Here is a 56371-nt window from a genome sequence, read left to right as displayed (position 1 = left end):
TCGACGGCGGGGAAGCCGATCAGCGCCGCCGTGTAGCCGGCGAGCATCGGCAGGTAGCTCGCCGGTGTGCGGTCGAGAAGCGAGACGTAGAGGCAGAGCGCGACCCAGAGGGCCACCGCGAGGCTCAGCAGGATCGGCTCGTTGACGAGGTTCGGCACCAGCACGACGCTCACCGCCGCGCCGAGCACCGTGCCGCCGACGCGGTAGACGGCCTTTGCGCGCGTCGCGCCCGAGAGGACCTGGCTGGTGATGTAGACGGTGCCCACCGCCCAGTAGGGCCGCGGCAGGTCGATCCAGAGCGCGACGAACAGGGCGAGCATCGCCGCCGCGTAGGTCTTCAGCGCGAAGGCCCAGTCGCGCCATCCGGGGAGGGTCACGACGCCGGCTCCAGCTCGGGGGCGGCCGCGGCGGCCTCCCGCCCGTAGCGCTGGAGCGCCGCGAAGACCCGCACGCTCGCTTCGAGATCGGCGTCGTCGACCTCAGCGAAGACCCGCGCGCGCAGGGTCGACAACGCGGTCTCGATCTCCTCGAAGACCTGCCGTCCGCGCGGGGTCAGACCCAGCACCTTGGCGCGGCGGTCGGACGGATCCTCGCGGCGGACCACCAGCCCGGCGGCGGCGAGCTGGTCGAGGAGGCGGACCAGCGAGGGGCCTTCGATGCCGACGGCCTCCGCCAGGACGTTCTGGCGCGGTTCCTCTTCCATCCGACCGATGATGATCAGCGGGTGCGCGGTGGCGTCGGACAGGCCATGCGCCTCCGCGACATTGTTGGCGGCGCGCCGCCAGTGGCGTCCCGTCGTCAGCAACGCGTGCGTGGTGGCCTGCTGCAGCCGCTCGCGCGTCCTGGGATCGTCGATGTCGGTCACGGTCTGATCCCCCGCCGCGAGGACCCAGCGAAGACGCCGGATCAATCAGTTCACATACTGATAGATAGCATCATATCGATTTGGACAGGGTGACATCGTGGTCGGTCAGGGTTGCGGGCAACGAATGGGCACGTCCCTCGTCCCGATGGTGTGCAGCGTCAGCGGAATGCAGCTCAGGGTCCGGCACGCACGTGTGCGGAACGGTGAGCGGGCCAGTCCATCCCGCCCCTTCACCCTGAGGTGCCCGCGTCAGCGGGGCTCGAAGGCGGGCTCTGGGGATCGCGCGGCTGGCTGGAGCCCGCCTTCGAGGCCTCCGTTGCGCTCCGGCACCTCAGGATGAGGTGGAGCGGGGGGCGCCGATCAAGGGCGTCGCGGTCTCGCAGCCGCGCCGTCAGGCCGGATGCGTGTTGTGGATCTGGTCGAAGTCCAGCGACGCCGTATCGATCACGATCTGCGTCCGGCTGATGACCTCGAGCTTGCGCAGGATTTCCGAGACGTGCGCCTTCACGGTCGAGTCACCGACCTGCAGTTCGTGAGCGATCTGCTTGTTGAGCTTGCCCTGCCGGATCATCATCAGCACCCGCAATTGCTGCGGCGTCAGCCGGGCGAGGCGCTCGGGGAGCGGCGCCTTCTTGCTCCGTGGTGCGGGCGTCGTGGCCTCGGTGAGACCCGGCGGCAGGAACAGCGCCCCGCGCATCACCTCGGTGATCGCCCGGGTGAGCGTCGCCTTGTCCATGGCCTTCGGGACGAAGCCCGCCGCGCCGTGCTGCAGCGCCTCGCGCACGATGCGCGGATCCTCGTGGCCGGAGACGATCAGGATCGGGATCCGCGGAAAGCTCGCCCGGATGGTGATCAACCCGTCGAAGCCGGTCACGCCCCGCATGGAGAGGTCGAGGAGCGTCAGGTCGATGCTGCGATTCGCGGCGAGCACCGCGCAGGCCGCCTCGATCCCGTCCGCCTCGTGAAGGACCGCGTCCGGATGCGCGAGGCGGATCGTGGCCGCCAGGGCGTCGCGGAACAGCGGGTGGTCGTCGACGATGAGGAGATTCACGCAGACCTCGGTCCTTCGCTCGAGATCCTCACAGGATCCGCCGAACCCGCGGGCGGGAGGTCCGAAGGGTGATCGATGCGGCCCCGGGGCGCAAGCGGGTGTTGAGACGAACGCCGCGCCCCGAGGCCCAGGCGTGCCGGCCCGGGAAGGCCGACACGCTTTCGGTTGCGCGCCGTCAGCGCGCCGCCACCGTCTTCGGCAGCTTGAACGCCCAGAAGCTGCCGCCCTGGTTGATGCCGGCCGTGGACTTGGCGACCTCGCCGCCCCACAGCGGCACCGCGCCGCCCCAGCCGGCCGCGACGCCGACCCACTGCTCGCCGTCCTGCTCCCAGGTGATCGGCGAGGAGACCACGCCGGTGCCGACCTGGAACTTCCACACCTCCTCGCCGGTCTTGGCGTCGAAGGCCTTCAGGAAGCCCTCCGGGGTACCGGTGAAGACGAGGTTGCCCGCGGTGGTGAGCACGCCGGCCCAGAGCGGGGCCTTGTTCTTGTACTCCCAGACGACCTTGCCGGAGGCCGGGTCGATCGCCTTGAGCGAGCCGATATGGTCGTCGAAGACCGGCTTGATGGTGAAGCCGGCACCGAGATAGGCGGCGCCCTTCTTGTAGTTCACCGGCTCGTTCCAGATATCCATGCCCCACTCGTTGGACGGCACGTAGAACAGCTTGGTGTCGGGGCTGTAGCCGATCGGCATCCAGTTCTTGCCGCCGAGGAAGCTCGGCACCGCGAAGACCGACTTGCCCTTCTTGTCGTCGCCCTGGGCCTTGCTCGGGTCGCCGGGCCGGTTCACCTCGTTGTAGATCGGGCGGCCGTTCTCATCGATGCCCTTGGCCCAGTTGATCTTCTCGACGAACGGCGTCGCCGAGATGAACTTCCCGTTGGTGCGGTCGAGGACGTAGAAGAAGCCGTTGCGGTCGGCGGTGGCGCCGGCCTTGATGGTCTTGCCGCCCTTGTTCAGGTCGAACGGCACGAACTCGTTGACGCCGTCGAAGTCCCAGCCGTCGTGCGGGGTGGTCTGGAAGCCCCAGACGATCTCGCCGTTGTCGGGGTTGAGGGCGAGGCGCGAGGAGGTCCACTTGTTGTCGCCCGGCCGCAGCCAGGAGTTCCACGGGCCCGGGTTGCCGGTGCCGAAGTAGATCAGGTTGGTCTCGGGGTCGTAGGTGCCGCCGAGCCACGTGGCGCCGCCGCCGAACTTCCACATGTCGCCCGGCCAGCTCTCGTTGACCTTGCCGGTCATGGTCGAGGGCTTGCCGTTGAGCTCGCCCATGTGGCCCTCGATCACGGGGCGCTTCCAGACCACCTCGCCGGTCTCGGCGTCGCGGGCCTCGATCCGCCCGATCACGCCGAACTCGCCGCCCGACACGCCGGTGATGATCTTGCCCTTCACGATGATCGGGGCGGCCGTGTAGCTGTAGCCGGCCTTGAAGTCGTCGATGTCCTTGCGCCAGACGACCTTGCCGGTCTTGGTGTTCAGGGCGACGAGCTTGGCGTCGAGCGTGCCGAAATAGACGTTGTCCTTGTAGAGGGCGGCGCCGCGGTTCACCACGTCGCAGCAGGGCAGGATGCCCTCCGGCAGGCGGGCATCGTATTCCCATTTCTTCTCGCCGGTGCGGGAATCGATCGCGTACATGCGCGAATACGAGCCCGTGACGTAGATGATGCCGTCCTTGACCAGCGCCTGGCTCTCCTGGCCGCGCTGCTTCTCGCCGCCGAACGAGAACGACCACGCCGGCACGAGGCTCTTGATGTTGTCGCGGTTAAGGGTCTTCAGCGGGCTGAACCGCTGGGCCTGCGGCCCGAGGCCGTAGGTGACGACGTCGCCGGGCGTCTTGGCGTCGTTGATGATGTCCTGCTCGCTCACCCCCTGGGCCATGGCCGGCAGGGCACCGCCCGCCACGAGGGCGGCGACGCCCACCGCGGCGAGGAACCGGGTCCGCATTCTCATGACGTCTCCTCCGTGATCGTCTCCGGTCCCTGCGGCCGGAGCTTTCGGGTTTCGGCGCGATCCGCACGAGTCGCGGGGCGCCCCCTTGGAGAACGACGCTATCGCTGTTCTCAGGAAAGTCTTATTGGCCATTGGTCCAATAAGACGATCGGTTCAATGGCCGAGAAGAAAGTATTCGGTGAACCAAGAACAGCTGCCGCCCCGGCGCTGCGCGCCGGTCGGGGACGGAATGCACGGCCGGGTCCGTTCGACGCGCCGGTCTCGAACGGGCCGGTCGAGGGACGCTGAGATCCGACCCACGACCACATCCTGAGGCGCCGGAGCACAGTGGAGTCCTCGAAGGAGACCTCCAGCTGGTCGGGCCATCCCTGCAGATCTCCTTCGAAGCTGCTGCGCAGCACCTCAGGATGCCGTTGAGACTTGGAGATCCGGCTTCGGACCGTGATTTCTCCTTCCCTTCATCGTCCTCCGCCGGAGAGCGGCTCAGCGCCGCTCAGTACCCCTTCGGCGGCGTGTAGGTGACGCCGTAGGTCTCGCAGATCGCCTTGAGGCCGCCGTCCGCGTTCAGCGCCGTGATCGCGTCCCCGACCGCGTAGGCGAGGTCGCGGGAATCAGTGCGCACCGCGCCGCCGATCTCCCAGCGGGTCTTCACCAGCCCGGTCGAGGGGATCGTGGCGATCGGGTTGTCGTCCTTCGGGGCCTTCGCGGCGAACAGGGCGGCCTCGATCGCCGCGCGGGTGCCCGCCAGGATCGGCGCCTCGCCGGCGAGATAGGCCGTCGCGGCCTCCTCGAAGCTCTTGTAATGCTTCAGGTTCGGGCGGAAGCGACCGCCCTGCGCGGTCAGCAGCATCAGGTCGGCGGCGCTGGTGCCTTCCAGGGCGACGGTCCTGTCGCCGATGTCGTCGAGCCTGTCGAAGCCCTCCAGGGCGTCCTTCCGGTACGCGAAGGCGATCTCCTGCTCGACATACGGGGCGGTGAAGAACACCTGCTCGTTGCGCAGGGCGAGTTGCCGGTCGGTCGGCACGTGCAGCATCAGGTCGGCGAGGGGCGTGCCGGCGAGATCGCCCCGCCACAGGTTCAGGCGCAGGTCGCCATCCACGTTCTCGCCGGCATCGACCACGCGCAGGTCGAGCTTCACCTTCAGCCTGTCGGCGATGGCCTGCGCGAGATCGGCATCGATACCCCGGGCCTTGCCCGTCCCGGCGTCGGAGAACGGCGCGTTGTCGCCGTAGACCGCCACCCGCAGGGTGCCGTCCGCCACGACCTGATCGAGCGGGCGCGCGGCCGCCTCCGGCTGGAACCGGAGGGCCAGGAGCAATCCGCAGGCGAGGAGGAGCCGCGCGCTACTCCTCATGCTTCGACTCGATGTAGCTGCGGATCGCCCAGAGGCCTTCCTGCGAGATCACCCCGTCGAAGGCCGGCATCTTGGTCACGCCGTTGATGACGGCGCCGTGCTTCATGCGCTCGACGAAGTATTCGTCGCCCTCCTTGCCCTGCGGCAGGTAGCGCAGGTCCGGGGCGAGGCCGCCGGAGATCATCTCCAGGCCGTGGCAGCGGGCGCAGTTCTGGTTGAAGCCCGAGGCGCCGATCGCGATGGCGTGCTTGTCGCCCTTGTAGGGGTTCTCGGCGACCCACTCGGTGCCGAGCGGCTTCAGGCCGTCGGTGTTGACCGGCTGGGGCTGAACGTCGCCGTGTCCGAGGGCGCTGCCGGCGGCGAGGGCCAGCCCCAGCGCCGCGAGCATGCCGCCCGCCGCCGTCTTCATGGTGCGCATCCGCCGCCTCCCCTCGTTGTTGGACGAGGGTTAGCAAGGTTCGGGCAGCGGACCCATTATGCTTTGGTACGGATCTATCGGCTGATCGCCATCCACGACTTGTGTTGCGCTGCGTCATGATTGATGGGTGCACCTTGGTCCAATATCGGCGGGCACAACTCCGCTTCTAGACTCCGGCTCAACGACAAGGGACGCGGGGCTGGAGGAAACGGGCGGGGATGGTGTCCTCCGGTGCGCGACGGGCCAGGAAACGCGGAGGGCCGCAGGCCGCCCTGCGGCTGGCCGTCGTCCTGGCGGCTCTCGCGCCGGTCTCGCCCGGGCGGGCCGCGCCCGCGCCGGCGGGTCCGCCCCTGACGATCCAGTACCTGGAGCGGCGGGTCGAGCGGCCGGTGCCGCTGAACAACGAGGATCCGATCCCCGCCGATGAGGGGGCGAAGGGCGCGGAACTCGGCCTGAAGGATTCGAACGCCACTGGCCGCTTCCTCGGCCTGAGCTTCGGCCTCGACGCGAAGGTGGTCGAGCCGGACGACGACATCCGCCAGGCCTTCCGGGATCTCGCCGACCGCCGCTTCGTGGTGCTCAACGCGCCGGCCGCGGACGTCCTCGCCCTCGCCGACCTGCCGGAGGCGAAGGGCAGCGTGCTCCTCAACATCGGCGCCCCGGACACGCGCCTGCGCGACGCCGATTGCCGGCGGAACCTGCTCCACGTCCTGCCGTCCCGCGCCATGCTGGCCGACGCGCTGGTACAGTTCCTCGCCTTCAAGCGCTGGTCCCGGATCCTGCTGGTGACCGGGCCGGCGCCGGCAGACGCACTCTACGCCGAGGCGCTGCGGCGCAGCGCCCGGAAGTTCGGCGCGCGGATCGTCGCCGAATCGCGCTACGACCCGCAGGGCGGCGACGTCCGCGACACGGCTTTGCGCGAGTTCGCCCTGCCGACCCGCGGGCCCGAGCACGACGTGGTCGCGGTGGCCGACGAGGCGGGCGCGTTCGGCGCGAGCCTGAACTACAACACCGCCTCCCCCCGCCCCCTGGTCGGCACCCAGGGCCTTGCGCCGGCCGCCTGGGGTCGCCCCGTCGAAGCCTGGGCCGCTGTGCAGCTCCAAGGCCGGTTCCGGAAGCTCGCCGGCCGCGCCATGCGGCCCGTCGACTGGGCCGGCTGGATGGCGGTGCATGCGGTCGGCGAGGCGGCCGTGAAGGCGCGCAGCGCCGATCCCGCGACGGTCCGCGCCGCCCTGACGGCGCCCGGCTTCGAGATCGGCGGCTTCAAGGGGCGCCCCCTGAGCTTCCGTGTCTGGGACGGGCAGCTGCGCCAGCCGGTCTTCCTGCTCTGGCCCGGGGCCGTGACCGCGACGGCGCCGATCGAGGGCTTCCTCCACCACCGCACGGAACTCGACACCCTCGGCCTCGACGAGCCTGAGAGTGCCTGCCGCGCCTTCTCGGGGACACCAGGATGAGCCGGCCCGCCGCCCTAGCGCTGCTCCTCTGCCTCGCAGGCCCCGCGCGGGCCGAAGAGATCTTCGTCTCGAACGAGCGCGACAACACCGTCTCGGTGATCGACGGCGACAGCCTGGAGGTGCTGCGCACCTTCCCGGTCGGCCGTCGGCCCCGCGGGCTGACCTTCTCGCAGGATGGGCGGGCCCTCTACGTCTGCGCCAGCGATTCCGATGCCGTGCAGGTGATCGATCCGGATACCGGCGAGGTGCGGCACAACCTGCCCTCCGGCGAGGATCCGGAGCAGTTCGCCCTGGCGCCGGACGGGCGCACCCTGTTCATCGCCAACGAGGAGAACGCCACCACCACGGTGGTCGACGCGCAGAGCCGCAAGGTGCTGGCGCAGATCGATGTCGGCATCGAGCCGGAAGGCGTGGCGGTGAGCCCGGACGGCCGCACCGCCGTCACGACCTCCGAGACCACCAACATGGTCCACTGGATCGATACCAAGAGCCTGGCGGCGGTGGACGCCACGCCGGTCGGCCAGCGGCCGCGCTTCGCCGCCTTCACGGCGGACGGGGCCCGGCTCTGGGCATCCTCGGAGATCGGCGGCACCGTGTCGGTGATCGACGTCGCCACCCGCCAGGTGATGCGGACGATCGAGTTCGCCGTGAAGGGGATCGCGGCCGACCGGATCCAGCCGGTGGGCATCCAGCTTTCGAAGGACGGGCGCCACGCCTTCGTGGCCCTGGGGCCGTCCGACCGGGTCGCGGTGGTGGACACCGCGACCTATGCGGTCGAGAGCTACATCCTGGTCGGCCGCCGGGTCTGGCAGCTCGCCCTGAACGCGGCCGGCACGCGGCTCTTCGCCACCAACGGCGTCTCCGGCGACGTGACGGTGATCGACGCCGCGACGTTCAAGCCGATCAAGACCGTGAAGGTCGGCCGCTTCCCCTGGGGCGTGGCGTCGCGGCCGATGACGCCCGCGCAGGCGCCGGACGGGCGCGCCGCCGGTGCGGTGCCGTGAATCTTCCGCGATTGCGCATGGCCGCATCACCCGCTCCCGTGAGGGCGATCGGATCCACGCATCGGCAGTGGCGACGCGGCTACGGGACGGAGCGCGGGTCCCCTCTCCCGTGCGGGAGAGGGACAGGGTGAGGGACGTGCGGCATCCGGATGAGGCGCAGCGGACCCGCACGTCGACGGCGTGCTCCATGTTGGACGTTCCGATCCCTCACCCCAACCCTCTCCCGCACGGGAGAGGGGGTCCGTCGCGCTCTGCCGCCAGCGGCCGTGCTCAACCCGGATGCGTGACCGACGCTGCCAGGGGCGGAGGCAGGCGTAAGGGGCGGCCGCTGCGGGGCGAGGTGTCTCCGCGCCCGCCCGCGCCCCGGGCCGCGGTGGGTGGCGGCCGGGGCGCGGGCCTGCTCCTGCGCGCCGCATTGCTGCTTCTCGCTGTCCTGGTCGCGCACCCCGCCGCCGCCGGCCAGCTCGATCGGGCCGGCCTCGAACGACACTTCCCGCCTCCGCTGGTCGTCGGCGAGAAGGACGACAGGCTCCCGGTCTGGCCCATCCTGAAGCAGCAGGCCGGGTCCTACGAGGTCTTCGCCTACGCCTTCGAATCCGTCGATCTCGCGCCGATCCCCGGCTTCGGCGGCACGCCCCCCGACCTGCTGATCGCGCTCGCCCCCGACGGCACCTTCCGGGACGTGACGGTGCTCTCGCATCACGAGCCGGTCTTCCTCGAAGGCCTCGGCCCGGAGCCGCTCTTCGCCTTCGTCGAGCAGTATGCGGGCCTCTCGGCCCGGCAGGCGATCCGGGTCGGCCGGCCGAACGCGCGGGCCGCCGGCGCCGCGCCCCAGACCACGGTGGACGGCATCTCCATGGCCACCGCCTCGACCCGGGTGATCAACCAGTCGATCCTCGCTTCGGCCCTGGCGGTCGCCCGCGCGAAACTCGGCTTCGGGGCGGCCAATGTCGGGCTGAAGGTCGAGGCCAGGCCCGATCTCTACGAGCCCCTGGCCCTGGCCGACCTCCTCGCCCGCGGCTGGGTGAGGCGGCTGACGGTGACGAACGCCGACGCCGCGTCGGCCTTCAGGGGCACGGGCGTGGCGGACCCGTCCGAGGGACCGCCCGATGCCGCCCTGACCGACCTGTACGTCGCCGCCCTGGACCCGCCCGCGATCGGCCGCAACCTGCTGGGGCCGACCCGCTACGACGCGCTGATGCACGAACTCGGCCCCGGCAACCACGCCGTGATGGTGATCAGCGCCGGACCGGAGGACGCGCCCGAGAACCCGGTCGGCGACCGGTTCGTCCTGGGCGCCGTTCCCGACCGGCTGGCGATCAGCCAGGGCGGCCTGATCGTGAATGCCCGCGACATGGCGGTGGAGCGCCGCGGGGCCGGCCTCGCCGAGGGCCTGCCGCCCGGACCCTGGACGATCCTGCGGATCGACCAGGCCGCCGGGTTCGACCCGTCCGCGCCGTGGGTGCTGACCGAGACGATCGTCCGCGAGCGCGGCCAGATCCTGTCCGAGAAGATCGCCCGGACCTTCACGGTCGAGACCGCCCTGCCCGCCGACCTGTTCACCCGGATCCGGCCGGATGACGGGCCGAGCTGGACCGACCCCTGGCGGGCCCGGGCGCCCGAACTCGCGCTGATCGGGCTGATGCTCGCCGTGCTGGTGCCGGTCCTGAGCAGCCAGCGCGGGCTGGTGGCGGACCGGCGCCGCTTCGCCCTCTTCCGCCTCGCCTTCCTGGCGCTGACCCTCGGCTTCGTCGGCTGGTTCGCGCAGGCGCAGCTGTCGATCGTGACCCTCGTCGGCCTCGTGCGGGCCGCCACCGTGACCCACGACCTCGCCTTCCTGCTCTACGATCCGCCCTCGCTGGTGCTCTGGGCCTTCGCGCTGGCCGCCCTGGTCGCCTGGGGGCGCGGCACGTTCTGCGGCTGGCTCTGCCCCTTCGGCGCGCTCCAGGAATTCGTCGCGCTGCTGGCCCGGCCGCTGCGCATCCGCCCGGTCGCGGTGCCGCCCGGCCTCGACCGGGCACTGCGGTCGCTGAAATACGTCGTCCTCGCCGGCATCCTCGGCGCGGCCGCGGCGGGGTCGCCCCTCGCCGACACCTTGTCCGAGGTCGAGCCGTTCAAGACCGCCATCACCCTGTATTTCGTCCGGGCATGGCCGTTCGTCGCCTACGCGGCCGGGCTGCTGGTCCTCAACCTGTTCGTCTTCAAGGGCTTCTGCCGCTACCTGTGCCCGCTCGGCGCCGGCCTCGCCCTCCTCGGGCGGGTCCGGATCCTCGACTGGATCCCGCGCCGGGCGGAGTGCGGCTCGCCCTGCCAGCTCTGCAAGGTCCGCTGCCGCTACGGTGCCATCGCGCCCTCCGGCCGCGTCGATTACGCCGAGTGCTTCCAGTGCATGGAGTGCGTGACGATCATCCACGATCCCGGGCAGTGCGTGCCGCAGGTGGTGGCGCGCAAGCGGGGCCGCCGCGCCGCGCCCCGGCCGGTGACCGTCGGATGAGCGCGCCGGTCCGCTTCGCGCACGGCCGGCGCCGGCTGCTCGTCGGTGCCGCGGGGCTGGCCGCGCTCGGCGGCGTCGCGGCGTTCCGCGCCTCCGCGGCGTCAAGGGGGCTGGCGCTGCGCACCCGCGCCGGCCTCGCCTTCGGCACCACCGTGGCGTTGACCGCCGCGGGGCCCGACTTATCCGCCATCGAGGCGGCGCTGAGCGACGGGTTCGCGGCGATGCGCGCCGTGGAGGACGCGGCCAGCCTGTTCCGGTCCGACAGCGCCCTGGCGCGGCTCAATCGCGATGGCGTTCTCGAGGCCCCCGACCCGCACCTCGTCGTCCTGCTGCGGTTCGCCCTCGCCCTCGCGGCCGAGACCGGCGGCGCTTTCGACCCGACAGTCCAGCCGCTCTGGCCGGTCTGGGCCCAGGCCGCCGCCCGCGGCGAGCGCCCCGGGGCGGAAGCCCTGCGCGCGGCCCTGGCGCGGGTCGGCTGGCAGCGAGTGCAGGTGGGGACGGACCGCGTCGTCCTGGAGCCCGGGACGGCCCTGACCCTGAACGCCCTGGTCCAGGGCTATGCCGCCGACCAGGTCATGGCGGCGCTCCGGGCGCGCGGGATCGCGGATGCCTTCGTGGATACCGGCGAGTTCGGCGCCGCCGGCGCGCATCCCGACGGCACGCCCTGGCGCCTCGGGCTGGCCGATCCCCGCCATCCCGGCGCGGTCGCCGCCGTCATCGCCCCGTTCACGGGCTTCGCCGCGACCTCGGGCGACTACAACATGAGCTTCTCGGACGACCGCGCCGACCATCACATCTTCGATCCGGCCACCGGCCGGTCGCCGCGCGCCCTGTCGTCCGTAACGGTGACCGCGCCGACGGGGCTCGCCGCCGACGGGCTGTCGACCGCCTGCATGGTCCTCGGCCGCGCGCGCGGCGCGGGCCTCGTCGCGGCCCGTCCGGGCTGCGCCGTGCGCTTCACCGGCAAGGGCTGACACATCCGGCTCCGGTGCGCGGGGCGAGGCCCGAACTGCGCCACGCGCTCTGCCCCCGCGGGGGCGATGGCTCTACGGATGGTCCGATCCGCGGCGCAGGCCCTGCATGCGTCCGCACCGGAGAGGACCGTCGGGAGAACGCGCGTGACCGAAGCGACCGGGCCGTACTGGCCGACGCAGGACTGGGCCGAGCAGGACCCGGGTGCGGCGGGGCTCGATGCCGGGCGGCTCGCGGACGCGGTCGCCTTCGCGGAGGCCCACGAGAGCGCGTGGCCGCGCAGCCTGTACTATCCCGACGGGCGCTACGTCGGGATCGTCGAGTGGAACGAGACGGGGCCCTGGAGCGCCATCGACGGGCCGGTGCGTCCGCGGGGCGGCCCGGCTGGCGTGATCCTGAAGGGCGGCCGGCGCGTCGCCGCCTGGGGGGACACCGCCCGCCCGGACATGACCTTCTCGATCGCCAAGAGCTACCTCGCGGTGCTGGCCGGCCTCGCCCACGACGACGGACTGATCCCCGACGTCGACGCGCCGGTGCGGGACAGCGTCCCCGACCCGCTGCTCGACGGCCCGCACAATGGCGCGATCACGTGGCGCCACCTCCTGCAGCAATCGAGCGAGTGGCAGGGCACGCTGTTCGGCAAGTCCGATCAGGTCGACCATTTCCGGCAGATCGGCCCCGGCGCCGACAACAGCCGCAAGGGCGAGGCCCGCGCGCTGCGGCGCCCGGGCACCTACTACGAGTACAACGACGTCCGGGTGAACCTGCTGTCGTACGGCCTGATGCGCCGCTTCGGCCGGGCCCTCCCGGAGGTGCTCCGCGAGCGGATCATGGATCCGATCGGCGCCTCCCGCGACTGGGCGTGGCACGGCTACGACACGGCCTGGGTCGAGGTCGCGGGCGCGCGGGTCCAGTCGGTCCCCGGCGGCGGCCACTGGGGCGGCGGCCTGTTCATCGGGGCCGACGACCACGCCCGCTTCGGCCTCCTCGTCGCCCGCGGCGGCGCCTGGAACGGGCGGCAGCTCCTCTCGGAGCGCTGGATCCGCGCCATGCTGACGCCGTCCCCGACGCTGGACAGCTACGGCTACCTCTGGTGGCTGAACCGCGGCGCGGCCGCCAGGCCGCAACTGCCGGCCTCGGCCTTCAGCGCCCTCGGGGCGGGCAACAACGTGATCTGGTGCGATCCCGAGCATGACCTCGTCGCGGTGCTGCGCTGGATCGACAAGGCGGCCCTCGACGGGTTCCTGCTGCGCCTCGTGGCGGCCCTGCGCCCGTAGGCGCGCCGGCGGCGCTAGCGGCCCCGGACGTGATCGCCGAAGCTCCTGAGCACCGGCCGCATCTGGCGGCCGGCCGCGATATCCTGGCCGCCGCCCGCGCCTCGAACGGACAGGCGCGTCCGGCGCCGCGGCGTCCGCCCGGAGACGGCGACCGCCGCGGCGCGGCCGGGCTGGCGACGGTCGGCCTCTGAATCGTCAGAGCGCCGCGATGGTCTCGGCCATCGCGCGCGCCCGCGGCACGAGGCTTCCCACCTCCAGGTACTCCTCGGGCGAGTGGGCCTTGCCGCCCACCGGGCCCACCGCGCAGAGGGTGGGACAGCCGACGCTGGCGGTGAAGCCCGAATCGGCGCAGCCGCCGGCGAACTCGCCGGTGACGGGATTGCCGCCCTGCGCGCTCACCCGGGCATAGGTCTCGAACAGCGCCCGCGAGGCCTCGTCCTGCACGAGCGGTAGGAACTCGCCCTTGATGGTAAGATGGGCGGTGGTGTCCGGCACCGTCGATCCGGCCACGATCGCGGCGATCCGGCCCATGGCCGCCTCGCGGTCGGGCGGGGTCACGTAGCGCAGGTCGATCTCGCAGGTCGCCCGGGGCGCCACGGTGTTCACCGACTGGCCACCGGCGATCAGGCCGACATTCACCGTGGTGCCGCGGTCGAGGTCGGTGAGGGCGTGGAACGCGACGGTCTTGTGGGCGAGCTCCAGGATGGCGCTGCGCCCGTCGGCGTAGTTGCCGCCGGAATGGGCCGCCTTGCCGAGCACCTCGAGATGCATGAACACCCCGCCCTTGCGGCCGGTGACGACGTTGCCGGTCGGCCGCCCCGGCTCGGAATTCAGCACCGCGCGGGCGCCCCGGGCGGTCTCCTCGATGATCGGGCGGCAGGCCGGCGAGCCGATCTCCTCGTCGCTGGTGAACAGGCCGACGAGCGGCACCGGCGCGCCGCCGGCCCGGTGGTAGGCGGCGAGCACGAAGGCGTTCATCACGAGGCCCGCCTTCATGTCGGCGACGCCGGGCCCGTAGGCGCGGCCGTCGGCGACCCGGAACGGCCGCCGCGTCGGCTCCCCTTTCGGGAAGACGGTGTCGCGGTGGCCCATGAGCACGACCGGCCGGTTGCCGCCGCCGGACCCGGCCACGCTCGCCTTCACCGCGTCGCCGTAGCCCTCCACCGGGATCGTCGTGACCGGGATGCCGTGGCCGGCGAGGAACTCCGCGATGCGGATGCCGACCGCGTCGACGCCCGGCTTGTCGTAGGAGCCGGAATCGATGTTCACCAGCTCCTCGAGGAGCGACAGCATCGCGCCCTCCTGCCCGTCGAGCCACTGGAGAACGTCGGCGTCGCGTGCGGTCATGGATCGATCCTGGGCAAGGGTGATGGGACCCGGTCGCCGCGCCCGCCAGCGTGCGCGGTGTGTTGCGGGCCGGCTTCGAGCGAGCCCCGGTTTCCCGCGGCGAAGGTGCCTCGCCGGGTAAGCAAGGACGGCGCCGCGCATCCGTAGCCCGGACGGGGGGCGGTGCGCTTATTCCACCGTGACCGACTTGGCGAGGTTCCGGGGCTGGTCGACGTCTTTCCCCATGAACACCGCCGTGTGGTAGGCGAGCAGCTGGATCGGCACCGCGTACACGATCGGCGCCACGGTGGCGTTGACCGCCGGCATGGTGAAGGTCGCCAGCGTGTCGAGGCCGTGCTCGGCCGCGCCCTTCGCGTCGCCGATCAGCACGATGCGGCCGCCGCGCGCGGCCACCTCCTGCATGTTCGAGACGGTCTTCTCGAACACCGCGTCGTGCGGGGCGATCACGATCACCGGCACGCTCTCGTCGATCAGGGCGATCGGGCCGTGCTTCAGCTCGCCCGCCGCGTAGCCCTCCGCGTGGATGTAGCTGATCTCCTTCAGCTTCAGCGCGCCCTCCAGCGCCATCGGGTAGCTGGTGCCGCGGCCGAGATAGAGCACGTCCCGCGCCTTTGAGACCTCGCGGGCCAGGCCCTCGATCGCCGCCTCGTGGGTCAGCGCCTCCGCCATCAGGCCCGGCGCCTTGATCAGCGCGTCGACCAGCCGACGCTCGCCCGCCGCGTCGAGGGTGCCGCGGGCGCGGCCCGCCGCGATGGCGAGGCACAGCAGCACGGTGAGCTGGCACGAGAACGCCTTGGTGGAGGCGACGCCGATCTCCGGCCCGGCCAGCGTCGGCATCACCACGGAGGATTCCCGCGCGATGGTCGAGGTCGGCACGTTGACGACGCTCAGCGTGTGCTGGCCCTGGCTCTTGGCATAGCGCAGGGAGGCCAGGGTGTCGGCGGTCTCGCCCGATTGCGAGATCACCAGCGTCAGCCCGTCCTTCTCCAGGGGCGCCTCGCGGTAGCGGGCCTCGGAGGCGACGTCGATCTCCACCGGCAGGCGGGCCACCTGCTCGAACCAGTACCGGGCGACGAGGCCGGCGTAGAAGGCGGTGCCGCAGGCGGTGATGTAGACGCGGCTGAGCTTGGCGAAGTCGAAGGGCAGCGACTCGGGCAGCACGACCCGGCCCTGCGCCATGTCGACGTAGTGGGCGAGCGTGCGGCCCACGACCTCGGGCTGCTCGTGGATCTCCTTGGCCATGAAGTGGCGGTACTCGCCCTTGTCGATCCGGTAGGCCTGCGTGGCGATCTTTTGCCGGGGCCGCTCCACCGTGGCGCCCGAGGCGTCCCGGATCTCGGCGCCCGCCCGGTTCAGGATCGCCCAGTCGCCCTCGTCGAGATAGGTGATGGCGTCCGTGAAGGGGGCGAGCGCCAGGGCGTCGGAGCCGAGATAGGTCTCGCCCTGGCCGAAGCCGACCGCCAGCGGCGCGCCGTGGCGGGCGCCGATCAGCAGGTTCTCCTCGCCGGCGAAGATGAAGGCCAGCGCGAAGGCGCCGCGCAGCCGCGGCAGGGCGGCGGCCACGGCCTCGACCGGGCCCATCTGCCGGTCCATGTTGCGGCTGACGAGTTGGGCGACGACCTCGGTGTCGGTCTCGGTCTCGAACACGACGCCGTCGGCCTCGAGCTCCTGCTTCAGCTCGCGGAAATTCTCGATGATGCCGTTATGGACGACGGCCAGACGCGCGGTGGCGTGGGGGTGGGCGTTGGTCTCGTTGGGCCGGCCGTGGGTCGCCCAGCGGGTGTGGCCGATGCCGAGCGTGCCGGTGAGCGGCTCCTCAGCGAGCTTGGCCTCCAGGTTGACGAGCTTGCCCGAGGCCCGGCGGCGCGCCAGCCGGCCGTGCTCCAGGGTGGCGATGCCGGCGGAGTCGTAGCCGCGGTATTCGAGCCGGCGCAGGGCCTCGATCACCTGTCCCGCCACCGCGTCGCGCCCGACGATGCCGACGATGCCGCACATGGGTGTGTCTCTCGCTGTCGTGCCCGGCTGGCCGCGCGAGGGTCTTGCGCAAGGTCCAGGCCGCCCCGCTCGATGCTGGGCCAAACGCGACTTGTACCGGATCGGGGCGGCGCAGGGCCAGCCCCGGCCCGTTCGGTCCGTCGGGCCTCAGCTCTTCCCGCGTCGCGCCTTCTCGGCCTGCAGCGCCGCGCGCTTCTTCCCGGCCCAGCCCGGTTTCACCGCCTGCCGGCCGCGGGCCACCGCCATGGCGTCCGCCGGCACGTCGTTGGTGATCACCGAGCCCGAAGCCACGTAGGCGCCCTCCCCCACCGTGACGGGGGCCACCAGCGCCGAGTTCGAGCCAATGAACGCGCCCGCGCCGATCGTGGTCTTGTGCTTGAGGACGCCGTCGTAATTGCAGGTGATCGTGCCAGCGCCGATATTGGCCTTGGCCCCAATCTCCGCGTCGCCGAGATAGGTGAGATGCGCGGCCTTGGCGCCGGCACCCATCCGGGCGTTCTTCAGCTCCACGAAATTGCCGAGCTCCGCGCCGGCCTCCAGCACGGCGTGTCCCCGCAACCGGACGAACGGCCCGATCTTCACCCCCGCCTCCAGGCTGGTCTCGGTGAGATGCGCGAAGGCGCGCACGGTGCACCCGTCCGCCACCCGCACGCCCGGCCCGAACACCACGTTCGGCTCCACGATCACGTCGCGCCCCAGCACCGTGTCGTGGCTGAGGAACACCGTCTCGGGGGCGATCAGCGTGGCGCCGCCCAGCATGGCGGTGCGACGCAGCTGCGCCTGGAAGGCGGCTTCCGCAACACTGAGCTGCACCCGGTCGTTGACGCCCTGCGCCTCGGCCTCGTCCACCGGCACGACCGTGACCGGAAGCCCGTCGGCCACCGCCAGCGCCACCGCGTCGGGCAGGTAGTACTCGCCGGCCGCGTTGTCGTTGCCGATGCGGGCGAGCAGCGCCAGGGCGTGCCGTCCGGCGAGCGCCATCAGCCCGGCATTGCACAGGGTCACGGCCCGCTCTGCGGCGCTGGCGTCCTTCTCCTCGCGGATCGCCAGGACGCGGTCGCCCTCGGTCAGAACACGTCCGTAGCCGGTGGGCGTCGCCGTCTCGAAGGCCAGCACCGCCACCGCGGCGCCGTCGGCCAGGGGCGCCCGGAGGCGCAGGAAGGTCTCGGCCGAGACGAGGGGGGTGTCGCCGAAGGCGATCACCACGTCGTCGTCGGGCTCGGCCAGGATCTCCCGGGCGGCCAGGACCGCGTGGGCGGTGCCGAGGCGCTCGGCCTGCGGGAAGACCCGGGCGCCGGGGGCCGCCTGCGCGATCTCGGCGGCGACGTCGTCGCGGCCGGGCTCGGCCACCACGGCGATCCGGCCCGCCCCCGCCGCCTGTACGGCGGCCAGGACATGGCCGAGCATGCTGCGCCCGGCGATCCGATGCAGGACCTTCGGCAGGTCCGAGCGCATCCGCGTGCCCTTCCCGGCCGCGAGCACGATGGCGGTGAGGCTGCGCGGGGGCGTTCCGGTCGGGGTCATCGCAGGTCCAGGCGTCGAGCAAACGGCACGACGGATGGGCCGGACGCGCGCCCGGCGCAACCCCATCCGGGCGATCAGCGCAGCGCCAGGGCGGCGTGCTGGCCCGAACCGTGGGCGAAATGCTCGCGGCGGCGCTCGATCGAGCTCGGGATCCGCAGGGATTCCCGGTATTTCGCCACCGTACGTCGGGCGATGTCGACGCCTTCCCCGCGCAGCTTCTGCACCAGCGCGTCGTCGGACAGCACGTCGTCCGGCGTCTCGCCGTCGACCAGCTGCTTGATGCGGTGGCGCACCGCCTCGGAGGAATGGGCGGCCGCGCCGGCTGCACCGGGGATCGCCGCGGTGAAGAAGTACTTCATCTCCAGGGTCCCCCGGCTCGTGCCGATGGCCTTGTTGGAGGTGACTCGCGAGACGGTCGATTCGTGCATGCCGATCGCCTCCGCCACGGTCTTGAGGTTCAGGGGCCGCAGGTGGGAGACGCCGTGGACGAAGAACCCGTCCTGCTGGCGGACGATCTCGGTGGCGACCTTGAGGATCGTGCGGGCCCGCTGCTCCAGCGAACGGGTCAGCCAGTTGGCGTTCTGCAGGGCCTCGGACAGGAAGGCCTTGTCGCCCTCCGCGGCGGCATTGCGCGAGACGCGGGCGTAGTAACTCTGGTTCACCAGGACCCGGGGGAGCGCCTCGCTGTTGAGCTCGACCAGCCAGGACCCGTCCGGCGCGGCGCGCACGAACACGTCCGGAACCAGAACCTCGACGGCGCTCGATCCGAAGGCGCGGCCCGGCTTCGGATCCAGGCGGCGGATCTCGCCCAGCATGTCGACGAGGTCCTCGTCGTCGACGCCGCAGAGCCGGCGCAAAGCCGCGAAATCGCGCTTGGCGACGAGGTCCAGACGCGAGACCAGCGCCTGCATCGCCGGGTCGAACCGGTCGCGCTCGCGCAGCTGGATCGCGAGGCATTCGGCGAGATCGCGGGCCGCGATCCCGGGCGGATCGAAGGTCTGCACCAGCGCCAGCATCCGGCCGACGAGGGCGGGGTCGGCGCCGAGCCGCTCGGCCACGTCCTCCACGGTCTCGCGCAGGTAGCCGGCCTCGTCCACGGCGTCGATCAGGAAGCCGCCGATCAGCCGCTCGGCGGGATCGCGGGTCGCGAGATCGAGCTGGCCCGCGAGGTGATCGCGCAGCGAGGTCTCGGCCGTGAGGGTCGCCTCGAAATCGGGCGCCTCGGCGTCGAAGCTTCCCCCGGTGCTGCCGTAGGGCGGCGGCGTCAGCGAGAGCATGTCGCCCCCGCCCGCCTCGCGCGCCTGGACCGGTGTCTCGTCCGGGAAGACGTTGTCGAGGCGCGTGTCGAAATCGCTCTCGATCTCGCCGCGGCTCGGGTTAAGGTCGGTGGACAGCCATGATTCGGGTTCCGCGACCTCCAGGCCGTCGGAGGAGGCATCGTCCGAATGGCCGCTCGATTCGGAGGTCTCGCCGGGGCCGGGCAGTTCCGGCTCGGCGCGCTCCAGCAGCGGATTGCGTTCCAGCTCGGCCTCGACATAGGCCGCGAGATCGAGCTGCGACAATTGCAGGAGTTTGATCGCTTGCAGAAGCTGCGGCGTCATCACCAGGGCCTGGCCCTGACGCACTTCCAGCCGTTGCACCAAACTCATGTGAGGCCTCGATGCCCTTCCGGCGCGGTTCGCCAGCCTGAGCCACGCTGCTCACGGCATGGTTCTTGCTTGCTCCGCCAGGCCTTCTCTAGCCCGAACCGTGGCGCGGGTCAAAGCGCGGCCTTGCACAGGCGTGTTGGCAACTGCACTGCAGTTCCGGGGGTGTGGCGCTCCCGCTCCATCGCCGGGACGCCACGGTCAGTCTGAGAGCAGGTCTCGGGGGCCGCTGTGTTCCCCTTTATCCCGGCGTGTCTGCCGAGATGTCCGACTAAGCTGCGCGTTGCTTTGTTCGGTTGCGGACGGTTCCGCGACGGGATGCGATATCCGCTCGCTATTGTCCGATGATCCGAGCATGGCTCCCTGGGCACAATGGCTCGCGGACTTGAGCTGGCGTGCCAATGCCGAATTCTGCGTACGCTTGCGGCCGATGCGACACCAAAACCGTCTTCTGGCTGCCCTATCCGAGGCGGATGGCGCGCTGCTCGGACCGCATCTCGAGGCGATCGACCTCCCATTGGGCCATGTGCTCGTCGAACCGGCGGCCGAGATCCCGTACGCGATCTTCATCGACACCGGCCTGTGCTCCATGGTGTCGACGCTCGACCAGGGCGGGCGCATCGAGGTCGGCCTGGTGGGCCGCGACGGCATGGCGACGCCGGCGCTGCTGCTGGGGACGGACACGATCCCGTACCAACTTTTCATGCAGGTTGCCGGTCACGGGCACCGGATCGCGGTGCCGGCCCTGCGCGACGCGGTGAAAGCCAGCGCTTCGCTGCGCACTCTTTTTCTGCGCTACGTCCAGACCTTCCTGGTTCAGGTGGCCCAGACCGCCATCGCCAACGCAGGGGCGCCTGCCGAGGAAAGGCTCGCGCGGTGGCTGCTGATGTATCACGACCGTCAGGACGGCGACGACCTTTCCGTGACGCACGAGTTCCTGTCGATCATGCTGGGTGTGCGTCGCCCGACCGTCACGGTGGCGATCCACACGCTGGAGGGGGCCGGCCTGATCCGGGCTCGGCGCGGCCGGATCCGGGTCCTGAGCCGTGCCCGCCTGGAGGAGGCCGCCGGCCAGACCTACGGGCCGGCCGAAACCGAATACGAGCGCCTGATCGGCCCGCTGCGGCGGTCTGAGGATTCGCCGGCGTAAGGCACCTCTGCGCCGACGAGGCCGGTTCATCGGTGATCCCGACCGTATCCGAACGCCAGGTCCGTGGCGTGCCGACGCGCCGGTCACGTCCCCACCGGAGAGAGGCCGGCCGGGTATCGGTGCCGATGCGCCGCGTCCCGCCGCGCAGGCGGTGGCCCGCTGTCAGGGACACGCGGCCCTGTCCGCACCGCGATCGCCGTCTCTGCGCCGCAATCCGCGTCGGACCGGCTTGGACCGGGCCGGGCAGGCGCCGGCCTCAGACCGGTCCATGCCCCTTGGACCTCCAGGCGTGCTTGCACGGGACGTCGCCAGGGCCGGCTGTCCCGCACCGCGGAAGGGCCGCGATTCGGCGATCGTCACCAGGCCTGTCGCGCGGCGGCGGCAGTGCCGGGCGAAACCGGGCAGGCCCCGCCCCGCCTTAAGGCTGACCGGCCTGCCGTCGGAGAGGACGGCGCGGTGCAGGCGACGCGGGCCCGGAAGCCCGCTCGGTGGCATCCTCTTCCGCGTTGACCCGCCCGCACGCCGGATCGGCCAGGAGGTCGAAGGGCGAGACCCGGCTCTACCAGCCGCAGTTCGGGACCGGCGGCTGGGCCTTGGCCATCGCCGACTTCTCGATCGGCACCATCGCGCCCCAGGCGTATTTCTGGGCGTGGGGCGTGACGTTGGCGAAGAGGCAGCCGAGCTGGAAGTGCGTCGCGCCCATCTCGCCCGAGAAGCCCATGCAGTCCAGGAACGTCCAGGTCTTGGGCACCGGGGTCATGGAGCGCCAGCGCGGCATCGCCACGGGCGAGCAGACCTTGACGGCCCCGGTGCCGTCATCGGCGTTGAGCGCATCGCCCGGGCTCTGTGCCGCGCCGGGCCGGACGCCCGGGCCGAGCAGCAGGGCCGCCGCGACGACCGTCCGGCGGGTAATCAGGGCAAATCGGCTCATCGGGTCAGCGCATCGTCCACCACAGGGCCGCGAGGATCGCGAAGCCGAGGACGTTGTAGAGGATTGCCCAGATCCAGACACCCAGCACGGCGCGGCTCGGCTGGCGGGGGCGCGGCCGGCCGGGGCGCAGGCGATGGCGGTCCTCCGGCGTCGGCCAGATCGCTGCTCTGGGCGCCTTGAGGAGCCGCGTCAGCGCCTCCGGGAGATGCGGGCCTGGCGGTCCCTCACCGGTCATGACGGTCTCGGATGCGGCGGGGGGCCTGTGCGGGGCGAAGCGGCACGCAGACGGACATGGGCGCAGGCCCTGCGGCCCTCAAGACCCACGCGCCGCATCCCGCATCCGCCGCGCCCGGCTCACAGCACCGTGCCGGGCGCCTGCGGGTCGTACCGGTAGGCCCAGGTTTCGGAGAGCAGCCGGTCTCCGGACTTGAGCTGCAGACGCATCTCCACGGGCTCCAAGCCCTCGGCATAGACCTTGAAGAAGACCCGCCAGGGGCTCGGCTTGCCGTAGGGCGCCCAGGTGGCGCCGACCTCCTCGGCGCTGCCGCGCGACAGGGTCAACGCCACCGTGGCCGTCTCGGGATTGAGGCCCGACAGGGCCGCACCCGCGAATTCCAGCACGAATTGCCGCACGAGATTGGCGCGGCCCGGGCGCCGGTCCCCGTCCGCGAGCCACGCGGCCTTGGTGGCCCGTGTGGCGACGCAGCGGGCGAGATCGGTGGCGACCGGTTCCTCCACGGTCCAGCGCAGCCGGTAGGCGAAGCTGCGGTCGGATCCGGCCTGAGGCGGGTCGTCCGGTACCCAGAGGGCGACGATGTTGTCGTCGGTTTCCTGATGGGTCGGGATCTCCACGAGCTGGACGCTGCCCCGGCCCCAGTCGCCCTGCGGCTCGACCCAGATGTCGGGCCTGTTCTCCTCGAAGCCGTCGTCGATGTAATTCTCGTACGCGCGGTCGCGCTGGAGCAGGCCGAAGCCCTTCGGAGCGTGGTCCGCGAAGGCGCTGACGCTGAGGCGGTGCGGGTTGTTGAGCGGCCGCCAGATCAGCTCGCCGGCCCCGGTCTGCATCAGCAGACCGTCGGAATCATGCACCTCGGGCCGCCAGTCGCTCGCGAGGAAGCGGCTCATGCCCTCCGAGTACCAGAGCATCGAGGTCAGGGGCGCCATGCCGAACCGCTCCACCGACTTGCGCATGTAGACCGTACAGGCGACGTCGATGACGACATGCGGCTCCTTCCGGGCGACGAAGCGGTAGGCGCCCGTCAAGCTCGGACCTTCGAGGAGCGCCAGCACGGTCACGGCGCCGTCCGCGGCCGGGCTCACGTAGAAGCGCGTGAAGACCGGGAATTCCTCGGTTCTGCCCGGTGCCGGCGCGGTGTCGATGGCGATGCCCCGGGCCGAGGCGCCGTACTGCGCGCCGTCTCCGGCGGCGCGGAAGTAGGAGGCCCCCAGAAAGGCCAGCCAGTCGCCGTCGTCGCCGGGCTGTCCGGCGGGCGCCTTCTGGAAGCGGAACCCCGCGAAGCCCGCCCCGTCCGGGACGTCCTTGGCCGGGTTGCCGGCCGGATAGGTGAACAGGTCGTGGGCGTAGAGCACTTCGCGCGCCTGTCCGCCCTCCAGGGCATAGACCTTCACGGGGTGGCGGAAGAAGTTGCCGAGGTGGAAGAACGTCACCGGGTACGGGCTCTCGGCGAACAGCGCGTGGCCCGGCGGGTAGCGGATCTCCTGGAGCGGTCCGTAGGTCAGGGCGTCGAGGGCGGCCGAGGCCGGGGCTTCGGGCGGCGGCGCATAGGGCCGGTCCCGCAACGTCCGGGCGAGAGCGTTCAGCCGGTCGAGATCCATGGGTTCCGGCGGCGCGAGGCGCGGCCCCCCGGAGGCGGCCCTGGCGAGGCCGGGGAACGGCGCGAGAGCAAGGAGCCCGATGGCAGTCAGGACGCGGCGCGTGATCAAGCTGGGACCCCCGGATTCGGCCGGGCCTCGCGACCCGCGCCGCCCTCTAGCCACGCGGGCGCCACGGCGCAATTTCCCGGGCTGCAGCTCAGCTCCGCGGGCCGCAGCTGCCGGTGCTGCCGTCGGTGGCCCAGAGATTGGCGCCGCCCCCCGGCGGGCATTGGCCCGGCAGCGCCAGGGTGATCAGCTTGGCGAAGGCGCTGGCCTCGTCCTCGCCGTAGCCGATCTCGCCGACCATGCGGCCGGTCTTGTCGAACAGCGCCACGGTGGCGGAATGCTCCATCGTGTAGTCGCCGTCCTTGGTCGGCACGCGCTTGTAGGCGACGTGATAGGCGTCGGCCATGCGGGCGACCTGCTCGGGCGTGCCGACGAAGCCGCGGATGCGCGGATCGAAGGAGGCGAGATAGTCCCGCAGGGTGTCGGGCGTGTCGCGCTCCGGGTCCAGGGTGACGAAGACGACGTTGAGGCGATCCGCATCGCGGCCCATCCGGCCGAGGGCGGTCGACAGGGTGGCGAGCGTCGTCGGGCAGACATCCGGGCAGTGGGTGAAGCCGAAGAACAGGACGGCCGGTTTGCCGCGGAGGTCGGCCTCGGTCACCGGGCGGCCCTCGAGATCCGCCATCGTGAACGGGCCGCCCACCTTTCGGGGATGGCTGAACCGCGAGCCCTGCTGCAGGACGATCGCCCCGGTTCCGGTGGCGACCACGGCGACGAGGGCGGCGGAGGCGATGAGTGCGAGGGGGCTCGGTGCCATGCTGTGACCTGCGACGGCGCGTCGATGCTGCCCATATGGGGTTCGTGTCGACCGGCGTGAGGCCGCGGCGCGCCGTGCCGCGCCAGTCTTACGTCCGGGCCGAGCCGGTTGGCCAGGCTCCGGTCGGCCACCCGGAGCGGCGCGAGGCCGCGCGTCGCAGGGGCCGGAGCGCCGCCCCGAAACCTGTCCGTCCCGCGGACCACCCGCTCGGGCCAGCCGACGGGAGGCCGCGACGCTCGGACGGCCAACTGCCCTTACGAGGCCTGCGCTAGAGGCCGAAGCGGGAGCGCGGATTGCGCGGTGGCGAGGATCTCGTCCATCTCGGATTTCGGCATGGCGTGACCGAACAGGTAGCCCTGGCCGAATTGGCAGCCCTGGTCGGACAGCCAGTCGAAACTCGCGTCCGTCTCGATCCCCTCGGCGGTGGTGGAGAGGCCGAGGCTCGCCCCGAGCTTGATGATGGCATCGACCAGCTTGGCCCGCTCATCGCTCATCGTGATCGCGTCGACGTAGCTGCGGTCGATCTTCAGCTTGTCGAACTTCAATTCACGCAGGTGGTAAAGGCTCGAATAGCCGGTGCCGAAATCGTCCAGCGCGATGCGCACCCCGAGTTCACGCAGCGACAGCAGGGTCATCCGGGTCGCTTCCAGGTCCTGGATCAGGGCGCTCTCGGTGATCTCGACCTCGAGGCGCTGCGGTGGGAAGCCGGTCTCGGTCAGGATCCCCAGGATCCGCTGGGCGAGCCACGCGTCCTGGAACTGCTGCGGAGCGATGTTGACCGCCAGGATCAGGTGGGGCGGCCAAGCCCGGGCATCCAGGCAGGCGCGACGGATCAGGTTGTAGCTGAGATCGCCGATCATCCCGGTCTCCTCCGCCACCGGGATGAACTCGCTGGGGGCGACCAGTCCGCGCGTCGGATGGCGCCAGCGCGCCAGCACCTCGACGCCGACGATCTCCCGCTCGGGCAAGGACACCACCGGCTGGTAGAAGGGTTCGATCGCCCCGGTCTCGATGGCGCTGCGGAGTTCCGTCTCCATGCGGGCCCGGGCCCGCAGCTCCGCGTCCATGGCGCTGCGGAAGAACCGGAATTTACCGCGCCCGTCCTTCTTGCCCTGGTACATCGCGAGGTCGGCCGCATGCAGCACCGCGTCGGCATCCCCATGGTCGGCCGATACCGCGGCGACCCCGACCGTCGCGCCGACCTTGAGGTCGTTCTGGTTCCACGTCACCGGCTCGGCGATCCGCGCGATGACAGTCTGGGCGAGGCGCCTCAGCCCCTCGCTCTCGTAGCGCAGCGGGACCAGCATGGCGAATTCGTCGCCGCCCAGCCGAGCCGCGAGGCCGCCCGGCGGGACGAGCTGCTGGAGACGCTCGGCCACGGCGCACAGGACGGCGTTGCCCGCCGCATGGCCGTAGAGATCGTTGACCGGCTTGAACCGGTCGAGATCGATCAGCAGCACCGCCGAATCCTCGGTAGCCGAGGCATGCACGCGCTCCACGGCATCGATGAAGCGGCGACGGTTCGCGAGGCCCGTCAGCCCGTCATGTCGAGCGATCGCTTCGGCCTGCGCGGCGGCGGCGGCGCGTTCGAGCATCAGCCGGCGGAGGATGATCGACTTGCGGATGCTGGCGCCGCATTGGGCGACGCCCATGCAGGCGGCCAGCAGCAGGAGGTCGGTGAGGTTGTAGGCGGCAACGAGACCGTTGAGGTAGTCGAAGGTCCCGAGGGTGACGCCGACGAACCAGATCCCGACGCCGATGACGAGCAGGCACAGGGTCTCGTAAAGCTCGCCGCGACCCCACGTGGTCGGCGTCTCGATCGGCATGTTCTGGACCCGGTTCCCGAAACGATCTTGAAGCATGCTGTCCGCTAAGGCGGCGTAAATGTCATGTCCAATGTGGTCGGCTATTTACATCGTTGCGCGCGAAGGTCTTGGTTTAATTTGAATTAAGGCGCGCATCTCTATCGCGCCTGTCAAATCATGCCGTCGGCAGGGTCGCCGCCATCTCTGGATCCCGCTGGCGGCCCGAACGGCGATCGTCCGGACGTTCCGCCGGTTCGGGGTGTCGGACCGCCGCCCTCACTCCCGGGCCGCGGCTTCCGCGCGCTGCGCACTCGCGCGGCTCTCCTGAAGGGCGGCCGCCGCCTTGACGATCGACAGGATGCCGCTGCGGGTCGTCTCGTCGGGGATGCTGGTGAAGGCCAGGACCAGTTCGAGCACCTTCGGATCATCGAACAGGGCCGCAGGTCCGGCCTTATCCCGTCCGCTCTCCTGCAGATCGGCGAAGAAGGTATCCACCGGCACCTTCAGCAGGTCGGCGATGGCCTGGAGACGGCCGGCACCGATGCGGTTGCGGCCCTTCTCGTACTTCTGAACCTGCTGGAAGCTGACGCCGATCGCTTGGCCGAGATTCGTCTGGCTCAGCCCCTGCGCCACCCGGAGCGCCGCGATGCGTCCGCCGATCGTGCGGTCGGCGTCGGTGGCGGATTTGGGCTTCGGGGAGGATGACATGGATGAGAGCTTTCGGCGTGGTGGATTGATCGCGAGTTAACTCGCCGTGGCGGCGAAAAACACAACCGAGAAATGCTTAGTGCACCAACAAGTTGCGCGTGCCAAGTCTGCGTGGGACGCATACCTTGGCCATTGGCCGGGCGCGGCTGGGCCATTCGTCGCGCGCACGGCGCGTTGTCGGCTCCAATGAATAGCGGTTCAGATCAGCCTCGAAAGGCTATCGACCGAGACTATGAGTCTATTCGGGCGACGATTTAGCGGAAATCGGAAGCGATGAAGAGTACTGAGATGTTGAATTGCGTAGGACCGGGCCGATCAGGCGCGGAAACTGCCGGCGACGTAGCCGGGATGGTGCCGACCGTGCCGTCTCAGGACTTTAATGGTGCGGCAGGAGGATCATGAGCCCGCTGAAGCCGCGCTCAAGGACCGTGCCGGTGTCGGGATTTTCCCTATGTGGCGGGATGAACACTTTAAATTTGAGATAAAGAAATCTATGAAATGATGTATTCATTGACCGACCCCAGCGGTAGGTTCGCCGTCCATTCACAGCGCCCGCGTCGATGACCGACTCTCTGACCACCCTCTCGGAGACTGCCGATTCCGTCCTCCGGGCCGATGCGATGGCCGAGATCTCGGCCCTGCGCGCCCATATCCGGCGAATCCTGCGAAAACTCGCTGCGGCCAAGTCGACGCGGCGGATCGGCTGAGTGCGTCCCGGGTGCCCGCCTGGGCGCCGGCGCGTGCGCCCCTGCGACCCTCTGCCTCAACCCTGCAGGCGGGGCGCGGAGGCTGACCGGAGCGGGGATGTCGCGTCGCGACCCTCATGGCTCGCGTCCCGTTGAATCCGGGCCGCCCAACCCGTGACGAGGGTTCGGTCGTGCGGCCCGGCGGTCACCGGGATAAACAATCCTCGGTTGAGCAGATGTTTAAGCGTCCGTTTACCCTGCGGCTCGAGAGTTCCGAACTCAGTCGGAGCTTAATGAGCAGCCATGCTTGATGTCGCCTTCTGGTGGTGCGTAGCCGTGGCGATGACCGGATCGGTCGGCCTGGTCGGCATTGCCCTCGCCGCCGGACGCACGGTCCGATCGCAGCCGCGCGGCGTTCCGCTCTCCCGGAGCGAGCCGCTCGTCCTGCGTCACTTCGGTCGGGCTTGATGGAGGGAGCCTGCGGGCACGGCGGCCGCTACAGAAAGTCCGCGACCGGCTGAGCGTCGCAGAAAAAATGGTCGGAGTGGCCGGACTTGAACCGACGACCCCCTGTCCCCCAGACAGGTGCGCTACCGGGCTGCGCTACACTCCGACGCCGCTTAGGCTCGCGGCTCTTAGCCTCCGCGCAGCGCCCGCGCAACCCCTTCCGGCATCCGGGTTCCGCGCCGCGAGGCCGGCAGATGCTGGCACTTGCGGATCAGGACCGCTACGGGGAGCCCCCGCCCCGACGATTGCCAGAGGATCATGACGGACCGACCGATCGCCTTCGATCTCACGCGCCTCGTCACGCGCCTGCGTCACGCCAGCCCGTCCGGGATCGACCGCGTCGACCTCGCCTACGCCCGCGCCTTCCTCGGCTCGGCCGAGACAGGTGTCGGCGTCGTCTCCACAGCCGTCGGACCGCGCATTCTCGATCGCGCGCAGGCTCTGGAGATCGTCGAGGCGGTGGCGGCCGGCTGGGTCGAGGACCGGGACGCCGCCTCGGACCCGGTCTATCGGCGGCTCGCCGCCCTCTGCGGGGATCCGGCCGCGGGACCGGCAGCCCTCTCGAAGACGCCGGCCAACACCGCCGACCGGCGGCGGATCCAGGCGCGGAAGACGCTCGACATCGCCCTGCGCGGCCGGTCGGTCGCCACGCTGCCCCGGGATGCGCTCTACCTCCACACCTCGCATCTGCGCCTCGACGATCCGCGGCGGTTCGACTGGCTCTACACGCGGCGGGACGTGCGGGCCGCCTTCTTCGTCCACGATCTGATCCCGATCACCCATCCCGAATACGGCCGGTCCGGCGAAGCCGACCGCCACCGGGCGCGCCTGCGCACGATCGGCCGGCACGCCGCCGCGATCCTGGTGAATTCGGAGGATACCGGCCGGCGCACCCTCGCGCATCTCGCCGCCGAGGGGTTCGGCCGGCCGCCGGTGGCCGTGGGTCATCTCGGGGTCGAGCCCGCCTTCGGGCGCACGGGACCGCGGTTCAGGCCGGACCGGCCGACATTCCTGGTCTGCGGCACCATCGAATCGCGCAAGAACCACCTGCTGCTGTTCCAGATCTGGCGGCACTTGGCCGAGCGGCACGGGGCTGCCACGCCCCGGCTCATCGTCGTCGGGCGCCGGGGCTGGGAGGCCGAGAGCGCGATCGACATGCTCGAACGCTGCCCTGGCGTGCAGGCCCATGTCATCGAGGCGTCGGGATTGTCCACGCACGGGCTGGCCGCGCTGATGCGCAGCTGCACGGGATTGCTGATGCCGTCCTTCACGGAGGGCTACGGCATCCCCGTGGTCGAGGCCGCGGCTTCGGGTCTGCCGGTCATCGCCTCCGACATCCCCGTCCATCGGGAGATCGCCGACGGGTTCGCCCTGTTCCGCGACCCTCTGGACGGGCCGGGCTGGATCGAAGCGATCGAGGCGCTTGCGCAGCCCGCCGCGTCCCTGCGCGCCGAACTGGCGGGACGTCTGGACGGATATCGACCGCCGGACTGGCCCGCGCATTTCGCCGCCGTGACCCCCACCCTGGCCATGCTCTGACCGAGCCGTTCCGGTCCGATGTCCGGTCGCGCCGCCTGCGCGCCCGGCCGCACAAGTTGCGCCGCTCGGGTCTGACGAATAAGGAAAAGCGTCAGTCAACCAGCCTGGCCGAGAGCGGGCGGAACGGAGATCCTGCCGATGCGGGTGGTCGACCTCGATCGAGACACGGTCAAGCGCGGGCTCAGCGACGGCTCGATGCTGATCATCGATGTGCGTGAGCCGCACGAATTCGAGGCCGGGCACATTCCCGGTTCCGTCTCGCATCCGCTCTCCAGCTTCGATCCGCAGGCGGTGGCGGATCTCGTGGCCGCCGATGGTCGGCGCGCGGTCTTCTCGTGCGGCTCGGGCGTCCGCTCGATCCACGCGCTGATGGCCGTGCAGAATGCCGGACTCGATCTCGCCGAACACTACAAAGGCGGGTTCAAGGACTGGTACAGCGCAGGTGAGACGATCGCCTGACCTGCAGATTCAATCCGGTACACGAGACCGTGATGTGCGCTCGCGCACAAGCAACAGCGTGGCGCGCGGGTTAGGCCGCACCCGCGGCGGAACAATCGTCAAGCTCGGCGCGACCGCACGGTCAGCCAACGGACAGCAGGACCCGATGCGCAGCCGGCTTCCCAGCCTTCTCACCCTCTTGTCAGCCCTCGTCGCGGGTCTCGCGGCAGGTCCCCTCACCCCGGCGGCCCGCGCCCAGGCGCCGGGCGGGCCGCCGCCGAAGGTCACCGTGGCCAAGCCCGTGGTGCGCCAGATCGTCGAGCAGGACCAGTATACCGGTCGCTTCGACGCGATCGATTACGTCGAGGTCCGAGCCCGCGTCACCGGATATCTCGAGAAGATCAACTTCGTCGACGGCCAGACGGTGAAGAAGGGGGATGTGCTGTTCGTCATCGACCGGCGCCCCTACAAGGCGGCCCTGGAGCAGGCCCAGGCCGCGCTGGCCTCGGCCAAGGCGCGCCAGTCCTTCTCGCAGACGGATCTCGAGCGCGCGCAGACCCTGTCCCGCAGCGGCAACATCTCCGAACAGGTGACCGACCAGCGCCGGCAGGCCTCCCAGACGGCCCAGGCCGACGTCGACAGCGCGCAGGCCGCCCTCAACAACGCCCAGCTGAACTACGATTTCAGCGAGGTGAAGGCGCCCATCAACGGCCGCATCAGCCGGCGCCTCGTGACCGAGGGCAACATCGTCAGCGCCGACCAGACGATGCTGACCACGATCGTCTCGCTCGATCCGATTTATTTCAGCTACACGGTCGATGAGAAGGCGTTCCTCAAGTACCAGAACAGCCTCGGCATCGGGATGGGCCAGACCCAGCAGGGCAAGGGCGTGCCGATCCTGATCTCGCTGTCCGGCGAGGCGAAGCCGACCCGCAAGGGCACCCTCGACTTCGTCGACAACCGCGTCGACAACGCCACCGGCACGATCCTGCTGCGCGCCACCGTCCCGAACGCGGACCTGTTCATCAAGCCCGGCCTGTTCGGCATCGTCGCGATGCCGGCGACGAAGCCCTTCCAGGGCGTGCTGGTCCCCGACGAGGCGGTTGCCGCCAACCAGGACAAGCGCATCGTCTACGTGGTGGGGCCCGAGAACGTCATCCAGCAGAAGGATGTCGTGCTGGGACCGAAGGTCGACGGCTACCGGGTGATCCAGTCGGGGCTGAAGGGCGACGAGACCATCGTGGTCAACGGCCTCGCCCGGGTGCGGCCGGGGGCGAAGGTCACGCCCGAGACCGTCGAGTTGCCGCCGAGCAAGACCTGAGCCCGCGCGGCTCGTCACGAATGCCTTCGTGCGCGCCCCAGGGTGCGCCCCGCACCGACGACGCAGGGCCCCGTCCGGGAGACCGGCGGGCCTCAGAGGTTTGACCGATGCGTTTCGCCCATTTCTTCGTCGACAGGCCGATCTTCGCGTCCGTCACGTCGATCGTGTTCCTGATCCTCGGCTTCGTGGCCTACGAGAGCCTCCCGGTCTCGCAGTATCCCGAGATCGTGCCGCCGACCGTGACGGTGCGTGCCTCCTATCCGGGCGCCAATGCCGAGACCGTGGCCGCCACGATCGCGACGCCGATCGAGCAGGAGGTCAACGGCGTCGACAACATGCTCTACATGACGTCGTTGTCGACCAACGACGGCAACATGCTGCTGACCGTGACCTTCAAGGTCGGCACCAACCTCGATATCGCCAACGTGCTGGTGCAGAACCGGCTCTCGGTGGCGCAGCCGCGCCTGCCGCCGGACGTGCGCAACCTCGGCGTCACGGTGCGCAAGGCCTCCCCCGACCTGATGCTGGTCGTGCACCTGCTCTCGCCGAACAAGACCTACGACCAGAACTACCTCGCCAACTACATCTACCTGAACATCCGCGACGAGCTGCTGCGCCTCGACGGCGTCGGCGACATCACGATCTTCGGCGGCAACGAGTATGCCGAGCGCATCTGGGTCGATCCCAACAAGCTCGCCGCCTACGGCCTGTCGGTCACCGACGTCACCACGGCCCTGCAGGAACAGAACGTCCAGGTGGCGGCCGGCCAACTCAACGGTCCGCCCGCGGCCAAGAGCGAGGCGTTCCAGCTCGTCGTTCAGTCGCAGGCGCGGTTCAAGACGCCCGAGCAGTTCGCCGAGGTGATCATCAAGGCGCAGGACGGGCGCCTCGTCCGGGTGAAGGACATCGCCCGCGTCGAGATGGGCCAGAAGGACTACACGACCAACTCGTTCCTCAACGACACGCCCGCGGTGGGCATCGGCGCCTTCCAGCGGCCGGGCACGAACGCCCTGGACGCGGCGGCGTCGGTCAAGAAGGTGATGGAGGAGGTCAAGAAGAAATTCCCGCCGGACGTCGAGTACCGCATCGCCTACAACCCGACGGAGTTCATCGAGGAATCGATCCACGAGGTCTACAAGACCCTGTTCGAGGCCGTCGGCCTCGTCGTCATCGTGGTGCTGGTCTTCCTCCAGAGCTGGCGCACCGCGCTGATTCCGGTGATCGCGATTCCCGTGTCGCTGATCGGCACCTTCGCGGCGATGGCGGCCTTCGGCTTCTCGCTGAACAACCTGACCCTGTTCGGGCTGGTTCTCGCCATCGGCATCGTGGTCGACGACGCCATCGTGGTGGTGGAGAACGTCGAGCGCAACATGGCCGAGGGCCTGTCGCCGGGGGACGCCGCCCACAAGACGATGGACGAGGTCGGCGGCGCGGTCATCGCCATCGCGCTGGTGCTCGCCGCGGTGTTCGTGCCCACGGCGTTCATCCCGGGCATCTCGGGCCAGTTCTACAAGCAGTTCGCGCTGACCATCGCGGCCTCGACGCTGATCTCGGCCTTCAACTCGCTGACCCTGTCGCCGGCGCTCTGCAAGCTGCTGCTGGTCCCGCATCATGCGCGCAAGGAGCCCAAGTTCTTCCTGACGCGGTTCGTGAACTGGCTGGCGAACGGCTTCAACCGCGCCTTCGACGCGACGTCGAACGCCTACGGCCGGACGATCCGCGTCCTGACCGGCGGCATCGTCGGCCTGGGCGTGATGCTGCTGGTCTACGCGGCCGTGATCGCCGGGACGCTCCATCTGGCGCAGACGACGCCCACGGGCTTCATCCCGGACCAGGACCAGGGTTACCTGATCGGCGTCGTCCAGCTCCCGTCCGGCTCGTCCCTCGACCGCACCACGGAGGTGTGTCTGCGCGCCGCCAAGCAGGCCCGGACCGTCGACGGCGTGGCCAACGCGGTGATCATCGCGGGCTTCGACGGCGCGACCTTCACCAACACGACCAATGCCGGCGTGATGTTCCTGACCCTCAAGGGGGCGAAGGAGCGCGCGGAGGTCGGTCGAAGCGCGGCCGTCATCACCGGAGACGTGCTGAAGGCCACCTCGGACATCCAGGAGGCGCGGGTCATCGTGATCCCGCCGCCGCCCGTCCGCGGCCTCGGCAACGGCGGCGGCTTCAAGATGCAGATCGAGAGCCGCCAGTCGTCGGATATCGGCCCGCTCATGGCCGCGGCCGGCGAGGTGATCGCTCAGGCCAACCAGAGCGCGGACGTGCAGCGCGTCTTCACGACCTTCGACAACTCGACGCCGCAGCTGTTCCTCGACATCGACCGCACCATCGCCCGGATGCTGAACGTGCCGCTGGCGAACGTGTTCTCGTCGGTCCAGGCGGATCTCGGCGGCACCTACGTCAACGACTTCAACACGCTGGGCCGCATCTATCAGGTGCGCCTGCAGGGCGACGCGGCGTTCCGCACCTCGGTGCAGGACATCTCGCAGATCAAGGTGCGCTCCTCCACCGGCGCGCTGGTGCCCATGGGCACCCTCGCCTCGGTGCGGGACGTGACCGGTCCGCAAATCGTGCAGCGGTTCAACCTCTACTACTCGGTCCCGGTCCAGGGCGTGGCCAAGCCGGGCGTCTCGACCGGTCAGGCGCTGACCGCCATGGAGGAGATCGCCAAGAAGGCTTTGCCCGACGGCTACTCCTACGACTGGACCGAGATCGCCTACCAGCAGAAGGCCGCGAGTGGCACCGCGGGCGCGGTCTTCGCCCTCGGCGTGCTGCTGGTCTTCCTCGTCCTCGCCGCGCAGTACGAATCCTGGGCGCTGCCGCTGGCGATCCTGCTGGTGGTGCCGACCGGGGTGCTGGCGGCGCTCGCGGGCGTGCAGTTCCGCGGCCAGGACAACAACATCCTGACCCAGATCGGCCTGATCGTGCTCATCGGCCTCGCGGCGAAGAACGCGATCCTGATCGTCGAGTTCGCCCACGACATCGAGCAGCGGGAGCATCGCGGCCCGGTGGAGGCGGCGGTGGAAGCCTGCCGCCTGCGCCTGCGCCCGATCCTGATGACCGCCTTCGCGTTCATCCTGGGCACCCTGCCGCTGGTGATCGCCACCGGCCCCGGCGCCGAGATGCGTCAGGCGCTCGGCACGGCGGTGTTCTTCGGGATGATCGGCGCGACCTTCTTCGGCCTGTTCCTCACGCCGGTCTTCTACGTGGTGATCCGCCACTTCTCGCTCTGGATCGGGCGGTTCCGGAAGAAGCACACCCACGGTGATTCCGGCGGCGCCGCGCCCGCCCACGGCTGACGGGCACCCTTTCGGCTGCCGTATCCTGGAAGCCGCGCCGGATCCGCGAGGATCGGGCGCGGCTTTCGCGCGACGGGCGGGCGCGCCCGGTGTAGAGGCTGGCGCCATGCACGCCCTCGGTCGCCTCATTCTCGGGGCCTTCGCCCTCCTGCTCGCTGTTCCGGCGGGCTTCGTGGTTCTCGTCCTGGCGCTGCTCGTCGATCCGGCCGCGCAGGCCTGGCTGAGCGGCGGGGCGCTCGCCGGCCTCGACATGGCCCTGTCGGACCTCTCGGCCGGGCTCCCGCCGGAGGGACTCGCCCTGTTCGTCGCCGGCCTCGCCAAGGCGCTGTTCGTGCTGCTGTTCGTGCCCCCGGCCCTGATCGGTCTCGGCGGGGAGATCCTCGGATGTCGCGGCTTCCTGTGGTACGGCGCCGGCTGCGGCCTGCTCACCGCCGCCCTCCCCTGGCTGACGCGCGGCGCGCTCCGGTCCGGCGGGGCAACCCGGGATGCCGCCCTCCTCGCCGGCGAGGTGCGCCTGACGCTGATCCTGTTCGTGGTCGGCGCGAGTGCGGGCTTGGTCTACTGGCTGGTCGCGGGGCGCGGCGCCGGGCGCATCCGCGAGGCCGACCTCTCCGAGGATGCCTGACGGCTCCCGGCGACGTCGCCCTTGGCCGCGGACACGCGGGCGCGCTACAGGAGGCCGCTACGACACGGTATCCGATGCTCGCCCTGCGCTCCCTCGCCTTCAACATCTGCTTCTACGCCGTCACGGCGGTCCTGGCGGTCGCCGGCCTGCCCATGCTGGTCTCCGGCCGGTCGGTTCTGCGGCTGGCCCGCGCCTGGGGGCGGATCACCCTGTGGCTGCTGCGCGTCGTCGCCGGAACGCGGGTCGAGTTCCGTGGGCTGGAGAATATCCCGACGGGTCCCCTGCTGGTGGCGGCCAAGCACCAGTCGGCCCTTGAGACCCTGGCCCTCTGCACGGTGCTGCCGAACTTCGCCTACGTCCTGAAGAAGGAGCTGCTGCTGATCCCCCTGATCGGCTGGTACTTGTCGCGCAGCGGCATGGTGGCGATCGACCGGTCCAAAGGCACCCGGGCCATGAGCCTGATGAATGCCGCGGCCGGTGCGGCGATCCAGGACGGGCGCCAGCTCATCATCTTTCCCGAGGGCACCCGCCGGCCGGTCGGCGCGCCGCCCGCCTACAAGCAGGGGCTCTCGCATCTCTACACCGCCCTGAAGGTCCCCTGCCTGCCCGTCGCGCTGAACACCGGCCTGTTCTGGTCGCGCAACAGCCTCGTGCGCCGGCCGGGCACGGCGGTGATCGAATTCCTGCCGCCCATCCCGCCCGGCCTGCCCCGCCAGGAGTTCCAGGCGCTGGTCCAGGACCGGCTCGAGACGGCCTCGAACGCCCTCGTCGACGGTGGCCTCGCAGGCTGCGCGGCAGACGGCCACGCCGTACCGGCGGACGAGGCACCGGCCGTGGCCGCGCCGCGCCGCTGAGCCCCGCGCAACCGCCGCGTTCCGTCCCGAGGGGCGCTGAGCCAGCTTGTGGATAACGGGTATCGTCGCCACATCTGCCCTTGGGAACGTCGCGCTTGACGCCTGTGGATATCGCGCGTTAGGTTGGAACAAATGGCGAACAGAAGAGCCCTGTCCTGGTCGGCCGCGCTCCGCGACCTGAAGGACGATCGCACCCGGAGGCAGGACGTGCGTGAAGAACGCCTCAAGACGACCGCAGGTCTGCGCGGCTCGCCCGCGCTTCCCCTTTCGGCCTGGCGCGGCCGTTCCGGCCGCCGCTACGTGGTCGGGGTTCATCCGGCCGGGGGCTTCGACCTCGACGAGATGGCCCAGGCCGTGGTGATCGCCGTCCGCCGGGACAATGCGGGCATCGCCGAAATGGTCTCGGTGGCCAGCTCCAGCGAGAGTCCGCGCGATCATCTGCGGCGGACTTGGCTCGACCGTGTCCGCCGCCGGGGGGCCACCGAGATGCACGTGCATCGCCTGGCCGAGAACGACGTCGAGCGGGTGGCGATCGTCGAAGATCTGCAGGTCGACACCGTCGAGCCGGCGCAGGTCTGACCGGAAACGCGACGCGCGCGGACGGATCACGTCCGCAGCGGTCGACCCGGGGCGGCGCTGCCCCAGTTTCGCCCCTTGCATGGCCTCAAGGCGAGGCCGCGATGTCCCTGCGGGGATCGGGTCGGGGAGCGGAGCGCATGGTGCAGGATCGGACGCGGCCGGAGGGTGCCGACCAGACAGCCCCGGTGGGGCGCGCGCGGCGATCCCGGCTCGGGCTGTTCCTGCCCTACATCCTGCTCGCCCTCGTGGTGGCGGGCTGGTCGGCCGGCTGGCTGTGGATGCGTGAGCGCGCGGCCGCCGAGATCGACGGCTGGATCGCCCGGGAGGCGTCGGCCGGGCGCACCTGGACCTGTGCGGACCGCTCGCTCGGCGGCTACCCGTTCCGGCTCGAGCTGCGCTGCAGCGCCGTCACGCTCGACCGTGCCGACGGACGCTTCCGGCTGGGACCGAGCACCGCGGTGGCGCAGATCTATCAGCCGCGCCTCGTCGTGTTCGAGAGCGCCGGTCCGTTCCATGTCGAGCAGGGAGCGCTGACCGGAGACGCGTCCTGGTCCGCGCTCCAGGGCAGTTTCCACGGCGCCGCGGATGGCTTCACCCGCGCCTCTCTGGTCGTCGACAATCCCGATGTCACCGTGAAGGGGGCAGAGCCCGGTCCGATCGCGGTTGCGGGCCGGCACCTCGAACTGCACGCCCGGCCGAGCCCCGGCCGTTTCGATTCCGACGGTGCGGTGGATCTCAGCCTGCGCCTGAATCAGGCGGCGGTGCCTCAACTCGATGCCCTCACCGGAACACGGGATCCGGTCGATCTGGCCCTTGATGCGAGCCTGACGCAGGCCACCGTGTTGCGGACCGGGACGGTGGCGCGCGAGCTGGAGCGCTGGCGCCAAGCCGGCGGCAACCTGGACCTGACGGCCCTGTCGCTGGCCAAGGGCGCACAGCGCGTTCAGGCGAAGGGCACCCTCGCCCTCGATGCCGCGCACCGCCCGGCGGGCCAGATCGACCTGCGGGCGGCCGGCGTCGACGTGCTGGTCGGCAGCATCGTCGGCCAGCGCTTCGGCTCGGATCGGGGCGCGCTGGTAGGCCAGCTGGTCGGCGGCCTGCTGGGGCTGGCCCAGCGTCCGAACCCGGACGCGCCGGCCGACGCGACACCCCTCAAGGCGCTCCCACCCCTGCGGCTCGTCGACGGGAAGGTGGTCTTCAGCGGATTTCCGATCCCCAACGTCTTCGTGCCGGCGCTGTATTAGGCGGCTCTCGGTCTGAGGGGGGCTCTGAAACGCCCGGACAGGCGCGTCTTCGGCGCAAGACGATGCAACGCGCCTTGCCGCCTATCCGGGCTCATGGCCGCGCGCATCGGACACCCTGGCTCACCATCGATGTCCTGCGCCGTCAGGCCGGGGCGTTGCCGGCGAGACCGGAATGGAAAGGCGCTCGTGGTGCAGGATCTCGTGGTGCAGGATCTCACGGCCTCGGCGCGTCGGGATCCCGGGCGGCGCTGCGGGGCTACGGGATGATCGCGCAGCGCGACGGCACGTGTCGCCCTGCGCGCGATGCCTGGTTCGTCGGCGTGGGGGCGGATTAGAGCAACGGGCCTGTCGCACGGGCCTGCTCGGCGACGCTGGATCGGCTATAGGAGGCCCATGGCCTCATCCGCGTCCCCGACCCGTATCAAGATCTGCGGGCTCAGCACCGAAGCGACTCTCACCGCCGCTCTGGACGCCGGGGCGGACTGGATCGGGCTCGTCCACTTCCCGCGCAGTCCCCGGCACGTGGCGCTGGAGCAAGCGGCCGCCCTGTCGGCCCTCGCCCGCGGGCGGGCCGAGCGGGTGATCCTGCTGGTCGATCCGGACGACGCTTTGCTCGCCGCGGCCGTCGCGGCGGTGGATCCGGATCTCATCCAGCTCCATGGGCGCGAGAGCCCGGAGCGCGTCGCGGCGATCCGCGCCCGCGCTGGCCGGCCGGTGATGAAGGCCCTCGGCATCGCCACGTCCGCGGATCTCGCCGTCCTGCCGGCCTATGCCGCGGTCGCCGACCGGATCCTGCTGGATGCCAAGGCGCCGCCGGATGCGGCCCTGCCGGGCGGCAACGGCCGGTGCTTCGACTGGGAGATCCTGCGCGGCGCCGCGCTTCCGGAGGGCACCATGCTGTCGGGCGGCCTCGATGCCGGCAACGTCGCCGATGCCATCGCCTGCACGGCACTGGGCGCCGTCGATGTGTCGTCCGGGGTCGAGTCGGCGCCGGGGGTGAAGGATCCGGCGAAGATCGCGGCCTTCGTGGCGGCCGCGCGGCGGCCGCGCTGAGGTTTCCGCCTCAGCGCCGCGAACGGGAACCGCTCAGCGCGGCGCGGGCAGCACGGTCCGGCCCGTATTCGGGACCGTATAGGTGCCCGCGGTCTCGCTCTCGGGTGCATAGGTGCGCAGCCGGGTCGCCTCGCGCTCGTACCGGACGGCCTCGCGGCGATGGTAGCGCGCCCGGGCGCGGGTCTTGCCCTGGCCGAGCCACGTGAAGATGCCTCCGACCACGATGCCGAGGGCCACGGCGCCGAACAGGATCGCGTAGAGCGGAAGAGCGACGCTGAAGACCGGCGCGTCCGCGTTGAACGGATCGAAGGAGAGCTGCACCGGCGCGCGGTTGGCCACCGCCAGCAGGATCACCAAGGCGGCGATCGGCAGCAGCACGAGGCTCTTCAGGAAACGGATCATCGCGCTCACAGGTCCTTCCTACTCGGCGGCCGAGGCATTCTCGCCGATCCCGGCGGCGTTGAGGCGCTGGCGCATCTCCTTGCCGGTCTTGAACACGGGGATTGCCTTCTCGGACACGGCAACGGCGGCACCCGTGCGCGGGTTGCGTCCCCGACGCGCCTCCCGGCGCTTCACCGAGAAGGCCCCGAAGCCACGCAGTTCCACCCGGTCGCCGCGGGCCAGCGCATCGGAAATGGTGTCGAGGATCGCGTTGACCAGGATCTCCACGTCACGCTGGTAGAGATGCGGGTTCTGCTCGGCGATCCTGAGGACGAGCTCCGACTTGATCATGGCGTGGAATCTTCTCGCGGGATCGGGGCGGGCTGCGCGGTGGCGGTGGTTCAGGGTTCCGGACGCCAGAGGGCGAGCATCCCACCCCGGGCGGCCTGTGCCTCGGCCCCCACGGACCGAAGGCGCGCCGCGAGGCCGTCCAGGCCCAGGAGGTCGGCGCCGATTCCGGCCGCGGACCACAGGGTGAACCGGCTCTCCGTCGCGGGCTTCCAATCCTTGATCGGCAGGTTCGTCTGGACGCCGCGGGCGCTCTCCAGCCACGCCACCGCCTGACGCTCGCCGCCGAGCTCGTCGACCAGCTTCAGCGGGATACTCTGGCGACCGCTGAACACCCGGCCGTCGGACACGGCGCCGAGTTGCGCCGGATCCATGCCCCGGCGCTCCGCGACGAGGCCCTTGAACCACGCATAGGTGTCGCCGACGACGGAGGCCAGGGCGGCGCGCGCCTCCGGCGAGGTCGGTGTGAAGCCCGACGGCTCGGCCTTGAGCGGCGACGACTTCACCGACTCGACCTTGACGCCGACCTTGTCCAAGAGCCCCGAGAAATCGGGATACTGGAACAGCACGCCGATCGATCCGACTAGGCTGGTCTCACGCGCGACGATGTGATCGGCCGCGATGGCCGTGATGTAGGCCCCGGACGCGGCCGTGCCGTCCACGAAGGCGACGATCGGCTTCTTGGCGGCGAGCGTCCGGAGGTTGCGGAAGATCTCCTCCGACCCCGTGGTCGTACCGCCGGGCGAGTTGATCGAGACGATCACGCCCTTCACCGCATCCGAGTCCCCCACCCGCTTCATCAGCTTGGCGGTGGCCTCGCTCCCGGCGATGAAGCCGGAGACGGAGATGCGGGCGATCTGCGGCTGGACCGCGAACGCGCCTTCGACGCCCGTCCGCGCCCGATAGCCCAGGGCACCGACCGCCACGATGAGGCCGCCGACGCCGAGCACGCGCCAGAGGGACAACCTGCGACGCAGGCGCCGCCGGTCAATCAGCAGTTCGGCATCGGCTGCCATGCTGTCGCTTCCCCTAAAGCCCCCCGGCCGGCCCCCTCGACGGGATGCGGGCGCATCGCGCTCGCGCCGGGCAAGTCCTTGGTTTCCTTCGGCTCGCTCGATCCGCGCCGGGCGAGGCCGGTGTTCTAGAGCATTTTCCGCAGGCGTGGATACGGGGCGCGCGAAGAAAATGACCGGGTGGCCCGTCCCTGTCGTTCCGGACGGGGCGACCCCGCCGGCGCTCCGCCATCGTCAACCTTGAATTGCTGGGCGCAAAAAAGAACCCGCGCAGGACGTCGGTCCTGCGCGGGTGTCGAAGCCAGGGATCCACCGCCCGGACGGGCCGGGCGGCGGGGTCGGCGTCTTACTCGTCGTCGGAGCGCTTCTTGTTGAAGGCGGCGCCGAGGATGTCGCCGAGCGAGGCGCCCGAATCGGCGGAGCCGAACTGGGCCATGGCCTCCTTCTCCTCGGCGACCTCGAGGGCCTTGATCGAGACCTGCACGCGGCGGGCCTTCCGGTCGAACTGGACGACGCGGGCGTCGAACTTCTCGCCGGCGGCGAAGCGCTCGGGACGCTGGTCGCCGCGGTCGCGGGCCAGCTCGGCGCGGCGGATGAAGGTCTGCATGTCGGTGTCGACGATCTTCACCTCGACGCCGGCATCCTTCACCTCGACGACCTCGCAGGTGACGATCTGGCCCTTCTTGATCTCGCCGGCCTCGGCGAAGGGGTCACCGCCGAGCTGCTTCACGCCCAGGGAGATCCGCTCCTTCTCGACGTCGACGTCGAGAACCTGAGCGCGGACCATGTCGCCCTTCTTGAACTCCTCGATGACCTGCTCGCCGGGACGGTTCCAGTCGAGATCCGACAGGTGGACCATGCCGTCGACGTCGCCCTCGAGGCCGATGAACAGGCCGAACTCGGTCTTGTTCTTGACCTCGCCCTCGACCTCGGAACCGACCGGGTGCTTCTCGGCGAAAGCCTCCCAGGGGTTCTGCAGGGTCTGCTTGAGGCCCAAGCTGATGCGGCGCTTGACCGGATCGACCTCCAGGATCTGCACCTCGACCTCCTGGGAGGTGGAGACGATCTTGCCCGGATGGACGTTCTTCTTGGTCCAGCTCATCTCGGAGACGTGGATCAGGCCCTCGATCCCCGGCTCCAGCTCCACGAAGGCGCCGTAGTCGGTGATGTTGGTCACGCGGCCCTTGAGCTTGGCGCCCTCCGGGTAGCGGGCGGCGATGCCCTCCCACGGATCGGCGAGGAGCTGCTTGATGCCGAGCGAGATGCGGTGCGTCTCGTGGTTGATCTTGATGATCTTGACCTTGACCGTCTGGCCGATGGTCACGACCTCGGACGGATGGTTCACGCGGCGCCACGCCATGTCGGTGACGTGCAGCAGGCCGTCGATCCCGCCGAGATCGACGAAGGCGCCGTACTCGGTGATGTTCTTGACGACGCCGTCGATGACCTGACCTTCCTCAAGGTTGGCCACCAGCTCCGAACGCTGCTCGGCGCGGCTCTCCTCGAGGACGGTCCGGCGCGACACGACGATGTTGCCGCGGCGGCGATCCATCTTGAGGATCTGGAACGGCTGCGGGGTGCCCAGCAGCGGGGTGACGTCGCGGACCGGGCGGATGTCGACCTGCGAGCGCGGCAGGAACGCCACGGCGCCGTCGAGGTCGACGGTGTAGCCGCCCTTGACCTGGTTGAAGATCGTGCCGGTGACGCGGTCGTTGTTCTCGAACGACTTCTCGAGCTTGACCCAGCTCTCCTCGCGGCGGGCCTTGTCGCGCGAGATGACGGCTTCGCCCAGCGCGTTCTCGATCCGGTCGACGTAGACCTCGACCTCGTCGCCGACCTTCAGCTCGCCCTCGCGGCCGGGACCGGTGAATTCCTTCAGCGCGACACGGCCTTCCGTCTTGGCGCCGATGTCGATGACGGCCACGTCCTTCTCGATCGCGACGACGCGACCCTTGACGACGGAGCCTTCGGTGATCTCGTGTTCGAGGAAGCTCTCCTCGAGGAGGGCTGCGAAATCCTCGCGGCTCGGGCCACGCCCCAGAGCGGTACCTGCGGTCATTCTGTCTCCTGAACGGCCTCCATCGGAGGCCCGTTGCGTCGGCGGCTCGCGTTGCAGGCGCCCCCGTTCGCCGCGGCCTTCCCGGAGTCTTTCGGGAGAGGCGGCCGGTCCCGCGGGACCCGGCTTGCCGACGCGTCGATACGGATGACGAGGGCGGTCCAGCCGGAAACCTGGCGGGCGCACCGGAAAGACGGGCGCGCGAGAGGGGATCCGGGAGGACGCGGGTCCCTTACAACATCGGCCTTGCGACTTCAACCGATTAGGGTTTTAGCCTCGCCGGGCGTCGGATGGCCGCGGCGCAGGTGCGGTCTTGCGTGCGGTCTTGCCGCCGGCTGCGGATGTGGCAAGTCTGTCTGCCGCCGGACGCTTGCCCGGCGCATATCCGCCGGTCAGGAGAGCCCGCACCGGTCCGTCGGGCGCGGCCTGGTGTCTGTCCGGCGCATCCGGAGCGTTTTGAGGGAAGAAGCGTGCTGCGTCCTGATCTCGTCTCCCGTCGTGCCCCGCGTCTGCGGCACAGCGGCATCCCCCATGCCCCGCGAACCGAGGCCTGAACGCCCGATGCCGAACGGGTACAACGCCCCGATGGAGATGCTGGCGCGCAAGCTCGACAGCATCGCGCGGATTGCGGATGCCGACCGCGAGGCGCTCCTCGCGCTGCCCCACACCGTCCGGAACCTGCCCGCGCGCCACGACATCGTCCGGTTCGGCGACAGGCCGAACCAGAGCTGCCTCGTCCTTCAGGGCTGGGTCTATCGCTATTCCGCCCTGGCCGAGGGCGGACGCCAGATCCTGTCGTTCTACATCGCGGGCGACCTTCCAGACCTGCAGAGCCTCCATCTGCACCGGATGGATCACAACCTCGCCACGCTGACGTCCTGCGTCGTGGCGCTGGTCGCGCATGACGACCTGCGGGCGGTTCTCCTGAAGAATCCCGGTCTCGCCGCCACCCTCTGGCGCGACAGCCTGATCGACGCCGCGCATTACCGCGAGCGGATCACCAGTCTCGGGCGGCGGCAGGCGCTCGGTCGCGTCGCCCACATGTTCTGCGAGCTCTATCTCCGGCAGAAGGCGGTCGGGCTGACGCGCGGCCTGAGCTGTCCGCTGGCGCCCAAGCAGTCCGAACTCGCGGACTCCCTAGGCCTGACGAGCGTCCACCTGAACCGGGTTCTGCGGACGCTCCGGGGCCGCGGGCTCGTCACGCTGGGCGGCGGCATCCTGACCATCGAGAACTGGCACGCGCTCGCCGAAGTCGCCGAGTTCGACCCCACGTTCCTGCACCTCGCGAACAACGCCGCCCCTGCGCACCCAACCGTCGAGACCGTCTAGGGCGTGGGGACGCCTCAGGCGGCCTGGGCCAGCGCATCCGGTGCGGCCGGCACCTCGTCGGTATGGACATCGAAGCGGATCAGCTGGGCGGCACCGAAGCTCGTGGTCAGGGCGCAGTCGGTGGCGTCGCGGCCGCGGGCCATGACGATGCGGCCGACCCGGGGCCGGTTGTGGCGGGCGTCGAACGTGTACCAGCGCGGCCCGTCGGGCCCGTGGAGGTAGACCTCGAACCACGCGGAGAAGTCCATCGGCGCCGGATCCTTCGGCACGCCGATGTCGCCCAGATAGCCGGTGGCGTAGCGCGCGGGGATGTTCATGCACCGGCACAGGGTTATCGCCAGATGCGCGAAGTCCCGGCACACGCCGACGCGCTGCGTGTAGCCGTCGAAGGCGGTGCGGGTCGCGTCGGCCTGCTGGTAGTCGAAGCGCAGGCGGTTATGGGCGAAATCGACGATGGCCTGGACGCGCGCCCAGCCCTCCGGCGTGGCGCCGAACAGCGACCAAGCCGTCTGCGAGAGCTTGTCGGTGTCGCAGTAGCGCGAGCCCAATAGGAAGGTCAGGACGTCGTCGGGCAAGTCCTGCACGGCGATCTGGCGGGCGTCGGGCGCCTGGTCGTCCGGCCGGCCGCTGTCGGCGATCGTGAAATCGGCCGTCATGGTGATCCGTCCACCCGGCGCGACGAGGCGCGTGCAGACATTGCCGAAGGCATCGACGTGCTGCCGGGCTGCCACCGGAGGATCGAAGGTGATCACCTCCGGGGTCACGAGGTCGCGCCTCAGCTCCGGGCGGACGTTGAGCAGCAGGTTCATCGGCGTCGGGCCGAACGTGTCGAACGCGATCGAGAAGCCGGTGCGGATGTGCATCGTCGAGGACCGAATGGTAGGTCGCTGTCCGGCGCTGCCGGAAATCGAGCCGTTAACAGTACAGGGCCCTACAAGCCGCGAGGCGACCTCAAGTTCCGTCGGAGATGCCCGCCGAGCGTCGTCGACCTGCCCGAATATTCGGCACGGTTCGGCGCGGGCCGAGGCCGCGCGACCCCGCTGCGCGCTCTGAAGCGCTCCCCGGGCGGGGCTGCCCGGCGTCGCGCCATGTTGCAACGCACAGGGCGCCCTCGTATCCGGAGCCGCTTCGAACCCAAGGTCGTCCGGCCGCCGCCGGGGGCCTGCTGCCAGACGATCCATGCCCATGACGCCCGACAAGCTTTCCCTGCCCAAGGACAAGATCCGGGTCTTGCTGCTGGAGGGCATCAACGACAGCGCCGTGGCACTGATGCGGGCCGCCGGCTACACCAACCTGACCCGGCTGCCGAAGGCGCTGGACCGGGAGGCCCTGCACGAGGCGCTCCAGGGCGTGCACATGGTGGGCATCCGCTCGCGGACGCAACTCGACGCGGCCGCCTTCGCGGCGTCGGACCGGCTCCTGGCGGTGGGCTGTTTCTCGGTCGGCACCAATCAGGTCGATCTGGAGGCCGCCCGGCATCGGGGCATTCCGGTCTTCAACGCCCCCTTCTCGAACACGCGCTCGGTGGCGGAGCTGACGATCGGCGAGATCGTGATGCTGCTGCGCCGGATCGTTCCGCGCTCGGTGGGCGCCCATGCCGGCCGCTGGGACAAGTCGGCGGCGGGCTCGCTGGAGGTGCGCGGCAAGACGCTGGGCATCGTCGGCTACGGCAACATCGGCACGCAGCTCTCCACGCTCGCCGAAGCCATGGGCATGCGGGTTCTGTATTACGACCACACCGACAAGCTGCGCCACGGCAACACCGAGCCGACCGAGACGCTGCACGAGCTTCTGGGCCAGAGCGACGTGGTCTCGCTGCACGTGCCCGAGACGGAGGCCACCGCCAACATGATCGGCGCGGCCGAGATCCGTGCGATGAAGCCCGGATCCTTCCTGATCAACAACGCCCGGGGCACCGTGGTCGATCTCGAGGCTCTGGCGGCGGCGCTGCGCGACGGCCACCTCAAGGGCGCCGCCGTCGACGTCTTCCCGGCGGAGCCCGGGTCCAACGCGGAGGCCTTCGTCAGCCCCCTCCAGGGACTCGAGAACGTGATCCTCACGCCGCATATCGGGGGATCGACCGAGGAGGCTCAGGAGCGCATCGGCTCCGAAGTGGCGCGCAAGCTCCTCGACTATTCCGATATCGGCTCGACGGTCGGCGCCGTGAACTTCCCGCAGGTGCAACTCCCGGCCCGCCCGACCGGAACGCGCTTCATCCACGTCCAGCGCAACCTGCCCGGCATGCTCGGACGCCTCAACGGCGTGTTCTCCCGCGGGCAGGTCAACATCGCCGCGCAGTTCTACCAGACCGACGGCGAGGTCGGGTACGTGGTGCTGGAGACCGACGCCACCGACGCGGATGCGGAGGCACTGCTCGCAGAGATCCGCGCCATCCCGGGCACGATCCGCGCCCGCCTGCTCTACGAGCGGCGCTAGCCGGGAGGACGCGCCTCGCGGGACCGGCGAGCCTGCGGGCTTTCAAGCGTGCGGTAATTTACGCGGCGCGCGTGAACGCGGCCGATCTTGCCGCGTTCGTCTTGCGCGGCCAAGCTGGCCGCTGTTCAAGTCGCAAGCGGCATGATCGACGGCCTCGACCGATCGAGCGCCCGGCCGGCGGAGGAATTGCGGTGACGAAGCGTGTAGCATGGGCATGGGCCGGACTCGCGCTCGGCATCGCCGGGACGGTCTCGAGCGTCTCCGGCGCGTCGGCGGATTGCCTGCGGCGGGTCTACAATCGATCGAATCTGGTCCTGGTCGCCCGCCAGGATGGCGGGCCGCCCGCCACGCTGTTGCCCGGTCGGTCGCTGCCGATGCGGCTGTCACGGCCGGGCCAGATCGACATCACGGGCTATTGCGGGATGCCGGGCGCGGGTGCGGGCCCGGTTGTCCAGCGGACCTTCGACTATGAGGCGGTCCTCGACCGCTGCTTCGTCCGGTTCGGGGGCGACCTGTTCGTGCCGCAACTGGGGCGCGGCTTCATCGGTCTTCAGGAGACGGCTCCCTTCACGGTGAACAACCCGCGGCAGGGCGACATCGTCCTCGGACCCGCAGTCGGATCCGCATGCCCGGTGCCCGGGCCGGCCGTTCTGAGCCGGCGCGGCTGAGCCTCAGAGGTAGTGCCGGAACACGACCCCCGTATCCGTGGAAGTGCCGGGTTGCGGGGGCGAGGCCGGCCCGATGAAGGGGCTTGCGAGGCGCAGGGCCACGAGGCCGAGGGCGGCCAGCGCCGGGGCGATCAGGCGGAACGGGCGAGCGAGCATGGACGCCTCCGTCGCGCCGCCGGTCCCGCCTGCAACGTGCATGCGGATCGGAGCGCATGTGAAGCATCGCACCTTACGGCCGAGCTGAACGTGCCGAAGCGCACACGGGGCGCGTCGAGACCGATCCCGGCGCGTCGGAGCCTGGCGCCCGGTGCGGTGACGGTCCGACGATTGCGTCCACCGGGTCGCTGGCGTGTACACCGATGCACTCCTATGCTGCCCGGTGTCGGGGGCCGCCGGGAGCCGCGCTGCCAGGGCCGCGGTGGCGCTCCCCGGGTGGAACCGACTGCGTGAACGAGGACGCGCGTATGCTGACCCAGACAGGCAACTCGATTCTCCGAGGCGATCTCGGCGTCGAGGAGACTATCGAGTCCGACAATATCGTCCGCTGGGACGGCGAGCGGCTCTATGTGGAGCAGGACGTCTATCACAACGGTCAGCTGGTCCACCGCAAGTACCGCCGCACCGTCACCGAGCCCGTCGCCCGCGTGCTGTGGGCGATCATCAATCGCGCCAAGCAGTGAGCGCCGGGGCAGGAGCGGATCGGATGCGTTCGTTCGGGCGGCCTTCCTGACGCCTCCGCCCGTATCGCTGCAAAGTCGGGGACCGCGGTCGAGCACCATCCGGCCGGGCCGATGGTTTCGTGCCTCGCATCCGAATGGGAAACGGGATTCGACGCCGTGCGCGGCGCGGCCGCTGGCGCCGCGCGGTGCCCAGGGTCTCTCAGGGGGGGGGCGTGTAATCCCATATCGCGGCCCCTGCGTTCCAAACAGTCGCTAGTTCTTGACGGGGCTGAAGCGACGCGCTCTTGCTGATTTCGTCCAGGGACAGTGGCTCTGAGTCGCGCCAGAGTTCTGTGCCCCTGCGTGTTCAGACTTTCGTCCGGTCCATGCTGGCAAGATCACTTCTCAACCGCTGGTCGATCTTCGCGTTTAATGTGCTGATCGCGTTGCCGCTGACGCTTGCGCTTGTCGATGTCGCGATCTTGCTCTGGGGCGCTGGATTTCAGCATCACGCCACGATTCACGAGGCCGGGCATCTGATCGAGGGGATGGGCGTGATCCTGATCGGTTGGGGCGTGGTGCTGGAAGAGCGCCCTGGCGTGAGCCATCTCCTCGGCGGCCTTCCGACCGAGGATCCCGATCGCGAGGCGGCGATCGACGCGCTCTGCCACCATTGCGGACTCGCCTTGCTGGTGCTGGGGCTCGTCGCCGAGATCCTCGTGCAATGCGTGGAGGTCCCCGACCACATCATCAATACGGACCGGATCGAGCGTGTCGTCCTGACCGGCGGGGCCGTCTTCCTGGCGCTCGGCCTCGCCACGCTGGCGCGGCTCTCCGCCGGTCTCGCGGCGTTCCGCGCGCCAATTCCCTTGGACCCCGAAGGCTCCCTGCCTGAGGCGGGGCCGCGCTGAGAGCCCTGAGCCCGACGACCGGTCCGGCTCTCTGCGGGGGACGGCGCGGCTGCTAGGCTGCGACGGCAGCTTCCGGTTCGACGAGGGTGAGATGCGACGGTCGCAGCACGTCGAGGCGCTCGTGCGCGTTGTCGAAGGCGGCCCGGATCGTCGTGCTCGCGTCCTCGACGGCAACCAGGACAGCCAGTTTCTGGGCGCTGGCCCGGTCGGCGACGCTGCGGGCGGCCGCGATCAGCGACTGCTCCAGGCCGAGAAATTCCGCCTCGGCATCCCGTCCCGCATCCCGCGCGGCCGATGCAAGACGGTCCAGTACGGCTTCCAGGGCATGGCGCAGGACAAGCGTCCGCACGCGCTCCTGCAGGAGCGCCCTCTCGTCGATCTTCATCGGAATCGGTCCGCGTTGGGGAACACGGCCAAGCTCTCATACTTCGGCTCACCGTGCAGCCACCTTTTTGCAACAGAGCAATACTGTCTCGTGCGCCGGGCGCGCGGCGCGTTCACCGTTTCGTCGGCGAGATCATGCAAAGTTGTTCTGCAATCGTGTGTCGAGTATTTGCTCATCCTGAGAATCGAAAGCGCTGTCTCGATCACTTCATGGCGCAAAATTGCGCGCATCGAGGTGCGCTTGGCCGTTCGAATACCTCCGATGCACCGGGGGCGTTGTCTCCCGCGAGGGGGCGATGACGCCGCCGCGACGGGGCTGGGGGCGGCCGGCTGCCGCTCAGTACGGCGTGCCGCGCTGGCGCCGGTCCCGCAGGGCCTCGGCGTGCCATTCGAGTTCGTCGAGGAAGCGGTTGGCCGCCGTCGTGATCCAGGGCTCGGCAGGAATGCCCTGGCTGTCGATGGCTTTCTGGAGCCGCGGGATCGGCAGGAGCGAGGGGATGCTGGACATGCCCATCTCGGCAAGCATCGCCCGCAATGCCATTGCCGCCCGGACGCCGCCGAACTGACCGGCCGAGTAGCAGCAGATGGCCGACGGTCGCCAGAAGTACTCTTCCAGAAAATGGTCGAGGGTGTTGGAGAGCGCGGGCGGGACGCCGTGATTGTACTCGGCCGTGACCACCAGGAAGGCGTCCGATCCGCGGAAGAGGTCGGCGAGGCGCTGCAGGGGCTCCGGCGCGGTGCCGGCCGGATATTCCTTGTACATCCGGTCGAGGAGCGGGAGCTTCAGCTCGGCGGGGTCCACCAGCGGGGCGGCGTGGCCGCGCGCCTCGAGTTGCGCGATCAGGAACTGCGCGGCTCGGTTGCCGATGCGGTCGGTGCGGACGCTGCCGAGAATCACGGGGATGGTCAGGGGCATGGCGATCTCCGGTTCCCCCGATCATGCCAGAGGCCGGCGGACCACTCCAGACGCCAGGCGATCCCGGCCGGGTCAGGCCTGGGTGCTGCTGGTGAGTGCAGCCGCGATGCCCACCGGGCCGCCCGTCGCATAGGCGGCGATCGCCTTCGTCACCTGTTGCAGGAAGGATTGCAGGCCGTCGCCGCTGCCGGTCGCCGACGCGGCATCGGCGGTCGCCGTCGTACCGGTGGACGCACTTGTGGACGACGCGCCGTCCGTTGCGGCGCCGGTCGGCGCGGATGCACCGCTCTGCGTCGCGTCCGACGCCGGCCGATGGCCATGGTGGCCGCGACGGTGATGGACGGGCGCCGCGCCGTCCGCGGTCGGGCTCGATGACGTGCCGGTCGCGGAGGCTTCGTCGGCATTGGCGGTGGCGTCCGCCGGTGTGGTGACGCCGCTCTGAAGGCCCATCTGGCTGAAGTCGGATTGCAGCTGCAGGAGCGACGCCATCAGATCGTTCGACAGGGTCGGTGTCGATGTGGTGCCGGTCGTCTGCCCGGTGCTTCCGGTAGCCTGGGTGGTGGTCGGATCCTGGCCTGCCGTGGTCGAGGCGCCGGCCTCGATCCGGGCCGTATTCGCCGCACGCGCCTGTCTCAGGGCGCTGACAAGATCCCGCTGGAGAGAACTGCCCGTAACCGCATTCGCCGACATGCTACGCCTCCGCGACCGCCTTCGGTTCGGGGAGGCACGGCGCATTCCAGAATTTTCCCAATGATTTCAGCGATGCTCCCGGGTCGGGGACCGGCAGGATCGGCCCAGCGGCAGATTCTGCCGCTCTACCCCGCCGACAGGGGGCGGATCAGGTCGGTGCGGCGCGGGGGGCTGTCCGTCGACGAAGACAAGCACGGCGATCTTGATCCGCTCAACGCTAGGCAGAGCCGGGTCGCCTCCTTCGGTCCCCGCCGCGGCCCGCCGACATTTCGGGTGCCGTTCCGAGTGAACGCGGTCGCCGACATGCGCGGCCGCCCCGAGACCGTCCGGTGGCGCTCGCGATCGGCATTTCGCCTTGAGCGCTGCGCGCGTCTCAGCCGTATCGACGGCCGGGATCTTGGGCCGGCGCACGGACGGGATGAAGCGGCTGCTGCCTAAGGGGCCCCGAGATCCTGTCGCAAGAACGGATCGGCATCAGCGCTCAACGCCGTGCGGTCCGAAAGGCGGGGCTGTGATGGGGGCTGATGGCTCCCCGAGCAGGACTCGAACCTGCGACAAGGCGATTAACAGTCGCCTGCTCTACCAACTGAGCTATCGGGGATCACGAGGGGGTCTCTACACACCGCGATCGCGGGACGCAAGGGCCTCGACGCATGATCCGCGGGCATTCTACGGCACGGCGCTCTGCGTCACAGGGCGCGGCCTGCACCGATGGCAGTCGAGCGCCTGCTATGTGGCTTTTTGGCAACATATGCGCCGGGTCCCGCCGCTGGTTTGACCCGCTCGCTCCGGCCGTCGCCGCCTGGGTCATCCGAATGTCGCGACGCGATCCTACGGGAGCGCCAGCCCGGACGACCCGGTGCGTGTCCGTTGCTATCATGCTGACCCATCACTGCCTGAACCCCCAAGACCCCTATGCGGAGCGCGAAGTGCGTGTCGCCTTCGAGTGGGCCGCCGACCGTCCCCGACTGATCGCGGCCCTCGACGAGCACGAGGCCGATATCCTGCCCGATCTCGTCGACGTGCAGCGCGATGACCTCCGCCGGGAGATCGTCGCCGCGCTCCGGATGCAGGAGCAGTCCCGCCGTCAGCCGGTCGGCAGTCCGGCCCCCGTTGCCCGGGATCGCTGACGGGTCTCGCGGCGGGCGCGCAGCCCGCCACCGGCACGCGGGCGTCCATAGGCCCGAAGCGGTCCAATACGCGGCTCCAGCGCTCGCGAGATCCAGCATTCGCAGTCGTCCGGTCCGGAAGCACGCGGTATGCGCGCGATCATTCTGAGTGCGTGCTGCAGGATCTGGCTATTCGTTGATAGATCGCGGCCTCGATCGCCATATCAGATAATAGATTTTGCCGGCTATATTTACCTGTTCAAAAGGAAGTGTTCGTGTATATCTGCGCCTCTTCGTAACCCTCGCTGAAGCGGCGCGGCTCCTATGCGAATTTCACTCGGCCTCAAGCTCTCGGCAGTGATCGGATTGCTGGCCCTCGTGGCGATCGGCATCGCGGCCTTCGCCGTCCGGCAGTCGAACTGGGAGCAGGAGCGCGCCGCCGCGACGGACAGGATCTGGAATGCCGGGCTGCAGGCCGGTGCCCTGGGGCAGGCGATCGAGCACGCGGTGGTGCAGGCCACGGCCCTCTACACCGCGGAAGACACCGCGGAGGCACGGACACGCCTGTCGGCACTCCACGACGCCCTTGCGACGGTGGAGCAGGTGCGCGGACCCTTCCTCGCAGCGATGGAAGATCAGCTTCCCGAGGATCGGCGCCGGCGCTTCGATCTCTTCGTGAAGGAATTCATCGCCTACCAGACCGACACGGCCGAGCTGGGGCTGACGGTGTCGCCCAAGGCGGCCCTGATCCAGGCGACCGACGAGGCGACCGTGAAGAATCGGGAGCGCATGGTGGCCGAGATCGGCGCCCTTGGACGGGAGGTGCTGAGCCGCCTGAATGCCCGACGCGCCGGGGACGCCGTCGACCGGCGGCAGGCGCGGATCACCCTCGTGGTCGTGCCGGCGGTGGCGCTCGTGCTGGGGTTGCTCGCGGCGGTCTGGATCATCGTCACCCAGGTGCGGCGCCCCCTGCACCGTCTCAAGGATGGCATGACGGCGCTCGCCGCCAACGACCTCGGCCTTGTCATCCCGTTCACGCATCGTCGCGACGAGATCGGCGAGATGGCAGCCGCCATCGCGGCGTTCCAGACCGCTCTGATCGAGAAGCGCGACTTGGACGCGGAGGCGCAGATGCGCCGTGATCGTGACCGGATCCGGGCGGAAGCCTTGGCGACGGCGACCCATGCCTTCGAGGCCGAGACGCATCGCGCGGTCGCCGATCTCGCCGGATCGGCCGAGGCGATGCAGGCGGCCGCCGACACGCTCACCGGCAATGCCGGCGCGATGGCGTCCGAGGCCGCCATCGTGGCGGGCGCCTCCAGCCAGAGTGCCGGTTTGGTCGACAGCATCGCCAGCGCTGCCGAGGAACTCTCGGTCTCGGCCCGGGAGATCGAGGCCCGGGTGCGGCACACGAGCGAGATCGCTTCCTCCGCCCTCTCCGACACGCAGGGCCTGAAGGAGACGGTGATGAGCCTGTCGCAAGCGGCCGAGGAGATCGGCACGGTGGTCACGTTGATCCGCGAGGTGGCCGGGCAGACCAATCTGCTGGCGCTCAATGCGACGATCGAGGCCGCCCGGGCCGGTGTCGCCGGGCGCGGCTTCGCGGTGGTCGCCGCCGAGGTGAAGGCCCTGGCCGGCCAGACGGCGCTCGCAACCGACCGCATCACCGGGCAGGTCGGGGCGATCCAGGGGGCCGCAGGACGCACGGTCGGCGCGATCGGCACGATCGGCGAGACGATCGCCCGCATGAGCCTGATCGCCTCCGAAGTTGCGAAGGCCACCGATCAGCAGGGCCAGGCCAGCCAGGAAATCGCGCGGGCGATCTCCAGCGCGGCCGCGGACGCCCGGAGGGTTTCGGAGAGCGTTGCCGGTGTTCAGGCCGCCGCCGCGTCCAACGAGGCGCAGGCCGGACAGGTGCGCGGTGGCGCCGTGCGGGTCACGTCCGGGGCGCACAGCCTGCAGAAGGCCATCGAGACCTTCACGACGCAGGTCCACAGCGCATGAGCGCGCGGCGACGCTCACGCCGGAGCATCACGGCGGGATCAGCCAGGAGAGGAATAAGAAGGATGGAGGCCTCGCCCGGAATCGAACCGGGGTGCAAGGATTTGCAGTCCTCTGCGTAACCACTCCGCCACGAGGCCTTCCTGAACGGCGTTGCCATCCGGTCCGGAGCTTGGCGGACAGCTCCGGGTGCGCGTCTCTAGCAGAGGTCGGCCGTCGCAGGCAACGGTCCTGAGCTGCCGACGTGGCGGTTCCTGTCAGCTCTGCCAGACCCGGGGCATCGCGACGCCGCGATACTGCGCCACGAACCGGGCGATGAGGCCGCGCAACGGGCCGACGGCCTCCGCGAGGGCGCGGATCGCCAAGTGACCGTTCCAGGCACTCGCGGCTGCCGCTGTTCCGGGTGCGGCGGCCCCGGCCAAGAGGGCGCGGGCCTCCTCGAGGCGCGCCTCCGCGCCGGGGGCGATGTCGAGGACGGTCGCGCAGGCGCGCGCTCCCCCGCCCACCGCCGGACGGGCGAGGAGATCGCTGATCGGGCCGTCCAGCAGAAGATCGTCGGCGTAAGCGAGCCGGCCGCCCCGGCGAATGCGCCAGGAATCCGCGAACAGCCCGTCCGTGATCCGCTCGCCCCTGGCCGCTCGGCCGAAGGCGACGACCTCCACGGCGATCAGCGCCGCACCTTCGGCGAGATCGGCCGTGAAGCGGCGGCGCACCCGGGCGCGGTCGAACAGGATGGTCTCCTGCGGCAGCCAGGCGAGGTGCGCGCCGGCCTCGAGAGCCAGGGTGTTGGCGATATGGCTTACGGGGCCGTCCGATCGGTAGATCTTCTCGGCTGCGGTGGTGGTCAGGACCAGTTCGGCGCCCGGATCGAGGGCGAGGTCGATGGCGAAGGTGTCGCCGCAAGCCACGCCGCCTGCGGTGTTGACCAGGACCGTCTCAAGCGCGCCCGTTCCCCGTGGGAATCGGAGCCGCGACGGGCCGGATTCGGCGAGATCGAGGATGCGCGTCGCGCCGCCCGGGTGGGTCGGGCCCACCCGCAGCCGGACGCGCCCGTCCGAGCGCTGGCGTGCCGGTGGGGCGCCGGTCGCCGCGGGCGGGCATGACGACGTGGGGAGGCGGTGGTCCATCAGCCGCGCCCAGCCGGCTCGATGGGGGCGGCCTCGATCGGCAGGGTGGCCCGGTCGAGAATGCGACGGCCGAACAGGCTCGCCACCAGCTCGACCAGCACCCGGGCGCTGCGCCCGCGCTCGTCGAGGAAGGGATTGAGCTCGACCACGTCGAGGGACTGCACCAGACCGGAATCGTGAAGCATCTCCATGATGAGATGCGCCTCCCGGAAGGTGGCGCCGCCCGGGACCGTGGTGCCGACGCCGGGCGCGATCGACGGGTCGAGGAAGTCGATGTCGAGGCTGACATGGAGATGCGCGCCCTGGCCCGCGACCCGGTCGAGCACCCGCCGGAGCGGCGCCACCACGCCGAATTCGTCGATCGTCCGCATGTCGGTGATGCCGACCCGCCGCGTCGTCACCAGCGCACGTTCGCCGGCATCGATCGATCGCAGCCCGAACAGGTGGACGTTGGCGGGGGACAATGGCTGCGGGACCGGCTCGGCGAACAGGCGTGGAAAGCCCGGCTCGCCGCACAGGGCGGCGAGCGGCATGCCGTGCACGTTCCCGGAGGGCGATGTCGCCGGCGTGTTGAAGTCGGCATGGGCGTCGAGCCAGAGCACGAAGACGGATCGGCGATGCCGCGCACAGTGCCGCAACACGCCGTCGACGGAGCCCAGGGACAGGCTGTGATCGCCCCCGGCCGTCAACGGAAGCGACCCGGCATCGAGGGCGCCCTCGACGACCCGGGACAGGGCCCGCGTCCAGGCGGCGACGCCATCGAGCCCGCGCATCCCGGCGGGCCCCTCCGGGGCGACGTCGCCGCGATCCGTGACGCTATGGCCGAGTTCGCTGAGCGCGCGGACGAGCCCAGCCGTGCGCAGGGCCGCAGGTCCCATAAGGGCGCCGGGCTCGCTGGTTCCGACTTCGATCGGCGCGCCGATCAGCGCAATGCTGCGCGCCGCGTGGAGGCTGACTTCGCTGCTCATCCCGTCTCCATCGCCGTCACCATCGCCGTCTCGGCGCACCCGCGCTCCGCAGGGCCTCGGCCATCGGGCTCATAACCTTCCGCCGATGGCGGTTGCGAGACCGCATCCCGGGCCGGAGATGGATCCTGCGCGCGATGGATGTCCTGGCACACGCGCAACGATCGGTCTCAGGGATCGACGTGTACCCGGCCGCTCTCGAAGACAAGTTCAGGCGAGCAGGACAGCGAGGATCCCGGCCGAGAGGACGTAGGCGATCCACAGCAGCGCTGGACGTCGGGCCGTCAGAAACACGCGCAGGATCATGAACACCATCATCTGCCCGATCAGCAGCACGCAGACCTGTCCCTCGAAACGACCTGCCGCACGCCACCAGGATCGGTCCTCCGGCACCGCCCGCCCTTCCACCAACAGGGTGCCGGCCGCGGCCAGCGCCAGCGTGAGCAAAGCGGCGACCGCGATGTGTCGCGGGACGCGGAAGCGCGGCCGCGCCGCCTGCCGCCGGTGCCAAGACGCGATCTCGACGGCATAGAAGCCGACGACGGGCGTCGCGAAGGCCGCGCCCACGATCGCGATCTTCGTCGGCAGC

51 protein-coding genes and 3 tRNA genes (2 of these 54 cut by a window edge) are annotated in these 56371 nt (G+C 70.3%); 23 read left to right on the top strand and 31 right to left on the bottom strand.

The genetic code is table 11. The annotated features are described in order from the left end of the window. From A3862_RS19075 to pedF, 6 genes are all read right to left on the bottom strand, one after another. Positions 1 to 377, bottom strand: the 5' end (the start) of a protein-coding gene (locus A3862_RS19075; protein ID WP_043757668.1) for an FUSC family protein. Its footprint begins 1675 nt before the window's first position; 377 of the gene's 2052 nt are visible here — the first part of the coding sequence; its start codon is at positions 375 to 377; its stop codon lies off the left edge, out of view. Continuing rightward, entirely contained in the window at positions 374 to 865 is a 492-nt protein-coding gene (locus tag A3862_RS19070; protein WP_052083846.1) for a MarR family winged helix-turn-helix transcriptional regulator, read from the bottom strand. Before A3862_RS19070 ends, A3862_RS19075 begins: the two co-directional genes overlap by 4 nt. 391 nt (positions 866 to 1256) lie before the next feature. Further along, positions 1257 to 1916 carry a response regulator gene (locus tag A3862_RS19060; protein ID WP_043757671.1) on the bottom strand — a complete coding sequence of 220 codons (660 nt, stop codon included), beginning with the start codon at positions 1914 to 1916 and terminating at the stop codon, positions 1257 to 1259. A 175-nt stretch (positions 1917 to 2091) separates the two neighbouring features. Beyond that, positions 2092 to 3861: a PQQ-dependent methanol/ethanol family dehydrogenase gene (locus A3862_RS19055; RefSeq protein WP_043757674.1), complete on the bottom strand. Its 1770-nt coding sequence runs from the start codon at positions 3859 to 3861 to the stop codon at positions 2092 to 2094. A gap of 493 nt (positions 3862 to 4354) precedes the next feature. Next, entirely contained in the window at positions 4355 to 5215 is an 861-nt protein-coding gene (locus A3862_RS19050; RefSeq protein ID WP_043757677.1) for a substrate-binding periplasmic protein, read from the bottom strand. Next, complete coding sequence (gene pedF / locus A3862_RS19045; protein ID WP_236961383.1) at positions 5205 to 5633, bottom strand: cytochrome c-550 PedF; 429 nt, start codon at positions 5631 to 5633, stop codon at positions 5205 to 5207. The genes A3862_RS19050 and pedF overlap by 11 nt, the downstream gene beginning before the upstream one ends. Positions 5634 to 5851: 218 nt before the next feature. On the opposite strand from pedF, the gene A3862_RS19040 reads away from it, so the two are divergent. The 5 genes from A3862_RS19040 (at position 5852) to A3862_RS19020 (ending at position 12834) form a co-directional block, all read left to right on the top strand. Beyond that, positions 5852 to 7087 carry an ABC transporter substrate-binding protein gene (locus A3862_RS19040; RefSeq protein ID WP_043757682.1) on the top strand — a complete coding sequence of 412 codons (1236 nt, stop codon included), beginning with the start codon at positions 5852 to 5854 and terminating at the stop codon, positions 7085 to 7087. Continuing rightward, complete coding sequence (locus A3862_RS19035) at positions 7084 to 8091, top strand: YVTN family beta-propeller repeat protein (RefSeq protein WP_043757686.1); 1008 nt, start codon at positions 7084 to 7086, stop codon at positions 8089 to 8091. The genes A3862_RS19040 and A3862_RS19035 overlap by 4 nt, the downstream gene beginning before the upstream one ends. 340 nt (positions 8092 to 8431) lie before the next feature. Next, complete coding sequence (locus A3862_RS19030) at positions 8432 to 10585, top strand: 4Fe-4S binding protein (RefSeq protein ID WP_244447770.1); 2154 nt, start codon at positions 8432 to 8434, stop codon at positions 10583 to 10585. Next, positions 10582 to 11559: an FAD:protein FMN transferase gene (locus A3862_RS19025; RefSeq protein ID WP_111474371.1), complete on the top strand. Its 978-nt coding sequence runs from the start codon at positions 10582 to 10584 to the stop codon at positions 11557 to 11559. The genes A3862_RS19030 and A3862_RS19025 overlap by 4 nt, the downstream gene beginning before the upstream one ends. A 144-nt stretch (positions 11560 to 11703) precedes the next feature. After that, positions 11704 to 12834: a serine hydrolase domain-containing protein gene (locus A3862_RS19020; RefSeq protein WP_043380573.1), complete on the top strand. Its 1131-nt coding sequence runs from the start codon at positions 11704 to 11706 to the stop codon at positions 12832 to 12834. 195 nt (positions 12835 to 13029) lie between these two features. On the opposite strand, the gene A3862_RS19015 is transcribed toward A3862_RS19020, so the two are convergent. The 4 genes from A3862_RS19015 to rpoN all read right to left on the bottom strand — a co-directional run bounded on the left by A3862_RS19015 (position 13030) and on the right by rpoN (position 19349). Then, a complete protein-coding gene (locus tag A3862_RS19015; protein WP_043757692.1) occupies positions 13030 to 14181 on the bottom strand; it encodes a M20 family metallopeptidase in 1152 nt (383 codons plus the stop codon). Positions 14182 to 14349: 168 nt separating this feature from the next. Continuing rightward, positions 14350 to 16176 (bottom strand): glutamine--fructose-6-phosphate transaminase (isomerizing), encoded by a 1827-nt coding sequence (gene glmS, locus A3862_RS19010; RefSeq protein ID WP_043380577.1) that lies wholly within the window; start codon positions 16174 to 16176, stop codon positions 14350 to 14352. Positions 16177 to 16323: 147 nt separating this feature from the next. Beyond that, entirely contained in the window at positions 16324 to 17700 is a 1377-nt protein-coding gene (gene glmU, locus A3862_RS19005; RefSeq protein ID WP_111473895.1) for a bifunctional UDP-N-acetylglucosamine diphosphorylase/glucosamine-1-phosphate N-acetyltransferase GlmU, read from the bottom strand. A 74-nt stretch (positions 17701 to 17774) separates the two neighbouring features. Then, the gene (gene rpoN / locus A3862_RS19000; RefSeq protein WP_111473894.1) at positions 17775 to 19349 is read right to left on the bottom strand and encodes an RNA polymerase factor sigma-54; all 1575 of its coding nucleotides are present in this window, start codon (positions 19347 to 19349) and stop codon (positions 17775 to 17777) included. Positions 19350 to 19776: 427 nt separating this feature from the next. Here rpoN and A3862_RS18995 point away from each other — a divergent pair, with 427 nt between their 5' ends. Continuing rightward, positions 19777 to 20496 carry a Crp/Fnr family transcriptional regulator gene (locus tag A3862_RS18995; protein WP_043353123.1) on the top strand — a complete coding sequence of 240 codons (720 nt, stop codon included), beginning with the start codon at positions 19777 to 19779 and terminating at the stop codon, positions 20494 to 20496. 559 nt (positions 20497 to 21055) lie between these two features. Here A3862_RS18995 and A3862_RS18990 read toward each other — a convergent pair. The 6 genes from A3862_RS18990 to A3862_RS18965 form a co-directional block, all read right to left on the bottom strand. Then, positions 21056 to 21427 (bottom strand): hypothetical protein, encoded by a 372-nt coding sequence (locus tag A3862_RS18990; RefSeq protein WP_043757702.1) that lies wholly within the window; start codon positions 21425 to 21427, stop codon positions 21056 to 21058. A gap of 4 nt (positions 21428 to 21431) precedes the next feature. Beyond that, positions 21432 to 21662 carry a hypothetical protein gene (locus A3862_RS18985; protein ID WP_043353127.1) on the bottom strand — a complete coding sequence of 77 codons (231 nt, stop codon included), beginning with the start codon at positions 21660 to 21662 and terminating at the stop codon, positions 21432 to 21434. 119 nt (positions 21663 to 21781) lie between these two features. Then, positions 21782 to 23371 carry a glucan biosynthesis protein gene (locus A3862_RS18980; protein ID WP_043757706.1) on the bottom strand — a complete coding sequence of 530 codons (1590 nt, stop codon included), beginning with the start codon at positions 23369 to 23371 and terminating at the stop codon, positions 21782 to 21784. A gap of 88 nt (positions 23372 to 23459) precedes the next feature. After that, positions 23460 to 24125, bottom strand: a complete 666-nt coding sequence (locus A3862_RS18975) for an SCO family protein (protein ID WP_043757708.1) — start codon at positions 24123 to 24125, stop codon at positions 23460 to 23462. Positions 24126 to 24379: 254 nt separating this feature from the next. Continuing rightward, entirely contained in the window at positions 24380 to 25951 is a 1572-nt protein-coding gene (locus tag A3862_RS18970; protein WP_111474370.1) for a putative bifunctional diguanylate cyclase/phosphodiesterase, read from the bottom strand. A 255-nt stretch (positions 25952 to 26206) separates the two neighbouring features. After that, the gene (locus A3862_RS18965) at positions 26207 to 26638 is read right to left on the bottom strand and encodes a helix-turn-helix domain-containing protein (protein ID WP_043353136.1); all 432 of its coding nucleotides are present in this window, start codon (positions 26636 to 26638) and stop codon (positions 26207 to 26209) included. A 560-nt stretch (positions 26639 to 27198) separates the two neighbouring features. On the opposite strand from A3862_RS18965, the gene A3862_RS31580 reads away from it, so the two are divergent. Next, complete coding sequence (locus A3862_RS31580; protein ID WP_158498454.1) at positions 27199 to 27345, top strand: hypothetical protein; 147 nt, start codon at positions 27199 to 27201, stop codon at positions 27343 to 27345. Positions 27346 to 27860: 515 nt separating this feature from the next. On the opposite strand, the gene A3862_RS18960 is transcribed toward A3862_RS31580, so the two are convergent. Then, positions 27861 to 27937, bottom strand: a tRNA-Pro gene (locus A3862_RS18960). A gap of 152 nt (positions 27938 to 28089) precedes the next feature. Here A3862_RS18960 and A3862_RS18955 point away from each other — a divergent pair. The 9 genes from A3862_RS18955 (at position 28090) to A3862_RS18915 (ending at position 38789) form a co-directional block, all read left to right on the top strand. Beyond that, the gene (locus tag A3862_RS18955; protein ID WP_043757710.1) at positions 28090 to 29370 is read left to right on the top strand and encodes a glycosyltransferase family 4 protein; all 1281 of its coding nucleotides are present in this window, start codon (positions 28090 to 28092) and stop codon (positions 29368 to 29370) included. Positions 29371 to 29508: 138 nt separating this feature from the next. Next, the gene (locus A3862_RS18950; RefSeq protein ID WP_043380592.1) at positions 29509 to 29829 is read left to right on the top strand and encodes a rhodanese-like domain-containing protein; all 321 of its coding nucleotides are present in this window, start codon (positions 29509 to 29511) and stop codon (positions 29827 to 29829) included. 145 nt (positions 29830 to 29974) lie between these two features. Then, a complete protein-coding gene (locus tag A3862_RS18945) occupies positions 29975 to 31129 on the top strand; it encodes an efflux RND transporter periplasmic adaptor subunit (RefSeq protein WP_043380594.1) in 1155 nt (384 codons plus the stop codon). A gap of 107 nt (positions 31130 to 31236) precedes the next feature. After that, positions 31237 to 34434 (top strand): efflux RND transporter permease subunit, encoded by a 3198-nt coding sequence (locus tag A3862_RS18940; protein ID WP_043380596.1) that lies wholly within the window; start codon positions 31237 to 31239, stop codon positions 34432 to 34434. Positions 34435 to 34540: 106 nt separating this feature from the next. Next, entirely contained in the window at positions 34541 to 35059 is a 519-nt protein-coding gene (locus tag A3862_RS18935) for a hypothetical protein (protein WP_043757711.1), read from the top strand. A gap of 74 nt (positions 35060 to 35133) precedes the next feature. After that, positions 35134 to 35913, top strand: coding sequence for a lysophospholipid acyltransferase family protein (locus A3862_RS18930; RefSeq protein WP_043353151.1), 780 nt, complete (start codon positions 35134 to 35136; stop codon positions 35911 to 35913). A gap of 132 nt (positions 35914 to 36045) precedes the next feature. Continuing rightward, positions 36046 to 36492 carry a hypothetical protein gene (locus A3862_RS18925; RefSeq protein WP_043380600.1) on the top strand — a complete coding sequence of 149 codons (447 nt, stop codon included), beginning with the start codon at positions 36046 to 36048 and terminating at the stop codon, positions 36490 to 36492. Positions 36493 to 36629: 137 nt separating this feature from the next. Continuing rightward, positions 36630 to 37736 carry a DUF2125 domain-containing protein gene (locus A3862_RS18920; RefSeq protein WP_043757714.1) on the top strand — a complete coding sequence of 369 codons (1107 nt, stop codon included), beginning with the start codon at positions 36630 to 36632 and terminating at the stop codon, positions 37734 to 37736. Positions 37737 to 38129: 393 nt separating this feature from the next. Further along, positions 38130 to 38789 (top strand): phosphoribosylanthranilate isomerase, encoded by a 660-nt coding sequence (locus tag A3862_RS18915; RefSeq protein WP_043757717.1) that lies wholly within the window; start codon positions 38130 to 38132, stop codon positions 38787 to 38789. Between the two features lie 33 nt (positions 38790 to 38822). Here the strand turns inward: A3862_RS18915 and A3862_RS18910 are convergent, their stop codons facing one another. The 4 genes from A3862_RS18910 to rpsA form a co-directional block, all read right to left on the bottom strand. Next, positions 38823 to 39191 carry a LapA family protein gene (locus tag A3862_RS18910; RefSeq protein WP_043761190.1) on the bottom strand — a complete coding sequence of 123 codons (369 nt, stop codon included), beginning with the start codon at positions 39189 to 39191 and terminating at the stop codon, positions 38823 to 38825. Positions 39192 to 39209: 18 nt separating this feature from the next. Next, a complete protein-coding gene (locus A3862_RS18905) occupies positions 39210 to 39521 on the bottom strand; it encodes an integration host factor subunit beta (protein WP_043351019.1) in 312 nt (103 codons plus the stop codon). Positions 39522 to 39571: 50 nt separating this feature from the next. Then, the gene (gene sppA, locus A3862_RS18900; RefSeq protein WP_043351016.1) at positions 39572 to 40534 is read right to left on the bottom strand and encodes a signal peptide peptidase SppA; all 963 of its coding nucleotides are present in this window, start codon (positions 40532 to 40534) and stop codon (positions 39572 to 39574) included. Positions 40535 to 40877: 343 nt separating this feature from the next. After that, positions 40878 to 42590, bottom strand: coding sequence for a 30S ribosomal protein S1 (rpsA, locus tag A3862_RS18895; RefSeq protein WP_043351014.1), 1713 nt, complete (start codon positions 42588 to 42590; stop codon positions 40878 to 40880). 558 nt (positions 42591 to 43148) lie between these two features. Here rpsA and A3862_RS18890 point away from each other — a divergent pair. After that, a complete protein-coding gene (locus A3862_RS18890) occupies positions 43149 to 43916 on the top strand; it encodes a Crp/Fnr family transcriptional regulator (protein ID WP_043757719.1) in 768 nt (255 codons plus the stop codon). Between the two features lie 14 nt (positions 43917 to 43930). On the opposite strand, the gene A3862_RS18885 is transcribed toward A3862_RS18890, so the two are convergent. Further along, entirely contained in the window at positions 43931 to 44779 is an 849-nt protein-coding gene (locus A3862_RS18885; protein ID WP_043757722.1) for a transglutaminase-like domain-containing protein, read from the bottom strand. Positions 44780 to 45101: 322 nt separating this feature from the next. On the opposite strand from A3862_RS18885, the gene serA reads away from it, so the two are divergent. After that, a complete protein-coding gene (gene serA, locus A3862_RS18880; RefSeq protein WP_091955054.1) occupies positions 45102 to 46352 on the top strand; it encodes a phosphoglycerate dehydrogenase in 1251 nt (416 codons plus the stop codon). A gap of 191 nt (positions 46353 to 46543) precedes the next feature. Further along, positions 46544 to 47020 (top strand): hypothetical protein, encoded by a 477-nt coding sequence (locus A3862_RS18875; protein WP_043351003.1) that lies wholly within the window; start codon positions 46544 to 46546, stop codon positions 47018 to 47020. Between the two features lie 3 nt (positions 47021 to 47023). Here the strand turns inward: A3862_RS18875 and A3862_RS31575 are convergent, their stop codons facing one another. Beyond that, positions 47024 to 47176: a hypothetical protein gene (locus tag A3862_RS31575; RefSeq protein WP_164706381.1), complete on the bottom strand. Its 153-nt coding sequence runs from the start codon at positions 47174 to 47176 to the stop codon at positions 47024 to 47026. A 308-nt stretch (positions 47177 to 47484) separates the two neighbouring features. On the opposite strand from A3862_RS31575, the gene A3862_RS18865 reads away from it, so the two are divergent. Further along, entirely contained in the window at positions 47485 to 47700 is a 216-nt protein-coding gene (locus tag A3862_RS18865) for a hypothetical protein (protein ID WP_043351006.1), read from the top strand. Between the two features lie 284 nt (positions 47701 to 47984). Then, complete coding sequence (locus A3862_RS18860) at positions 47985 to 48590, top strand: hypothetical protein (protein WP_236961378.1); 606 nt, start codon at positions 47985 to 47987, stop codon at positions 48588 to 48590. A gap of 52 nt (positions 48591 to 48642) precedes the next feature. Here the strand turns inward: A3862_RS18860 and A3862_RS18855 are convergent, their stop codons facing one another. The 4 genes from A3862_RS18855 to A3862_RS18840 form a co-directional block, all read right to left on the bottom strand. Next, positions 48643 to 48975, bottom strand: a complete 333-nt coding sequence (locus A3862_RS18855) for a hypothetical protein (RefSeq protein ID WP_043352724.1) — start codon at positions 48973 to 48975, stop codon at positions 48643 to 48645. Between the two features lie 336 nt (positions 48976 to 49311). Beyond that, positions 49312 to 49890, bottom strand: coding sequence for an NADPH-dependent FMN reductase (locus tag A3862_RS18850; protein ID WP_043352726.1), 579 nt, complete (start codon positions 49888 to 49890; stop codon positions 49312 to 49314). 72 nt (positions 49891 to 49962) lie between these two features. Next, on the bottom strand, positions 49963 to 50379 hold the full coding sequence (locus A3862_RS18845; RefSeq protein WP_236961376.1) for a hypothetical protein: 417 nt from the start codon (positions 50377 to 50379) through the stop codon (positions 49963 to 49965). Positions 50380 to 51105: 726 nt separating this feature from the next. After that, positions 51106 to 51181, bottom strand: a tRNA-Asn gene (locus A3862_RS18840). 262 nt (positions 51182 to 51443) lie between these two features. Between A3862_RS18840 and A3862_RS18835 the strand changes: the two genes are divergently transcribed. Then, on the top strand, positions 51444 to 51710 hold the full coding sequence (locus A3862_RS18835; RefSeq protein ID WP_236961374.1) for a hypothetical protein: 267 nt from the start codon (positions 51444 to 51446) through the stop codon (positions 51708 to 51710). 303 nt (positions 51711 to 52013) lie between these two features. After that, positions 52014 to 53693 (top strand): methyl-accepting chemotaxis protein, encoded by a 1680-nt coding sequence (locus tag A3862_RS18830; protein WP_043345914.1) that lies wholly within the window; start codon positions 52014 to 52016, stop codon positions 53691 to 53693. Positions 53694 to 53756: 63 nt separating this feature from the next. Here A3862_RS18830 and A3862_RS18825 read toward each other — a convergent pair. The 4 genes from A3862_RS18825 to A3862_RS18810 form a co-directional block, all read right to left on the bottom strand. Further along, positions 53757 to 53830: transfer RNA gene (locus A3862_RS18825), tRNA-Cys, on the bottom strand. Positions 53831 to 53947: 117 nt separating this feature from the next. Then, positions 53948 to 54817 carry an urease accessory protein UreD gene (locus tag A3862_RS18820; RefSeq protein ID WP_043757736.1) on the bottom strand — a complete coding sequence of 290 codons (870 nt, stop codon included), beginning with the start codon at positions 54815 to 54817 and terminating at the stop codon, positions 53948 to 53950. Then, positions 54817 to 55785, bottom strand: coding sequence for an arginase (gene rocF, locus A3862_RS18815; protein ID WP_043757740.1), 969 nt, complete (start codon positions 55783 to 55785; stop codon positions 54817 to 54819). The genes A3862_RS18820 and rocF overlap by 1 nt, the downstream gene beginning before the upstream one ends. A 207-nt stretch (positions 55786 to 55992) precedes the next feature. Then, positions 55993 to 56371, bottom strand: the 3' portion of a protein-coding gene (locus A3862_RS18810; protein ID WP_043757743.1) for a hypothetical protein. It continues 137 nt past the right edge of the window; 379 of the gene's 516 nt are visible here — the last part of the coding sequence; the start codon falls outside the window, past its right edge — the gene reads right to left on this strand; it ends in the stop codon at positions 55993 to 55995.

This window comes from Methylobacterium sp. XJLW (assembly GCF_003254375.1).
Lineage (GTDB): Bacteria > Pseudomonadota > Alphaproteobacteria > Rhizobiales > Beijerinckiaceae > Methylobacterium > Methylobacterium fujisawaense.
Note: the sequence above shows the minus strand (reverse complement) of the source record. Positions and strands in the feature narration are given on the sequence as shown.

Excerpts from the sequence above, each read along its gene's own strand:
- A3862_RS19055 (WP_043757674.1), bottom strand. The coding sequence starts at position 3,861 with ATGAGAATGCGGACCCGGTTCCTCGCCGCGGTGGGCGTCGCCGCCCTC.
- A3862_RS19050 (WP_043757677.1), bottom strand. The coding sequence starts at position 5,215 with ATGAGGAGTAGCGCGCGGCTCCTCCTCGCCTGCGGATTGCTCCTGGCC.
- pedF (WP_236961383.1), bottom strand. The coding sequence starts at position 5,633 with ATGCGCACCATGAAGACGGCGGCGGGCGGCATGCTCGCGGCGCTGGGG.
- A3862_RS19040 (WP_043757682.1), top strand. The coding sequence starts at position 5,852 with ATGGTGTCCTCCGGTGCGCGACGGGCCAGGAAACGCGGAGGGCCGCAG.
- A3862_RS19035 (WP_043757686.1), top strand. The coding sequence starts at position 7,084 with ATGAGCCGGCCCGCCGCCCTAGCGCTGCTCCTCTGCCTCGCAGGCCCC.
- A3862_RS19025 (WP_111474371.1), top strand. The coding sequence starts at position 10,582 with ATGAGCGCGCCGGTCCGCTTCGCGCACGGCCGGCGCCGGCTGCTCGTC.
- A3862_RS19015 (WP_043757692.1), bottom strand. The coding sequence starts at position 14,181 with ATGACCGCACGCGACGCCGACGTTCTCCAGTGGCTCGACGGGCAGGAG.
- glmS (WP_043380577.1), bottom strand. The coding sequence starts at position 16,176 with ATGTGCGGCATCGTCGGCATCGTCGGGCGCGACGCGGTGGCGGGACAG.
- glmU (WP_111473895.1), bottom strand. The coding sequence starts at position 17,700 with ATGACCCCGACCGGAACGCCCCCGCGCAGCCTCACCGCCATCGTGCTC.
- rpoN (WP_111473894.1), bottom strand. The coding sequence starts at position 19,349 with ATGAGTTTGGTGCAACGGCTGGAAGTGCGTCAGGGCCAGGCCCTGGTG.
- A3862_RS18995 (WP_043353123.1), top strand. The coding sequence starts at position 19,777 with ATGCGACACCAAAACCGTCTTCTGGCTGCCCTATCCGAGGCGGATGGC.
- A3862_RS18990 (WP_043757702.1), bottom strand. The coding sequence starts at position 21,427 with ATGAGCCGATTTGCCCTGATTACCCGCCGGACGGTCGTCGCGGCGGCC.
- A3862_RS18985 (WP_043353127.1), bottom strand. The coding sequence starts at position 21,662 with ATGACCGGTGAGGGACCGCCAGGCCCGCATCTCCCGGAGGCGCTGACG.
- A3862_RS18975 (WP_043757708.1), bottom strand. The coding sequence starts at position 24,125 with ATGGCACCGAGCCCCCTCGCACTCATCGCCTCCGCCGCCCTCGTCGCC.
- A3862_RS18970 (WP_111474370.1), bottom strand. The coding sequence starts at position 25,951 with ATGCCGATCGAGACGCCGACCACGTGGGGTCGCGGCGAGCTTTACGAG.
- A3862_RS18965 (WP_043353136.1), bottom strand. The coding sequence starts at position 26,638 with ATGTCATCCTCCCCGAAGCCCAAATCCGCCACCGACGCCGACCGCACG.
- A3862_RS31580 (WP_158498454.1), top strand. The coding sequence starts at position 27,199 with ATGACCGACTCTCTGACCACCCTCTCGGAGACTGCCGATTCCGTCCTC.
- A3862_RS18955 (WP_043757710.1), top strand. The coding sequence starts at position 28,090 with ATGACGGACCGACCGATCGCCTTCGATCTCACGCGCCTCGTCACGCGC.
- A3862_RS18950 (WP_043380592.1), top strand. The coding sequence starts at position 29,509 with ATGCGGGTGGTCGACCTCGATCGAGACACGGTCAAGCGCGGGCTCAGC.
- A3862_RS18945 (WP_043380594.1), top strand. The coding sequence starts at position 29,975 with ATGCGCAGCCGGCTTCCCAGCCTTCTCACCCTCTTGTCAGCCCTCGTC.
- A3862_RS18940 (WP_043380596.1), top strand. The coding sequence starts at position 31,237 with ATGCGTTTCGCCCATTTCTTCGTCGACAGGCCGATCTTCGCGTCCGTC.
- A3862_RS18935 (WP_043757711.1), top strand. The coding sequence starts at position 34,541 with ATGCACGCCCTCGGTCGCCTCATTCTCGGGGCCTTCGCCCTCCTGCTC.
- A3862_RS18930 (WP_043353151.1), top strand. The coding sequence starts at position 35,134 with ATGCTCGCCCTGCGCTCCCTCGCCTTCAACATCTGCTTCTACGCCGTC.
- A3862_RS18925 (WP_043380600.1), top strand. The coding sequence starts at position 36,046 with ATGGCGAACAGAAGAGCCCTGTCCTGGTCGGCCGCGCTCCGCGACCTG.
- A3862_RS18920 (WP_043757714.1), top strand. The coding sequence starts at position 36,630 with ATGGTGCAGGATCGGACGCGGCCGGAGGGTGCCGACCAGACAGCCCCG.
- A3862_RS18915 (WP_043757717.1), top strand. The coding sequence starts at position 38,130 with ATGGCCTCATCCGCGTCCCCGACCCGTATCAAGATCTGCGGGCTCAGC.
- A3862_RS18910 (WP_043761190.1), bottom strand. The coding sequence starts at position 39,191 with ATGATCCGTTTCCTGAAGAGCCTCGTGCTGCTGCCGATCGCCGCCTTG.
- A3862_RS18905 (WP_043351019.1), bottom strand. The coding sequence starts at position 39,521 with ATGATCAAGTCGGAGCTCGTCCTCAGGATCGCCGAGCAGAACCCGCAT.
- sppA (WP_043351016.1), bottom strand. The coding sequence starts at position 40,534 with ATGGCAGCCGATGCCGAACTGCTGATTGACCGGCGGCGCCTGCGTCGC.
- rpsA (WP_043351014.1), bottom strand. The coding sequence starts at position 42,590 with ATGACCGCAGGTACCGCTCTGGGGCGTGGCCCGAGCCGCGAGGATTTC.
- A3862_RS18890 (WP_043757719.1), top strand. The coding sequence starts at position 43,149 with ATGCCGAACGGGTACAACGCCCCGATGGAGATGCTGGCGCGCAAGCTC.
- A3862_RS18885 (WP_043757722.1), bottom strand. The coding sequence starts at position 44,779 with ATGCACATCCGCACCGGCTTCTCGATCGCGTTCGACACGTTCGGCCCG.
- serA (WP_091955054.1), top strand. The coding sequence starts at position 45,102 with ATGACGCCCGACAAGCTTTCCCTGCCCAAGGACAAGATCCGGGTCTTG.
- A3862_RS31575 (WP_164706381.1), bottom strand. The coding sequence starts at position 47,176 with ATGCTCGCTCGCCCGTTCCGCCTGATCGCCCCGGCGCTGGCCGCCCTC.
- A3862_RS18865 (WP_043351006.1), top strand. The coding sequence starts at position 47,485 with ATGCTGACCCAGACAGGCAACTCGATTCTCCGAGGCGATCTCGGCGTC.
- A3862_RS18855 (WP_043352724.1), bottom strand. The coding sequence starts at position 48,975 with ATGAAGATCGACGAGAGGGCGCTCCTGCAGGAGCGCGTGCGGACGCTT.
- A3862_RS18850 (WP_043352726.1), bottom strand. The coding sequence starts at position 49,890 with ATGCCCCTGACCATCCCCGTGATTCTCGGCAGCGTCCGCACCGACCGC.
- A3862_RS18845 (WP_236961376.1), bottom strand. The coding sequence starts at position 50,379 with ATGGCGTCGCTCCTGCAGCTGCAATCCGACTTCAGCCAGATGGGCCTT.
- A3862_RS18830 (WP_043345914.1), top strand. The coding sequence starts at position 52,014 with ATGCGAATTTCACTCGGCCTCAAGCTCTCGGCAGTGATCGGATTGCTG.
- A3862_RS18820 (WP_043757736.1), bottom strand. The coding sequence starts at position 54,817 with ATGGACCACCGCCTCCCCACGTCGTCATGCCCGCCCGCGGCGACCGGC.
- rocF (WP_043757740.1), bottom strand. The coding sequence starts at position 55,785 with ATGAGCAGCGAAGTCAGCCTCCACGCGGCGCGCAGCATTGCGCTGATC.